The 55,655-nt window shown below is 71.5% G+C and carries 54 protein-coding genes and 4 pseudogenes (1 of these 58 cut by a window edge); 32 read left to right on the forward strand and 26 right to left on the reverse strand.

From position 1 onward, the window contains the following. Positions 1–214 precede the first annotated feature (214 nt). A complete protein-coding gene (locus ACZ597_RS17135) occupies positions 215–742 on the reverse strand; it encodes a hypothetical protein (RefSeq protein WP_471330276.1) in 528 nt (175 codons plus the stop codon). Between the two features lie 1,387 nt (positions 743–2,129). Here ACZ597_RS17135 and ACZ597_RS17140 point away from each other — a divergent pair. After that, positions 2,130–2,642 (forward strand): hypothetical protein, encoded by a 513-nt coding sequence (locus ACZ597_RS17140; RefSeq protein ID WP_471330278.1) that lies wholly within the window; start codon positions 2,130–2,132, stop codon positions 2,640–2,642. A gap of 6 nt (positions 2,643–2,648) precedes the next feature. Here the strand turns inward: ACZ597_RS17140 and ACZ597_RS17145 are convergent, their stop codons facing one another. The 3 genes and pseudogenes from ACZ597_RS17145 to ACZ597_RS17155 form a co-directional block, all read right to left on the reverse strand. Further along, a complete protein-coding gene (locus ACZ597_RS17145) occupies positions 2,649–4,976 on the reverse strand; it encodes a tyrosine-type recombinase/integrase (RefSeq protein WP_471330281.1) in 2,328 nt (775 codons plus the stop codon). Beyond that, positions 4,973–5,560 (reverse strand): annotated as a pseudogene (locus ACZ597_RS17150) (tyrosine-type recombinase/integrase). Before ACZ597_RS17150 ends, ACZ597_RS17145 begins: the two are co-directional and overlap by 4 nt. Positions 5,561–6,186: 626 nt before the next feature. Then, positions 6,187–6,510, reverse strand: a complete 324-nt coding sequence (locus tag ACZ597_RS17155; RefSeq protein ID WP_471330284.1) for a hypothetical protein — start codon at positions 6,508–6,510, stop codon at positions 6,187–6,189. A 678-nt stretch (positions 6,511–7,188) separates the two neighbouring features. Between ACZ597_RS17155 and ACZ597_RS17160 the strand changes: the two genes are divergently transcribed. Further along, entirely contained in the window at positions 7,189–8,229 is a 1,041-nt protein-coding gene (locus ACZ597_RS17160; RefSeq protein WP_471330287.1) for an ISL3 family transposase, read from the forward strand. Here ACZ597_RS17160 and ACZ597_RS17165 read toward each other — a convergent pair. Then, positions 8,174–8,404, reverse strand: coding sequence for a hypothetical protein (locus tag ACZ597_RS17165; protein ID WP_471330290.1), 231 nt, complete (start codon positions 8,402–8,404; stop codon positions 8,174–8,176). The genes ACZ597_RS17160 and ACZ597_RS17165 overlap by 56 nt on opposite strands. A gap of 83 nt (positions 8,405–8,487) precedes the next feature. Between ACZ597_RS17165 and ACZ597_RS17170 the strand changes: the two genes are divergently transcribed. From ACZ597_RS17170 to ACZ597_RS17180, 3 genes are all read left to right on the forward strand, one after another. Then, on the forward strand, positions 8,488–9,366 hold the full coding sequence (locus tag ACZ597_RS17170) for an IS630 family transposase (RefSeq protein WP_471330293.1): 879 nt from the start codon (positions 8,488–8,490) through the stop codon (positions 9,364–9,366). Between the two features lie 200 nt (positions 9,367–9,566). Continuing rightward, complete coding sequence (locus ACZ597_RS17175) at positions 9,567–10,064, forward strand: GNAT family N-acetyltransferase (protein ID WP_471330296.1); 498 nt, start codon at positions 9,567–9,569, stop codon at positions 10,062–10,064. A gap of 114 nt (positions 10,065–10,178) precedes the next feature. Then, positions 10,179–10,805 carry a transposase gene (locus tag ACZ597_RS17180; RefSeq protein WP_471330299.1) on the forward strand — a complete coding sequence of 209 codons (627 nt, stop codon included), beginning with the start codon at positions 10,179–10,181 and terminating at the stop codon, positions 10,803–10,805. Positions 10,806–10,858: 53 nt separating this feature from the next. Here the strand turns inward: ACZ597_RS17180 and ACZ597_RS17185 are convergent, their stop codons facing one another. Further along, positions 10,859–11,584, reverse strand: coding sequence for a DUF4241 domain-containing protein (locus ACZ597_RS17185; RefSeq protein ID WP_471330302.1), 726 nt, complete (start codon positions 11,582–11,584; stop codon positions 10,859–10,861). 372 nt (positions 11,585–11,956) lie between these two features. On the opposite strand from ACZ597_RS17185, the gene ACZ597_RS17190 reads away from it, so the two are divergent. Then, the gene (locus tag ACZ597_RS17190) at positions 11,957–12,412 is read left to right on the forward strand and encodes a hypothetical protein (RefSeq protein ID WP_471330305.1); all 456 of its coding nucleotides are present in this window, start codon (positions 11,957–11,959) and stop codon (positions 12,410–12,412) included. A gap of 642 nt (positions 12,413–13,054) precedes the next feature. Here ACZ597_RS17190 and ACZ597_RS17195 read toward each other — a convergent pair. Next, entirely contained in the window at positions 13,055–13,264 is a 210-nt protein-coding gene (locus tag ACZ597_RS17195; protein WP_471330307.1) for a hypothetical protein, read from the reverse strand. 130 nt (positions 13,265–13,394) lie between these two features. Further along, complete coding sequence (locus tag ACZ597_RS17200) at positions 13,395–13,712, reverse strand: hypothetical protein (RefSeq protein ID WP_471330310.1); 318 nt, start codon at positions 13,710–13,712, stop codon at positions 13,395–13,397. Between the two features lie 757 nt (positions 13,713–14,469). On the opposite strand from ACZ597_RS17200, the gene ACZ597_RS17205 reads away from it, so the two are divergent. Then, positions 14,470–15,048, forward strand: coding sequence for an endonuclease domain-containing protein (locus tag ACZ597_RS17205; protein WP_471330313.1), 579 nt, complete (start codon positions 14,470–14,472; stop codon positions 15,046–15,048). 249 nt (positions 15,049–15,297) lie between these two features. Beyond that, the gene (locus ACZ597_RS17210; RefSeq protein ID WP_471330315.1) at positions 15,298–15,609 is read left to right on the forward strand and encodes a hypothetical protein; all 312 of its coding nucleotides are present in this window, start codon (positions 15,298–15,300) and stop codon (positions 15,607–15,609) included. 1,012 nt (positions 15,610–16,621) lie between these two features. On the opposite strand, the gene ACZ597_RS17215 is transcribed toward ACZ597_RS17210, so the two are convergent. Next, positions 16,622–17,821: a S8 family peptidase gene (locus ACZ597_RS17215; RefSeq protein ID WP_471330318.1), complete on the reverse strand. Its 1,200-nt coding sequence runs from the start codon at positions 17,819–17,821 to the stop codon at positions 16,622–16,624. 908 nt (positions 17,822–18,729) lie between these two features. Here ACZ597_RS17215 and ACZ597_RS17220 point away from each other — a divergent pair. The 4 genes from ACZ597_RS17220 to ACZ597_RS17235 are packed head-to-tail and all read left to right on the forward strand — an operon-like array spanning position 18,730 to position 20,380. Next, entirely contained in the window at positions 18,730–18,918 is a 189-nt protein-coding gene (locus tag ACZ597_RS17220) for a DUF6381 family protein (protein WP_471330321.1), read from the forward strand. Positions 18,919–18,946: 28 nt separating this feature from the next. Further along, positions 18,947–19,561: a hypothetical protein gene (locus ACZ597_RS17225; protein ID WP_471330323.1), complete on the forward strand. Its 615-nt coding sequence runs from the start codon at positions 18,947–18,949 to the stop codon at positions 19,559–19,561. A gap of 53 nt (positions 19,562–19,614) precedes the next feature. After that, positions 19,615–20,208: a DinB family protein gene (locus ACZ597_RS17230; protein ID WP_471330325.1), complete on the forward strand. Its 594-nt coding sequence runs from the start codon at positions 19,615–19,617 to the stop codon at positions 20,206–20,208. A gap of 16 nt (positions 20,209–20,224) precedes the next feature. Then, complete coding sequence (locus ACZ597_RS17235; RefSeq protein ID WP_471330328.1) at positions 20,225–20,380, forward strand: hypothetical protein; 156 nt, start codon at positions 20,225–20,227, stop codon at positions 20,378–20,380. A 189-nt stretch (positions 20,381–20,569) separates the two neighbouring features. Here ACZ597_RS17235 and ACZ597_RS17240 read toward each other — a convergent pair whose 3' ends face one another. Further along, entirely contained in the window at positions 20,570–21,019 is a 450-nt protein-coding gene (locus tag ACZ597_RS17240; protein WP_471330331.1) for a spore-associated protein, read from the reverse strand. A gap of 151 nt (positions 21,020–21,170) precedes the next feature. Here ACZ597_RS17240 and ACZ597_RS17245 point away from each other — a divergent pair, with 151 nt between their 5' ends. After that, positions 21,171–21,524 (forward strand): hypothetical protein, encoded by a 354-nt coding sequence (locus ACZ597_RS17245; protein ID WP_471330334.1) that lies wholly within the window; start codon positions 21,171–21,173, stop codon positions 21,522–21,524. A 574-nt stretch (positions 21,525–22,098) separates the two neighbouring features. Here the strand turns inward: ACZ597_RS17245 and ACZ597_RS17250 are convergent. Next, positions 22,099–24,024 (reverse strand): hypothetical protein, encoded by a 1,926-nt coding sequence (locus ACZ597_RS17250; protein WP_471330337.1) that lies wholly within the window; start codon positions 24,022–24,024, stop codon positions 22,099–22,101. Positions 24,025–24,172: 148 nt separating this feature from the next. Further along, positions 24,173–25,084: an alpha/beta fold hydrolase gene (locus tag ACZ597_RS17255; protein ID WP_471330340.1), complete on the reverse strand. Its 912-nt coding sequence runs from the start codon at positions 25,082–25,084 to the stop codon at positions 24,173–24,175. A gap of 94 nt (positions 25,085–25,178) precedes the next feature. Here ACZ597_RS17255 and ACZ597_RS17260 point away from each other — a divergent pair, with 94 nt between their 5' ends. After that, positions 25,179–25,796 (forward strand): TetR/AcrR family transcriptional regulator, encoded by a 618-nt coding sequence (locus ACZ597_RS17260; protein WP_471330343.1) that lies wholly within the window; start codon positions 25,179–25,181, stop codon positions 25,794–25,796. Positions 25,797–25,830: 34 nt separating this feature from the next. Here ACZ597_RS17260 and ACZ597_RS17265 read toward each other — a convergent pair whose 3' ends face one another. After that, on the reverse strand, positions 25,831–27,057 hold the full coding sequence (locus ACZ597_RS17265; RefSeq protein ID WP_471330346.1) for a saccharopine dehydrogenase family protein: 1,227 nt from the start codon (positions 27,055–27,057) through the stop codon (positions 25,831–25,833). A gap of 111 nt (positions 27,058–27,168) precedes the next feature. Between ACZ597_RS17265 and ACZ597_RS17270 the strand changes: the two genes are divergently transcribed. Further along, positions 27,169–27,879, forward strand: coding sequence for a TetR/AcrR family transcriptional regulator (locus ACZ597_RS17270; protein ID WP_471330349.1), 711 nt, complete (start codon positions 27,169–27,171; stop codon positions 27,877–27,879). Positions 27,880–28,101: 222 nt separating this feature from the next. Continuing rightward, complete coding sequence (locus ACZ597_RS17275) at positions 28,102–29,664, forward strand: APC family permease (RefSeq protein WP_471330352.1); 1,563 nt, start codon at positions 28,102–28,104, stop codon at positions 29,662–29,664. A 69-nt stretch (positions 29,665–29,733) separates the two neighbouring features. Here the strand turns inward: ACZ597_RS17275 and ACZ597_RS17280 are convergent, their stop codons facing one another. From ACZ597_RS17280 to ACZ597_RS17290, 3 genes are all read right to left on the reverse strand, one after another. Then, entirely contained in the window at positions 29,734–30,459 is a 726-nt protein-coding gene (locus ACZ597_RS17280) for a restriction endonuclease (protein ID WP_471330355.1), read from the reverse strand. Between the two features lie 445 nt (positions 30,460–30,904). Beyond that, positions 30,905–31,504, reverse strand: a complete 600-nt coding sequence (locus ACZ597_RS17285; protein ID WP_471330358.1) for a dihydrofolate reductase family protein — start codon at positions 31,502–31,504, stop codon at positions 30,905–30,907. Positions 31,505–31,869: 365 nt separating this feature from the next. After that, positions 31,870–32,493 carry a flavodoxin family protein gene (locus tag ACZ597_RS17290; RefSeq protein WP_471330360.1) on the reverse strand — a complete coding sequence of 208 codons (624 nt, stop codon included), beginning with the start codon at positions 32,491–32,493 and terminating at the stop codon, positions 31,870–31,872. On the opposite strand from ACZ597_RS17290, the gene ACZ597_RS17295 reads away from it, so the two are divergent. After that, on the forward strand, positions 32,483–32,758 hold the full coding sequence (locus tag ACZ597_RS17295; RefSeq protein WP_471330363.1) for a hypothetical protein: 276 nt from the start codon (positions 32,483–32,485) through the stop codon (positions 32,756–32,758). The two genes, ACZ597_RS17290 and ACZ597_RS17295, sit on opposite strands and share 11 nt — an antisense overlap. A gap of 177 nt (positions 32,759–32,935) precedes the next feature. Here the strand turns inward: ACZ597_RS17295 and ACZ597_RS17300 are convergent, their stop codons facing one another. Next, complete coding sequence (locus ACZ597_RS17300) at positions 32,936–33,310, reverse strand: carboxymuconolactone decarboxylase family protein (protein ID WP_471330366.1); 375 nt, start codon at positions 33,308–33,310, stop codon at positions 32,936–32,938. 116 nt (positions 33,311–33,426) lie between these two features. Here ACZ597_RS17300 and ACZ597_RS17305 point away from each other — a divergent pair, with 116 nt between their 5' ends. Next, on the forward strand, positions 33,427–34,398 hold the full coding sequence (locus ACZ597_RS17305; RefSeq protein ID WP_471330369.1) for a LysR family transcriptional regulator: 972 nt from the start codon (positions 33,427–33,429) through the stop codon (positions 34,396–34,398). A gap of 96 nt (positions 34,399–34,494) precedes the next feature. Next, entirely contained in the window at positions 34,495–35,031 is a 537-nt protein-coding gene (locus ACZ597_RS17310) for a DUF4240 domain-containing protein (protein WP_471330372.1), read from the forward strand. Between the two features lie 92 nt (positions 35,032–35,123). Here ACZ597_RS17310 and ACZ597_RS17315 read toward each other — a convergent pair whose 3' ends face one another. After that, positions 35,124–35,648 carry an AAA family ATPase gene (locus tag ACZ597_RS17315; RefSeq protein WP_471330374.1) on the reverse strand — a complete coding sequence of 175 codons (525 nt, stop codon included), beginning with the start codon at positions 35,646–35,648 and terminating at the stop codon, positions 35,124–35,126. 189 nt (positions 35,649–35,837) lie between these two features. On the opposite strand from ACZ597_RS17315, the gene ACZ597_RS17320 reads away from it, so the two are divergent. Then, complete coding sequence (locus ACZ597_RS17320) at positions 35,838–36,812, forward strand: hypothetical protein (protein ID WP_471330377.1); 975 nt, start codon at positions 35,838–35,840, stop codon at positions 36,810–36,812. 58 nt (positions 36,813–36,870) lie between these two features. On the opposite strand, the pseudogene ACZ597_RS17325 reads toward ACZ597_RS17320, so the two are convergent. The 3 genes and pseudogenes from ACZ597_RS17325 to ACZ597_RS17335 form a co-directional block, all read right to left on the reverse strand. Beyond that, positions 36,871–37,032 (reverse strand): annotated as a pseudogene (locus ACZ597_RS17325) (NmrA family transcriptional regulator); the annotation flags it as partial. A 103-nt stretch (positions 37,033–37,135) separates the two neighbouring features. Then, a complete protein-coding gene (locus tag ACZ597_RS17330) occupies positions 37,136–37,456 on the reverse strand; it encodes an SDR family oxidoreductase (RefSeq protein WP_471330380.1) in 321 nt (106 codons plus the stop codon). A 40-nt stretch (positions 37,457–37,496) separates the two neighbouring features. Continuing rightward, positions 37,497–37,793, reverse strand: a pseudogene (locus tag ACZ597_RS17335) (SDR family oxidoreductase); the annotation flags it as partial. 142 nt (positions 37,794–37,935) lie between these two features. Here ACZ597_RS17335 and ACZ597_RS17340 point away from each other — a divergent pair. Next, positions 37,936–38,238, forward strand: coding sequence for a hypothetical protein (locus ACZ597_RS17340; protein ID WP_471330382.1), 303 nt, complete (start codon positions 37,936–37,938; stop codon positions 38,236–38,238). Between the two features lie 50 nt (positions 38,239–38,288). On the opposite strand, the pseudogene ACZ597_RS17345 reads toward ACZ597_RS17340, so the two are convergent. Next, positions 38,289–38,465, reverse strand: a pseudogene (locus tag ACZ597_RS17345) (gas vesicle protein); the annotation flags it as partial. Positions 38,466–38,575: 110 nt separating this feature from the next. On the opposite strand from ACZ597_RS17345, the gene ACZ597_RS17350 reads away from it, so the two are divergent. The 3 genes from ACZ597_RS17350 to ACZ597_RS17360 all read left to right on the forward strand — a co-directional run bounded on the left by ACZ597_RS17350 (position 38,576) and on the right by ACZ597_RS17360 (position 42,366). Then, a complete protein-coding gene (locus ACZ597_RS17350) occupies positions 38,576–38,893 on the forward strand; it encodes a WhiB family transcriptional regulator (RefSeq protein ID WP_471330385.1) in 318 nt (105 codons plus the stop codon). Positions 38,894–38,993: 100 nt separating this feature from the next. Continuing rightward, positions 38,994–40,565, forward strand: a complete 1,572-nt coding sequence (locus ACZ597_RS17355; RefSeq protein ID WP_471331304.1) for an FMN-binding glutamate synthase family protein — start codon at positions 38,994–38,996, stop codon at positions 40,563–40,565. Positions 40,566–40,608: 43 nt separating this feature from the next. After that, entirely contained in the window at positions 40,609–42,366 is a 1,758-nt protein-coding gene (locus ACZ597_RS17360; protein WP_471330388.1) for a thiamine pyrophosphate-dependent enzyme, read from the forward strand. Between the two features lie 56 nt (positions 42,367–42,422). Here the strand turns inward: ACZ597_RS17360 and ACZ597_RS17365 are convergent, their stop codons facing one another. Then, positions 42,423–44,261 (reverse strand): serine/threonine protein kinase, encoded by a 1,839-nt coding sequence (locus ACZ597_RS17365; RefSeq protein WP_471330391.1) that lies wholly within the window; start codon positions 44,259–44,261, stop codon positions 42,423–42,425. A 244-nt stretch (positions 44,262–44,505) separates the two neighbouring features. Here ACZ597_RS17365 and ACZ597_RS17370 point away from each other — a divergent pair, with 244 nt between their 5' ends. The 5 genes from ACZ597_RS17370 (at position 44,506) to ACZ597_RS17390 (ending at position 49,722) form a co-directional block, all read left to right on the forward strand. Next, the gene (locus ACZ597_RS17370; protein ID WP_471330393.1) at positions 44,506–45,537 is read left to right on the forward strand and encodes a YihY/virulence factor BrkB family protein; all 1,032 of its coding nucleotides are present in this window, start codon (positions 44,506–44,508) and stop codon (positions 45,535–45,537) included. A 190-nt stretch (positions 45,538–45,727) separates the two neighbouring features. Further along, the gene (locus ACZ597_RS17375) at positions 45,728–45,994 is read left to right on the forward strand and encodes a DUF4235 domain-containing protein (RefSeq protein ID WP_471330396.1); all 267 of its coding nucleotides are present in this window, start codon (positions 45,728–45,730) and stop codon (positions 45,992–45,994) included. 104 nt (positions 45,995–46,098) lie between these two features. Further along, on the forward strand, positions 46,099–47,856 hold the full coding sequence (locus ACZ597_RS17380) for a bifunctional phosphatase PAP2/diacylglycerol kinase family protein (protein WP_471330399.1): 1,758 nt from the start codon (positions 46,099–46,101) through the stop codon (positions 47,854–47,856). A gap of 5 nt (positions 47,857–47,861) precedes the next feature. Continuing rightward, positions 47,862–48,836 carry a YihY/virulence factor BrkB family protein gene (locus ACZ597_RS17385; RefSeq protein ID WP_471330402.1) on the forward strand — a complete coding sequence of 325 codons (975 nt, stop codon included), beginning with the start codon at positions 47,862–47,864 and terminating at the stop codon, positions 48,834–48,836. 94 nt (positions 48,837–48,930) lie between these two features. Further along, complete coding sequence (locus tag ACZ597_RS17390) at positions 48,931–49,722, forward strand: phosphatase PAP2 family protein (RefSeq protein ID WP_471331307.1); 792 nt, start codon at positions 48,931–48,933, stop codon at positions 49,720–49,722. 73 nt (positions 49,723–49,795) lie between these two features. Here the strand turns inward: ACZ597_RS17390 and ACZ597_RS17395 are convergent, their stop codons facing one another. After that, on the reverse strand, positions 49,796–51,163 hold the full coding sequence (locus ACZ597_RS17395) for an NAD(P)/FAD-dependent oxidoreductase (protein WP_471330405.1): 1,368 nt from the start codon (positions 51,161–51,163) through the stop codon (positions 49,796–49,798). Positions 51,164–51,355: 192 nt separating this feature from the next. Between ACZ597_RS17395 and ACZ597_RS17400 the strand changes: the two genes are divergently transcribed. After that, positions 51,356–51,811, forward strand: a complete 456-nt coding sequence (locus ACZ597_RS17400; protein WP_471330408.1) for an ATP-binding protein — start codon at positions 51,356–51,358, stop codon at positions 51,809–51,811. A gap of 318 nt (positions 51,812–52,129) precedes the next feature. On the opposite strand, the gene ACZ597_RS17405 is transcribed toward ACZ597_RS17400, so the two are convergent. Together ACZ597_RS17405 and ACZ597_RS17410 are read right to left on the reverse strand one after the other, a co-directional pair. Continuing rightward, positions 52,130–52,387 (reverse strand): Uma2 family endonuclease, encoded by a 258-nt coding sequence (locus ACZ597_RS17405; protein WP_471330411.1) that lies wholly within the window; start codon positions 52,385–52,387, stop codon positions 52,130–52,132. Positions 52,388–52,726: 339 nt separating this feature from the next. Then, a complete protein-coding gene (locus ACZ597_RS17410) occupies positions 52,727–53,407 on the reverse strand; it encodes an NAD(P)H oxidoreductase (RefSeq protein WP_471330414.1) in 681 nt (226 codons plus the stop codon). A 134-nt stretch (positions 53,408–53,541) separates the two neighbouring features. Here ACZ597_RS17410 and ACZ597_RS17415 point away from each other — a divergent pair, with 134 nt between their 5' ends. Together ACZ597_RS17415 and ACZ597_RS17420 are read left to right on the forward strand one after the other, a co-directional pair. Further along, positions 53,542–54,471 carry an AraC family transcriptional regulator gene (locus tag ACZ597_RS17415; protein WP_471330417.1) on the forward strand — a complete coding sequence of 310 codons (930 nt, stop codon included), beginning with the start codon at positions 53,542–53,544 and terminating at the stop codon, positions 54,469–54,471. A gap of 271 nt (positions 54,472–54,742) precedes the next feature. Beyond that, positions 54,743–55,655 carry the 5' portion of a phenylacetate--CoA ligase family protein gene (locus ACZ597_RS17420; RefSeq protein WP_471330420.1) on the forward strand. 350 nt of this gene lie beyond the right edge of the window, so only the first 913 of its 1,263 coding nucleotides appear in the window; the start codon lies at positions 54,743–54,745; its stop codon lies off the right edge, out of view.

Here is a 55,655-nt window from a genome sequence, read left to right on the forward strand (position 1 = left end):
CCTGTACCTGTACCTGTACCTGTACCTGTACCGGGCCCGGAGCTTCCGCCCTGCTCTGCTCAGCCCCCGCGCCTCACCGCCGACTTGAGCCCCCTCGCTCGCCGGCCTCGGCCCCGAGCAGCAGGCGGCCCTGGCCGAACGGTTCCCCTCCTTCGGGGCACCCTGCCGGAACTCCTCGCAGCGCCGGTTCCCCGCACCGGGCCCGCACGCACCGCTACTTGGAGCGGCGTCCTCCGTACGAGGCGACCAGGGCGTCGGCAACGGCGTCCGCGTCCGCGTCGGCCACGTCGGCCGGGTACTCCGGCAGGAGGTCGTCCCAGACGGGCAGCCACGACCCGAACAACTGGGCCTGGCCGTCGGGCCGGGCGAAGAACCACACGTGCAGGTGCGCGGCTCCGTCCCCGATCCGGTAGACGTGGGCCCGCGCGATGTGCGGAAGTGCCTGCACGTGGCGGACGACATGGGTGGTGAGCACGCCCAGCTCGGCGGCCAGTTCGTCCGGCAGATCGGCCATGTCGTAGTGGTCGCGCGGGAACAGCATCAGTACCAGGGGCACACCGACGCCGGATATCCGTGTCAGCCGCCAGCGGTCGTCGAGCCAGATGCCCTCGTCGCGGGAACGGCACTCGTCGCAGTCCGCCGGATCCTCACCGTGCCGTGGCGGCTCGGGCAGCACGGGCGGGCGAAGCACGGACACGCGCAGCCCTTCCGCCTCGAAGGGACTGACGTCCCATCCGGTCATCCTCGCCAGCGGAAGCCGAAGCTCCTCATCCGCAGCTGTACGGGCGTGCTCGAAAAACTCATCGGGTCGCAAAGCCATGATCGTAAGACTAGGGGAGGCCCGGCTGATCAGACCCTGACGGCTGCCGCCCGACCCGTAGGGTCCCGCCCCCTATCGGGCCGGGACCCTACGGAGGGCCCAGGGCGGTCACCCGAGCCGCGACCGCCCGACGCGCTCCACGCGCTGGACCCGGTCCTTGGCGACCATCCGGAACCGGAGTTGCCGACGTCCACCCGGACCCGGCAGGCCGCCGCCTCGGAGTCCGTCCAGGACGCCGAGGCGTTCACGGCCGAGGCCGCGGCGCAGCTGCGGGCCGCGGCCACCAGCAGTGAGCAGCTGGCGAAGGAACTGGCGGCCTCGGCTGAGAGAGCATGTTCCACATCAAAGGCCGGTAGCCGCAGTTCACCCCTTTCGAAGATGTACTTCGCCTTCCGCCCCCGGCCGATGGCCGGGGGCGGAAGGCGAAGTGGGTGGATGCTGCATGGTAGGACCGGTGGGTGGACGGTTCGGAGGCGGACGAACCGGAGCGCGGGCCGCGGCCTGGTCACAACCGCGTGGAACTGGTCGGCGGGCCCGCTGGATGGGCTGCTGCTCGATGTGACGGGCTGGCCCGCGCAAGAGGTCGTGGACGGGGCGCTGCTGATGTCGGATCACGGCGCGTTCGGGCCGGGCGGCCGGTCCGACTACGAGCCGGCCGGAGCGGGCCCGGCGACGTCGGCCGGTTCGTGTGGCGGGGCGACGTCCCGTAGCCGCAACCGGCCTTCAACGCCCGCCCCGGGCCCGGCTGAGCTTGTTCTTTGCCTTCCGGCCTCGAACGACGTCTCGAACTGGATCCCTCACCTGAGGAATCGACAGACGTGGGGGCGGCCTTCGTCTGATCATGGGCTCCGACCAAGGTGCACGTGACCACGACGAAGGCCGTGAGAGTGAGTCTGCTGCCTGAAGCTGTCCGGAGGGAAGCGTTCGCGGAAGCGTCACGCTTCCGGGGCGAGTTCTACGAGTGTCTGACCGCCCGGCGCGACGAGTTGTTCGTGAGACGGGGCGCATCCCGCCCGTCGACTACGAAGCCAACTACTACCGGCAAACCACGAAACCCCATCTCACAGCCACCAACTGAGATCTCCAAGGAACCCGGAGCGGTTCATCCAGCGATTCGCCCGGCACCTGGAACGCGACCTCGACGCCGTTACCGCCGATCTCACACAGCCGTGGAACTCCGGAGTCGTCGAAGGCCACGTCAACCGGATCATTCTGTGGAATCCGGACTGTCAAGTGGCTCCGACCTCGTGCTGCTTGATTATGTGCTGGCCGCTTGGGCTGAAGGACGGGAGACTCGGGTGCTGTGGACATGGGGATCTCTGGTTTCAAGCCGTCCTTCCTGGTCGGGATCGAGGCGGTTCGGCAGGCGCATGGGTCGCGCCTGGCGGCGCTCGCTGGTAGGCGGCTGACGGGGTTCGCCCTGGTGCGCTTCGCTGAGGATGGAGACTGGTTTGCCGACTGTCCGGTCGTGCTGGACTTCAACGGCATCCAGGTGGAGGTCTGCCACTGGAAGCTCGACGAACTCTCGATCGGCTGGGACACGATCGACACCGAGGCGACCATCACCGGGTGGGAGTGGTTCGAGCTGACGCCCCAGTGGTCTCATGGTGATGAGCGCCTCGAACCGTTCGTCGGCCAGGAGCTGTGCGAGGTCAGGCTTCTCGAGTGGCGGCCGACAGAACATGACCTGGCAGCTGGGACGGTGGCGGTGGAGTTCGTCTTCGGTGGGGGTTGCCTGCGGATCGCCAACGGACTCGACGAGAACCGCATCGAGATCGGTGCGGCCCAGCCGGACTACATCCGTCACAGGCTGGGCCGCTGATCGTGACTACTGGGTCGGCTTCTGGTTGATCTCGATGACGGGCAGAAGGGTGGCCTGCGCTGGGATACCGATCTGCCGTGGGGTCGGCCCGGCCGGCGTGGGGACGTCGGAAAGTCGGCTGAGCAACTGGTCGAGGGTGGCTTGCCCGTCGTCCACCGCGGCGCGTTCGTCGTACGTCAGCGGAATTGCCGCGAGCGTCCTCTGCAGGTTCTCCATGGCCTCCAGGAGTTGACCCTTGCTGGACGCTCTGGGGGTGTAGAAGTCGCAGCGTGCGCAGGCCATGCGGTGCTGGCATTGTTCGAAGAAGGTGTAGCTGCAGTAGCCGTGTCCGAGGTCGTAGTGCTGCCAGGGCTCACCGGCCGCGGCGGCTCCGGAAGCGACGGCATCGCGGTCGACCAGGACCTCGATGGTGCGCACGTTGCGCTCGAAGTAGCCGGCTTCGGAGTAGGCCTTGGACAGGGTGTTCGGCGTGATCTTCGCGTAGTACTGCGTGGACTGCGGCGAACGGTGTCCGAGCCAGGCCTGCAGCTCGAACAAGGTCATGGGTTCTTTGGCGTTGTAGAGCTGGCTGGCGATGGTGGACCGGGCGCGGTGGCTGGTGATGTTGCCGCGGACGTCCGTGGCCGGGACTCCGGCCTTGCGGCAGAGCATCGGGATGATGGTGTTGTTGATGTAGCTGGTGGAGACGCGGCGGGCCCGGACGGCGAACAGCGGGTCGACCAGCTCGCCGGTGCGGCGGTCGGTGAACTTCGGCTGGTCGGGGCGGGCAGCCTGCCAGGCGTCGACGGCCTGGCCGAGGATCGGGTCAACCGGCTTGGTGAAGGCGGTGCCGGTCTTGTGAGTGGGGACGTCGAGCAGGCAGACCGCGTCGCGGGCCAGGGCCTGCTGCGAGTCGCCGGCAATCGGTGTCCCGTCGTGCTGCCAGCGGATGCAGCCCACTTTCAGCCGGGCAATCTCGTTGCTGCGTTGTCCGGAGAAGAGCCAGGTCAGCATAACCGCGCGGACCAGCTCGAAGGGGTAGAAGTGCCCGGAGCGGGTCTGGGGCAGGTCGGCGGGCTCGAGGTTCAGGCCGGCCCACAGCAGTTTCGCCCACACCTCGTCGGCGATCACCCTGGGGTCGGGTCCGAGGAGGGCGGTGATGCTGCGGGGGATGGCCAACGCGCGCTGGGGATCGAAGCGGCGGGGCAGCCACTCCCATTCCTGGCAGTCCCGGAAGAACGTCCGCAGCGCGGTGATCTGCCCGGCTTTGCTGGGCGCTTCCAGCGGCTTGCCGAGACGGTCGCCCAGCCCGATCGTGCGCTGGACGTAGTCGCCGACCTTCATCCGGTCCAGCGCGGCGATACACGAAGCGCAGGTCTGCCGGGTCCAGTCGGCCGGGTCGGCGGCGTCGGGCTGTTCGGCGGCGATCCACCGGCCGACCTTGAGCAGGTTCGAGCGGACGCCGCCGCGAACGCGCGGGGTCAGCGTCGAGGTGGCGTGCCAGCGGTCGGCCCACTGTTCCCAGATCGGCGCGCCGCCGCTGGCCCGGGCCGAGTGGCGGCCGGTGCCGGGACGTGGAGGATCGCAGAACCCGAGCTCGGCGACCGCCCGCTGCATCGCGTGCAGGGTGTTCAGCCGGCTGCCCTCCAGCAGCCCGTCGTGGCGGACCCGGTCGAACAGTGCGGTGTCCAGGTCTTCGAGGTGTGGGCTGCGGTTGAGCAGGAACAGCTGGCAGGCCACCATCGGCAGCAGGGTGTCCTCGTCCCGGCCGAGCCGGTAGCCCCAGGCGCCCAGGACCTCGCGAAGTGGTGCAATCTCGCCGTTGACGCGGTCGCGTCCGAAGATCCGCCAGGCCAGGGTGAGGCGCTGGAAGCTGCCGAGTCGGTGGAACTCGTTGAAGGAACCGAGCAGGTAGGCGTGCGCCGCGAGATAGGGGCGGACCTCGTCGCCGGCCCAGGCGGGCGCGTGCTGGCGGAACTCGGCCTGGGTGCGGCCGAGCAGGTGGAACCATTCCTCCTCGGTCCAGCCCCAGAAGGTCCTGCCGGTCTCCGCGCACCGCGTCAGCAGTACCGCGACCACGTCGAGCATGGCCCGTCGGCGATGCGGGGTGGGCGGGGAGTCCAGTGCGACGTTGACCGCCTCCAGCGGAGCCAGCAGCCGCGCGATCACGCGCCAGCCGGGCGCGGACGGGTCGTGGTACTGCAGTCGCCGCAGGTTGCGCAGGCCCAGGTCGGCCACGGCCCTGGCTTCGGCGGGTCGCACTGCCACCGAGGTGTTGTCGCGGGGCCGGGTGATCGGCCAGGACCAGCGTCCGGCCCCGTCCTCGGCGGCGATGGCCGGCAGCGGTGCGGTCACCGCGACACCTCCGCCTTCGTACCGTCCGCGGACGTGAGCATCCGTATTCGCCAGGCATGGATGTGCTCCATGCCGCGGGCCAGCTTGTCGGCCAGGTCCCGGCCAGACAGGTGGATGTACTGGAGCGTGGAATCGGTGTTGCGGTGGCCGGCGAAGGTGGCGATGGCGTGCAACTCCCAGCCCATCCGGGCCAGATCGGTCAGACACAGGTGCCGGGTGGTGTGGGTCGAGAACCGTGGGACACCGGCCGCCAGGGCGAGCCGGCGGACCACCTTCGATCAGGTCCACAGGGTCAGCGGCTGTCCGTGGTTGCGCCGGGACTCCGACAGGAACAGCGGCCCCCTGGCCCGGCTGATCGTGGCCCGGTGGGCGAGGTAGGCCGACATCAGCACGCCGGTCGACGCCGAGTACGGCACCACCCGCTCCAGCCGGTTCTTCGTCGTCTCGGCCCGCACCCTCAGCGTTCGGTGGGCCGGATCAAGGTCGTCCCGCAGCGAGCACAGCTCCTCGCGCCGCAGCGCGGAATCGTAGGCCAGGGCCAGCATCACCCGGTTGTGGACCGGCTCCTCCCGCGCGACCTGCATTATCTCCAGCCACTGCTGTTCGCTGGGGATCCATGGCAGCTTCGTGAGCCGCGGCACCAGTCCGCGCTGCTGGCCGCCTTGCTGGCGCCCAGTGTTGCGGCCCCGGCCCACCGGGTTGGACTCGCGAGACCTCCTCCATGAGGAAGTCGTAGAACAGGCGGACCGGCACCAGACGCTGTTGGATCGTGGCGTTCGCCAGCCCTGACCCAGAGTCGATCGCCACCACGTTCGCACCTCGACGGTGCGGCCGTGAGGTCAACTCCCTCACGTGGAGGGCGATGTCGGGGCGATTTACGGTGATCGGGTCAACACCCTCCCGCCCGCACATCAGCAGGTACTCCGCCAGCCCACGCGCGTAGGCGTCGATCGTCTTCGGTGCCCGCCCCAGACCGGTCCAGATCTCCAGCCACACCGCCGCCTGCTCGTGCCGGCCCAGCACCGGCCACTTCTCCCTCAGCACCGTCGTGCCGCTCAAGCCATCTCCCAAGTCCGTGGTTGCACCGGGGAGACATGATCACCCCGGCAGATTCCACGTAACTTTTGAGATGCTGAAACGCCAGATGTTCGGCCGAGCAGGCTTCGAACTCGTCCGCAAGCGCGTTCTGCTCTACTCCTGAACTTGCCGTTCAGCCTTCAGCGTCCGGCGAAGGTGAGTCGTTTTCGACGGCGAGGGTGACCTGGGCGGTCCATGACCAAGGTTCCCGGGGCGGCTCCCAGCTCACCTCCGCCTCGGTGTCGTGGAAGTCGCGCGCGAGTTCCGTCACCATCACCGCCGCCGCAGCCCGCGCGTCTTGCGGGTCGGTGTTTATCGGCACGTCCAGCCGGCCGCAGAGATTTCCGCTCTCAGTGAGGACACTGGTGCGCCATCCCTCCAGCGTCGCAAGCAGGAAGATCCCCTTCGGAATGCCCCAGGCGGGCCGCGTCTTCTTCTCCTTCTTGCGTCTCACCATGCCGCCTATCCAACATCGTCGAGTTCATGGTGATGGTTCTGGGTGGAGGATCAACCGTCGCAGCACGGGTTTGTGGCGGCCTTGCGTGGCAAGCCGAACCTTCAGGGCAGCTCGTCGATGAGTCCGACGCCCTCCGGGAACTCCTCCAGGAACTCACGGCGAGCGGGGTTGGTCTCGGCAGCGTGCTGACCACGTGGGCGACGCCCTCCATGACCTTGACCGCATCGTCCTGATCCATCTGCTCGTCTTCGCTGCCATCGATGAACCACAGGGCATCGACCAAGGCCTCGGCCAAGGCTCGAGTCAAGGACGGGTACGAAGACGTCACGACGGTCTCCCAGCAGATCAACGGCAGAGTCCGGCCATCCCACCACACACCGCTGACATCACGATCCGTGAGCCTCCACGGAAAATGGACCAGAGGCTGAGAAGGGAGAGCGAATGTTGATGGGGCCTGGCATCGGTTCTTGATCGAGATGTCCGGAAATGTTGATGAGAAGTGGGTTCTGGCACAGATCTTGGGGAGCTGTCGCAGAGCGTCACCTGGTTGTTCGATTGCGAAGGGGTGGGTTCGCGTGAGACCGCGTACGCCTTGCCGTACAGCGAGCAGAATTGACGCTCCCTCAGGTGTCGGCCAGCCGCTGCTGCGGGCGGCCCTGGACGGTGATGGTGCTGGTCATGCAGACCGATGCACCGTTCTGGGACTCGCTGGTGTTCGCCGGGATCGACGATGTGGACGTCGAGGCGGTGAGGGCCGCGTTCGGCACGGTCGAGGTGGTGGCGAGAGGCCGCTCGACCGGCTCTGCCTGTCCGGACTGTGGCCGCTTCTCCGACCGGGTCCACGACCGCTACCAGCGCAGGCTGAAGGATCTACCGCTCGCTGAGCAGGGCTTTACGATCCGGCTGACGGTCCGGCGCTTCATCTGCGGGTCGGCGGACTGTCCGCGTCGGACGTTCGCCGAGCCGTTCTCCCGGCTGGCCGCCCCGCACGCACGGTTCACCACGCGGCTCAACCACGCCCTGGAGCGAGTGGGGCTCGTGCTGGCCGGGCGGGCCGGGGCTCGGCTGGCTGCCCAACTGGGCTTCGGTGCGGGACGGATGACCTTGCTACGCAGGGTCATGGCATTGCCTGATCCACAGTTCAGCACGCCGCGTGTGCTGGGCGTGGATGACTTCGCGATCCGCCGCGGTCAGACCTACTCCACCGTCTTGACCAGCGTCGAAGACCATCGCGTGGTCGATGTGCTCCCGACCCGTGAAGCCGGGCCACTGGCCGCCTGGCTGATCCGCCACCCCGGCGTGGAGATCATCTGCCGGGACCGGGCGGGTGCCTACGCCGAGGGTGCCCGGCGCGGTGCCCCCGACGCTCTGCAGGTCGCCGACCGGTTCCACCTGTGGCAGAGCCTCGGACGAGCCGTGGAAACCTGCGTCGCCACCCATCGCGACTGCCTACGCAACCCATCGCCCAGCAGCCTGTTGCCGGAGGCGCCTCTGGGTTCCAGTCGGCCGCAGGACGACTTGGGGCCCGCCGGCAGGCGGGCCGAACGGAAGAAGGCAGCACACGCCCTGGTCCACGAGCTCCTCGCTCAAGGTCACTCACGCCGGGCGATTGCCCGGCACCTAGTGGTGCCCCGCGTTAGTTCGTGGAGGGTGCAGGGGATGGTCAGGCGGGGGTGTCGACGTAGAGGGCGAAGCCCCAGGTGTGGAGTGCGCCGGTGAAGCGGATGCGGCACAGGGGTAGTTCTTCCCCGTCCTTCAGCTCGGCTGCCACGTAGGCAAATCCGGCGCGGAAGCGGACGTCGATCCGGGCCAGTTGCGGCCAGCGTGCCTGGGCGTAGGTGTTCAGACGCTGGTGCAGGTGGTGCTGCATCGATTCCGGGGGGTTCTTCGGCACGGGCCCATCCTGCCGGGTGTGACACCCGTCCGCCATGATCGTCTGCCGTGCAGGGTGCAGGACGAGCGGGGACGGCGGTCGCGGTGGTGCTCGATCGGGAGGCCCGCGAGCGGCTGATACGGACGGTCTGTTCGTCGAAGTCCCAGGTGCGGGCGGTGCTGCGGGCCCGGATCGTGCTCGCAGCGGCGGACGGGCGGGCCAACGGCGCGATAGCCCGGGAGCTGACGGTCAGCGTGAACACGGTGCGCAAGTGGCGGGGCCGGTTCGCCGCCCGCGGCCCGGACGGGCTGCGGGACGTCGGGCGGTCGGGACGGCCGAGGATCTACGGGCCCGACGTGCGAGTGGCCATCGTGGCCACGGCCACCAGCGCACCGCCGCATCCCGAGGCGACCTGGTCGCACCGGACCATCGCCGCGCAGGTTGCGGGGACCTGCTTCGCGCCGGTCTCAGCTTCGCAGGTCGGGCGGATCCTGGCGGATTTGGACCTGAAGCCGCACAAGGTCCGCGGCTGGCTCACCCGCCGCGACACCCCCGACTTCTGGGAACGCGCGGCGGACGTGTGCGCCCTCTACCTCAACCCGCCCGAGGGTGCGGTGGTCCTGTCGATCGACGAGAAGACCGCGATCGCCGCCCGCTCGCGCCGGTATCCCGGGCGCCCCACCGCCCCCGGCGCGTTCGCTCGCCAGGAGTTCGAGTACCGCCGCCACGGCACCGCTTCCCTGGTTGCCGCCTTGGACGTGACCAGCGGCGAAGTACTCACCGAGGTGATCACCCGCAACGACGCGGTTACCTTCACCGCGTTCCTGGACCAGCTGAACCGGGCCATCGCCCCCGACAAGGAGATTCACGTCGTGCTCGACAACGGCTCCTCCCACACCGCCAGACACACGAAAGCATGGCTGGCCGCGCACCCGCGCTGGCACGTCCACTGGACCCCACCGCACGCCTCCTGGCTCAACTAGGCCGAGCTGTTCTTCTCCGCCCTGACCCGCCGGGTCCTGCGGCACGGCGACTTCGCCAGCCGCGACGACCTGATCGATAAGCTGGAGGCATACACGATCGGGCACAACGAGACAGCCAAGCCATACCGCTGGACCTACGAAGGCACCCCACTCAGGACCGCTTGATCAACGACTTCTCGGCGCAGGACTAGCATGTCGCCGTGCCGAATGATGATCTGACAATCCGCCCCGCCTGCGTGTCGGACGGTCCCGCGTTGAACGCGCTCGATCGGGCCGGCTGGTCCTGGCTGAGCGACGTCATGCCGCAGCGGGCCGAGGACGCATCGATGTTCGACGAGCGGCACGGGGTAGAGCCCTTCCTGATAGCCGAGCTCGCCGGCCGGGTGATCGGCTACATCCGTCAGGTCCCGCCGACCCCGCTCGCCAGTAACCAGCACGTTCGGCAGATCCAGGGTCTGCAGGTGTCCCCCGACGTCCGCGGTCGCGGGGTCGGGCAGGCCCTGGTCGAGGCCGCCTGCATGGCCGCCCGTACCCAGGGCGCCCGCCGGATGTCGCTGCGCGTACTCGGGCATAACATCCCGGCGCGGCGGCTGTACGAACGGTGCGGGTTCCAGGTCGAGGGCGTGCTGCCGGAGGAATTCCTGCTGGACGGCGCGTACGTGGATGACGTCCTGATGGGCCTTCGGCTGGACGACTGACCTCTCCAGCCCTGGCACCAGCCCAGCTCTACTCAGATCGCGCTGGGCGCAACCACATATGGACGCCCCTCCACGAACTTCTGCGGAGCAGCACTAGGCTGGGGCCTCAACACCGTGCTCCGGTACGCGAACGCCGCATGCTGGCAGGACACCATCCGCGACAACCGGCCCCGGCCCAGCAGGCTGGACCCCTACAAGCCCTACCTGGAACGACGTTTCGCCGAGGGATGCACCAGCGTCACCCACCTCCACAGCGAACTCGTTGCCGACAACGCACCCGGCACCTACCAGATGGTCCGCGCCCACATCGCCACCCTCCGCGGGGCTCCGGCCGGCGCGCCGCCCCGGCCTCCGACGGTGCGCCAGGTGACCGGCTGGCTCACCCGCCACCCCATCGCGCTGAGCGAGGACAACCGCGCGGGCCTGAAGGATGTCCTGACACGCTGCCCCGAACTGGACACAGCCGCCGGGCATGTCCGCGACTTCGGCGAGATACTCAGCGATCGTCAAGGTGCCAGGCTCCCCGCCTGGATCGAAGCAGTCGACGCCAGCCAACTACCTGGCCTCACGCGATTCGCACTCCATCTGCTCCGGGACCTCGATGCCGTGACGGCGGGGCTCACCCTGTATTGGAGCTCCGGCAGCATCGAGGGGGCCGTGAACCGCATCAAGAAGATCAAGCGGCGGCTCTACGGTCGAGCCGGATTCGAACTGCTCCGCAAAATGATTCTGCTGCAGTAGCGCCTCTCTGTGGCTTCTCCGTGTCGCTGGTCGGTGCTCACGCGGCAGCTACATCAGGCTTTGGCGCCGGGCATGCCGCTGGTGACGACGATCGTGGCCACGTCGCCGGTCTTGGTGCGGCCCAGCCAGACGACGCCGCCCGATTCGGCCATGAACATCACCAGATCGGCTTGTTGCGACTCGTCGCGTACCCGCTCGCACCATCCCGGCAGCCGTTCGGTTTCGCGCGGCACCGGGCTGCCGTCCTTAAATGCGCGAAACGGTGCGGACAAGGTCGTCCACGCACCTGCGTCGGCGAAGCAGCCGACATTCGCGTCGGAGTAAAACTGGGGTTCCTTGCCTGGCTGAAGCCTGTCGATGTCGTCGCCGACCCCCAGGCCTATCTCCCACACGATCACAGGGTCGTCGCTGATACACAGGCGCGTCGCGGCACACTCAACGCCATCGAAGTACTCGCCGAAGAACTCGTACGAGCCCGCCGTCCACGCGATTTCCACCCGGTAGACGCCCGGGGGAATCCTCACCGCCAGCTCCCGCGGGGGCCTCGTCGGCAACCCTCGCTCGTATCTCGAGACGTCGTCGTCGTCGAACGGAGCATCAACGACAAGACGGCCGCTAGGTATGCGCATGGTGGTCACCTCCTCGATCCCTGTCACAACGATGGGCGTTGTCGAATCGTCGTGCACCGTCCCCAGGTGAGCGCCGGGCGTGAAAGCCGTCTCCAGGTACCAGGCGGCCTCAGGGCCAGCTGCCAGCCGCGCGTCCCCGACCCACTTCATGTCTCACCCCTTCTCGCCGCCCGGCCGGGCGGTCAACCAAAACGTACGTGGGCCCGCTGACATCGGCACTTCGCGCATCGTTCCCGAGGTGAGGATGCCCGACCGATCAACCTGCTGCGCAGCTAGACCAATGGGACAGCGCGGTGGTAAGCCTGGGGAGCTGAGCAGCTCTGAGGCCATGTGAGGACGGGGTGGGGAGATTCAGATCTCTCCATCACGAGCCACATTTTCCGAGCTCGCGAGCCCCCTGCAATCGAACGAAACCGTCACGATCCGTGATCGCTCCCCAAGATCTGTGCCAGAACCGAGAAGTGGCAGCACCCTAGAGGGCTCGGCCCTGGCGTGGCCGGCACCGATGGCCATAATTCGGCTGTGGACCTGAGACCGGAGTTGATGCCCCCGCCCGTAAGTCGGCAGCGGCTGGATGAGTTGTGCGCCGAGGTGGAGCGGATCGCTGACCTGCTGGATGCTCGCCCCGAGGCGGCGGGCGAGGCGATCGCGGCCTTCAACGCGACGACCGGTCACGACTACGAGGCTCTGGCCTTCGCGGAGTACGACGGCAGCAGGAGTCTGGAGGGGTTCGCGAGGGAGGCGGCCAGGCCCGCTCGCCCCTTGATTGCGGACATCACCCGGGACGAGCTTGTCGAGATCGTTCGCAGACTCCTGAAGGCCGACCCGGAGAGCGACTACTATCTGCGGCTCCTGGTGGCGAACGTGTCGAATCCCCGGGTGAGCGACCTGGTATTCCATCCCGCGAACGCCCTCAAGGATGCGTCTGCGGAGCAGATCGTCGACGAGGTTATGAAGTACCGCCCGATCGCGCTCTGACCTTGCCGTTTAACCTCGCCGCGAGATGAGTCGGGCGAGCGACTCTGTGGGCCAGCAGAGCCATGCGAGAAGAGGGCTGGTGACTACGAACCAGTGGACACTGATTCGGCCCTGCTGCTTGTCCAGGATCGGTGGGACGCCCTCCCTGTGGACGTAGCGGAGGTATCGGCGTCGGACCGGAGCTCCGGCAATCAGCAGCACTGGTGAGGCGACAAGGATGGCCAAGGGGGCCAGGGCTCTCGTGACGGTGAGCTTCGCCTTCTCCTCGTATCGCATGTGCTCAGTGTGCTGGTGCTCGATGTCGATTGTCAGCCTCTCGTCCGGGACTTGGTAGCGACGTAGTGGTGTGCGGGTCGAGTGCAGGACTCGCCAGTAGCGAGGACTCGTCCGACGCCGTAGCAGGTGGCGGGCTGCCTGTTCCTGGGTCCGAGTGGTCGGCCGGGCCTGGGCCGAGTGGGTTTCGGTGCACGGGCTGATGCCCCTGCTGGTGCTGTCAAGGGCGGTGAGCTCGTCGCCCCAGGCCCAGAAGGTCTCGCGCTGCTCGCGCGGGGCGTCCTGCGCGGGCCAGGATCGTGTGGGCGCGGGGGGGGCGCCCCAGTCCTGGGCGGCGGCGATGGATTCGGTGACGGAGCGGACGATGTCCTAAACCTCGGGAAGGCTCCGCCCCTCCATCGACAGCGGGTTCCAGGAGACGACCGGCTGGTCCGGATCGGCCTTGGCGAGGTTGATCTCCCAGTGCCGGTCGACGGTCTGTGGGTGCGCAAGGTTGGGCCTGGCCCGGGCCCAGCCCTCGCCGTGAGGGTCGAGGAACCAGCACCCGTAGCCGGAGTGGGCCATCCCGATGCACTGCACGAGGGCCTTCGGTCTTGCCGTGGTCAGCCGTGCCTCGCTGGAGGCCGAAGAGCAGGTCCTCGACCCGGGCGGCGGCGATCCGTTCGCGGCCGTCGGGGTAGACGACGACCCCGAGAGGGACCAAGTCGCGCTACCCGGTGTAGACGGGAAGGTCGGCCGGGGCCGGCGGGACCAGGCCGCCGGAGCGGACCATGCTGGACGCGGCGCACTGCACTGTCGGCGGGAGCCAGCCGGTCACCTCGGGCACGGTCAGCCATTGCCGGCGATGCGGTGCGAACTCGCCGGGGGCGAAGCGGCGCCCGAACCGGCCGATCGACCAGCGGCGGGGCGGGCTTTGAGGTAGTTCCCCCGAGGTCATCGACAGCGCCGCGATCAGCTGGTGCATCCGGGCCAGGGCCAGCTGCGGGTGGGCGGTCTCGGTGCGCAGCAGGATCTGCACGGCGAGCACTGCGCCTGCGCTGGGTTCGAGCTTGCCGACGCCGTCGCGCAGGTCGGTCTGCCGCGGGATCCGCTCGGAGCGGTTGGAGGCGCCGGCTCCGCCGGACCAGGCCCCGCTCGGAGACAGGGATCAGGTCGAAGACGGCCTCGTCCTTCTCCCCGTCCTAGGTGCGGACCGAGGCCAGGGCCTGAGCCAGCTGCGGGAGCGGGTCTGGGCTCAGGCCGAGGGAAGCACGGGCCTTGTCGTCAGGCAGGCCCAGGACGAGCTCGGCGCGCTGCACGTAGCGGGGTGCCCTGGGCCGGGGGGTGGGTGCCCGGCGCCGGCTTGGTGCGGGAGATGGCGGCGGTCACGGCGTACTTCGCCTTCGCCGGGGTCAAAGGTGGCGGCAGGGATCACCTCGACCTGGGCCCGGTGGGCGAGCGCCTCCCGGACGAGGGCCGCTCGGCGGATCGTCCACCAGAGCCACACCGCCGCCCCGAGAACGCCGAGGGCGGTCTGGTAGGCGGCGCTCGCGTGCACAGCGGCCTGGAGCTGAGCGAGGAGTTCATGAGTCGGCAGGGTCGGGAGGCTCATGTCGGCCAGCCGGTGGTCGGTCGGGGCGGGGCTGTGTGCTGCACGGTGCCTCCAGCTTGGGGGACAAGCCCCTTCACCTGGACCAAGTACGAACGGAGGGCCAGATCAACAGCCAGCTAAGATTCTTTGCGATCTATTTGCTTTCTTGGGCGAAGGAGGCCTGCCTGCCGGTCTCTGCGTCTAGGATCACGCCATGTCGACGGCGGACAGGCTGATTCGGGCAATGGAACAGGTTGAGCGTGACGGCGCAGACGAGGTCTGCCGCAGGTGCGAGCAGTGGACTCCCGGTCTGGGCCGTAGCGGGGAGTGTCGGCCGTGCTCTCGGATGCGGGCGGCGTTCGCGAAGTACGGGCTCTCCATCTCCCAGTACAACGCCATCTGGCGTGCACAGGGCTTCCGGTGTGCCTTGTGCGAAAGCAACGAGGCCACGTGTGACGGTGGCATTCCGCACGTGGAGCCGCGTCCGTGGCAGATCGACCACGACCACAATTGCTGTGGGTTGACGCGCTCCGGCAAGCGCTGTTGCGTTCGAGGGATCCTGTGCCTGTCTTGCAATTTCATCGAACTGCCGGCCTACGAGCGCAGGCGGGACCGCGGCAGGGGCATTCCGAACGGTCGGATCGATGCCTACCTCGCCGACCCGCCGGCCCAGAGGTCAGAGGCTCGGGTCATCCGCGGCCGCGACGATGCCTACCTGCCGACCTCCTGGGCGTCCATTCACGACGCCCAGATGGTCAAGAACGGGCACATCGGGTGGTGGCCTGGCGGCTGAGGGCCCAGGTGGAGCCGCTCAGGGGCGGGATGGCCTGCGTACGGACTTCCGCGGTGTCGCGAACTGTCCCGAAGGCGGTGCCGCTGTCCTGGATGGAAGCCACCAGCAAGGTCCGGGATCTCCGCCGCGCGGCTGGAGGTTGACTGTGCTCCGGCCACCGGGACGGGCGGAGCCCAGGGGGCGGATCGCCAGGCCAGCCTGCCGTCGCCCTGGCGCGCGAAGATGGTGTAGCCGTTGGACGCGGCCTGCATGAACGCCACGTTCTTCGACCGCGGTACGACCGTCACCGGCAGCATGTTGACGGACTCCGGTACCCACGAGATGATCTCGTCCCACCCCTTTGAGGCGTCGGATGAGGCGGGCACGCTCACCTTTTTCAGCGCTGGGGCGGCGGGGGAGCTTCCGGTCCAACGCAGCGGCTTGTTCTCCGCGCTGTCGGTACCGCCGGAGCAGCCTGTGGCCAGTAAGGCCAGCAGAACTGCCCCGGTCATTACGTGTGCCGTGCGCATCTGTTCGTCCTGCTCGGGGCTGCGGTGGATCTTCGCCAGGTCAGGTCAGTAGCAAGGTGCTACGGGATGTCATCCGAGCGTTTTCAGCCGACGATGCGCCGCACCGCAAGGATGGGGCAGCGTTCGGCTTGTTTGACGACGCTGACGGGCTGTCCGGTGCGGGGTGCGTGCACGACGTACCCGTAGCCGATCGCCATGGCCACGTGCTCGGGTGCTGCCCGCCGATCCTCGGGTGAAGAGCAGGTCTCCGGGGGCGTGCCCGTCGTAGATCTGGGTGTAGGTGGAGCATTGGGTGAGGGAGGAGCAGTCGCACCGTTCGGAGGCGTTGAGGCCGTGGGGGTTGGTGCAGGTGCCGCCCCACCGGTACATCGTGCCGAGCGGCGACGGTTTCATTCTCGCGGCTGCCGGGAGCGGACGCCCGTGAGGCCGCTGACCTCCCCGGCCTTGGGCTCATCCCCGCGAGTGCGATGAACAGGCGGCCACAACGCCCCGGTCCGGGAAATCGATTAGGGCATCCCCATGAATACCGGAAGTAGCCCTACACCCGCACGCACTTCTGGGATGGGTCGTCCCTCGCATGCGGGATGCCGGGTGGAATCGGGTTCGAGGGCGGGGAGGTCCTCTTGGCGGGCATGGGGAGCAGCCGGCCGGTGCCTCCTGGGCGGGGTGGCAGAGCGGGCCGGCGGGCCGACATCGGCCAGCTGCTCCTGTGACCGGCCCTTACACGAAGCACCCGCCTCGCCTTTGCAGGAGGTGTACCCGATCCCGAGTTCGAGGGGCGCGCCTCGGCAGCCGGGCCAGGGCCCCGGCCGGGGCGCTGCGTGCGGGGCCGGCTGCGCGGATGATGCGTGCCCGCGAGGCGTTCGGGCATCTGTTCCGCCTCCCAGGTGCGGCCCAGTCGCTCCAGCACCGCAGCGACCGGTTCCGGGGACGCGCCGCCCGGGCGCACGCTGCGGCGGGCCGTCGGTTCACGTCGGGGCGGTCGCTGGGGATGCGGACGGGCCCCTCGCGCGGCCCCGTGAGGGACGCGCGAGGGGCCCGATGGCCCCCATGTGGTCAGGCGGTCACGGGGTCACCTTCAGCAGCTTGTTGGCCGTGCCGGTGGAGGGGTTCTTGATCGCCCCCTCGGTCGCCTTTCCGGTCAGCCCGGCGGCCGTCTCGGCGGGCGTCGCCGAGGGGTGGCCGCCCAGGTAGACGGCCGCGGCGCCCGTGACGTGCGGGGTGGCCATCGACGTACCGGAGATGGTCCTGGTGCCGGTGTCGCTGTCGTTCCAGGCCGAGGTGATCTCGGAGCCCGGGGCGTACAGGTCCACCACCGAGCCGAAGTTCGAGAAGTCCGACTGCTGGTCGCCGTCCGTGCTGGAGGCCACCGTCACGGCCTCGGGGACCCGGGCGGGAGAGCCCTGTCCGGCGTCGCGGGACTCGTTGCCGGCGGCCACCGCGAAGGTGATGCCCGAGGCGATGGCCCGCTTGACCGCCGCGTCCAGCGCCTCGTCCGCGCCTCCGCCGAGGCTCATGTTCGCCACGGACGGGCCGGAGTGGTGCTCCGTCACCCAGTCGATGCCCGCCACGACCTGCTCCGTGGTGCCGGAGCCGATGTCGTCGAGTACGCGAACGGCGACGATCTTGGCTTTCTTGGCGACCCCGTGCGCCGTGCCGGCGACGGTGCCCGCCACGTGGGTGCCGTGCCCGTTGCCGTCGTCGGCGGTGTCGTCCTTGTCCACGGCGTCGAAGCCGTGGGTGGCGCGGCCGCCGAAGTCCTTGTGCGTGATCCTGACGCCGGTGTCGATGACGTACGCGGTCACTCCCTCGCCGCCGTTGTCCGGGTAGGTGTACTTCTTGTCCCCGGCCGTCGCGGTCTGGTCGATGCGGTCGAGACCCCAGGACGGGGGGTTCTGCTGGGTCTCGTTGATGGTGAAGCGCTTGTTCTGCACGACCGTGCCGACGGCGGGGTCGGCGGCGAGCTGCTTGGCCTCCTTCTCGGTGAGTCCGGAGGCGGAGAAACCGTTGACGGAGGAGCCGTACGAGCGCTCCAGCCGGCCTCCGTACTTCTTCGCCAGGTCCTCCTTGTTCGCGGATGTGTCGAGTATGACGACGAAGCTGCCGTCCACCGCGCCCGGTGCGCCGAGTCCGTACACGGTGCCCTCGGCGGGGGTGGCCGCCCCGGCGAGTGGAACCGCGAACACGGTGGTGACCACTGCGGCCGCTGCTCCCGTCGCGATCGATGCGGAGCGAAGTCGGCGCGGGCGCTTGTGAGTTGCCATGAAAGGAGTTCTCCTCCGGTTGACGTGTGGGGCGTCAGGCCTTCCGAGCAACCCTGTTCCGGTTGACAGGAGCAAATCAACAACGACCCCCCGTCCGGGGCCATTTCCGCAAGGTTTCTTGCGGAGGCCCCCGCACCGCCTTCACGTCGCCCACAGCGGATCCCGAACCCCTGCACGATTCCGTCACGTTCGGGGACCGGGCGGTACCTTCCGGATTCCGGACGTCGGGCGGCAGTGGCGCATGGCCGGTTGCGCGGGGCCGGAGGCGGGTGGGCAGCGGGGCCTGCCTGGGGGGCGCGACGGCTTCCTCGGCGAGCTCCAGGCCGTGGCGGCCGCCGGTCGCGGTGCCGAGGACCCGCAGGGCGCGTCCCACCGTGCGCGGGGTGTTCCGGATGCGGGCCAGCCGCAGCCACAGTGCCGTCGCAGTCACAGAGGTGGCATCAGTCATCTGACCGCACCGTTGCCGGTAGCCACACCGCTCCCGGACCAGAGTGGGATGCGCCGCGCTTTCCGAGAGGAGTGGTGTCCGGCCTCGGCCCGTCTTCCTGCCCCGGGCCGGCGGCGACCCCGAATTCGTCCTCGCCGGCGTTCCGCTGGTGGGCGCCTCCGGCGAGCTCCCGGGCGTCCCGGCGGTGGTGGGCCACCCGACCCGGGACCGGAACGCCGAGGAGGTACGGGAGCTCTCGGGCGCGCGGATCCGGATGCGGGTGCGGGCCCGGTCCCAGCTGCTGGCCCAGCGCGCGGGCCGTACGCGAGAGACGCCTGATCGTGGTCGACGACCGGTCCGCGATCAGCTCCGACCACGACTCCCCATGGCCTGAGTCGCCGGCCGCGGAGCGCCGAACGCCGCGCGGGCCCGGGGGGGTGCTTGAGTGGAGTCGGCCAGCCCCGAAACCGGAGGAGAACCGATGAACACCGAAGGCCGTCCTGAGGACGAGGCCCGGAACATGCGCGCGAAGGCCGAGGAACTCGAACTCGAGGCGCAGCGGTCCACCGACCCCGACGAACGCCGGCGACTGAACGAGAAGGCCCTGCACATCCGGGAGAAGCTCGAAGACCTCCACGGACCCGAGAGCGCCACCATGGACCCGATGTAACCCCGCGCGGCACGGGCACACGCCCTGTATGAGATGCGAGCGGATGGCCTTCGACGGCTGGATCGCCGGGGTGGGCACGGGCTCCGGCGTGCGCATCGTCGTCGGGTGCTGGCTCCGCTCGCCGTTCGGAGCGTTCGACGACGTGATGCTGGAACGGGCCGACGGGCACCGTGTCCTGTACGCCCCCACCCCGCGCACGGCGGAGTGCATCGCCGGCGTCTACCACTTCGACGAGGTCCGGACCGGACCGGTGGCCGTCCACGCCGAGGGCACCGCGTGGCAGGTCTCGGCGGGGCCGCTGGCCCTGCGCTTCGACGTCGGCCGACGCGGCCCGCTCGGCCTGGCCCTCCGGGCCGTCCCGCCCCCGCTCGCCCGCCGGCCGGTCTGGGCCGCCCTCACCACCCTGCCCGCCCGCGCACTGGCCGGCGTACGCACCCGCGGCAGCTCACGCCCCGGCTGCCGGCAGTGGTACGCGGCCCGCGACCTGCTCCCGATCACCGCGGCCGTCGCCTCCCTGGGAGGGACCGACCTCGGTCCGCTCGCCCCGGTCGTACCGCCCGTCCGGTTCGGTTTCGCGTCGGCCCCCGCCGCGCCGTCCCTGGTGCGGGTCGTCTCGACCATCCGGCGCGGGAAGGGTTCGTGAGCGGGCCGGAAATCACGCGACCGCCCGCGGCGGGCGGTGCGAGACTCGGCCGCATGGAGATCAACGACCCCAAGGCCGACCTGCACCGCTACCTCCAGGCCGCCCGCGACGCCGTCGTCTGGAAACTGGACGGGCTGTCCGAGTACGACGTCCGCCGCCCCCTCACGCCGACGGGCACCAACCTGCTCGGCCTCGTCAAGCACCTCGCCGGCGTCGAGTTCGGCTACTTCGGCCCGGTCTTCGGACGCCCGCACGGCGAACACCTCCCCTGGCACGAGGACGACGCCGAGCCCAACGCGGACATGTGGGCCGCCCTGGACGAGTCACGCGGGGACGTCCTCGGCCTGTACCGCCGCGCGTGGGCACACGCCGACGCGACGATCGGGGCACTCCCGCTCGATGCGACGGGCCACGTCCCGTGGTGGGGTGAGGGCGGCGACGTGACCCTCCAGCGGGTCATGCTGCACATGACGGCCGAAACGAACCGGCACGCCGGCCACTGCGACATCGTCCGCGAGCTGATCGACGGCAGGGCCGGCATGCGGGAGACCAACAGCAACATGGCCGGCGGTGACGCGGCCTGGTACCAGGAGTACTGGAACAGGCTGGAGGCAACCGCCAAGAGTGCGGCTTCGAATCCGGCCTGATCAAGCAGCCGGAGGCATGGAGGACCTCCGCTACGTCACCGGTGACGACGACAGCGGCGAGGACCGCAACGGCCGTTTCGCGGTCAAGCTCTTCGCGGGCCGCCGTTACGTCCTCCGCGTCCGGATGTACTCCACGTGGGGTTCCGGGAGCGCGTCGGTCATGTACTGGTGACCGTCACCGTCGGCGGGGCCTGCTCCCCACGGGGCACGGTCCCGCCGAACGACCCCCGCCCCGGCAGGACTCGGCGAGTCTGCCGGGGCGAGGCGGACCACGGCGGTTTCCGTGCGGTCCTCGGGTCGTACGTCCTGCCCCCGGCGACCGCATAACGGCACGGGGCGTCGCGGTCGGCAGGGGCTCGGGTCAGCGGACCTCGGTGACCCGGTGCTCCTTGAGCGCGCCACAGTTGGAGTTGTACACCTGCACGTGCACGTTGCTGATGCCCCCGCCCCAGTCGACGCAGTGGCCCTTGCCGTACACGTAGGCCGGGCCCGCGTACGACGTGTACCGGCCGAAGTCCTCGCCCCGCTCCCAGGTTTCGGGGACTTCGATCCACAGGGCCATGTCCACGGCCGCGCCCGGGTTGTTGCGGATGGTCGCGACGCAGTTCTTGCCGTTGGCGGCGTTGTACGTCAGGTAGACGGTGCCCAGCGAGCCGATGGCGGCCGAGTTCACGGTCTTGTAGGCGCTTCCGCAGACCTTCTGCGGCGTCGTGTTGGGCGCGGCGGCGGCGGGCACCGCCAGCGCGGTCGTGGCCCCCAGGGCCAGGGCGGCGAAAGCGGTGGTGGCAAGGACGGAACGGGTGAACCTCATGTGTTTCCCCCTGGTCGTCGTTGGAGTTGGTCGCTCCTGCATGGTGGGACATGCAGGACGGAGAAACGGTTGCGCATCATCGGCAAAAGATGTGACCGCGCCGCTTCACCACCCCGTTCGCCGGCCGCCGGCCGACGGACGGCCGGGGAACGTGCAACGGATCCCGCCCTCGATGTGGTTCCCGCTCGCCCTGCTCTCGGCCGGGCCGTGGTCGGGGCACCAGGGCGTGGCGGTGACGCCGCCGCAGGCACGGCGTACGCACCCGCGCATACCGGCTCGTGCTCCTGCAGCGGCCGGACGAGCCGGATCTCGGGCGGGGGGCCGCTCGGAGGCGGCGGTCACCGGTTCGCATCCCGAGTACGCAGACCGGATCGTCGCGGCGGCACGCGAGTCGTTCCTCCACGGCGACGACTGGGCCTACGCCGTCGGTCTGGCCGCCATGGCCCTGGGCGCGCTGCTGGTCTTCTTGATGTTCCCGCACCGGGACGCCGAGCCGACTGCGTGACGGCCCCACCGAGGTCCCGTTGCAGGTCGGCGGTGCCCGAGGCCATGCCGGCCCGCCGCACGGGCACCGATCCGGTCAGCGAGTGGGATGCGGGTGTCCCGGCGAGGCCGGCGCCGATGCCGATGAACACGTAGGCGAGGCCGATCTGCCAGTAGCCGCTGTGCTCGCCCCAGAACAGCAGCATCCAGGCGAAGGCCAGGAAGAGGAACGCGTAACCGGTCAACAGGGTCGCGCGGGCACCGCGCGTCTCGACCAGCTTCGCGGACCGCGGTGCCACGAGCACCATCAGGACGACCAGGGGGAGGATGGAGGCTCCGGCAGCGACGCCCGCGCCGGGGCCTCACGCTGGACGCCGGTGCGAGGCGCGCCGCTCTTCGGCATGGAACCTCCGGGGCGATGTCGGGCTTTCCGAGAGTCTTGCCTGCTCGGCCGTACCGCACGTCCCTGACACGCCCACCGTTGCTGCCACCGTCCCTGAGGCCCTCCGCCGCGCCCCGCGGTGCCCTGTTCATCCGGTCGGCGAGGTGATCCGAAGCAAACGCCTGGCAAGCCGGCGCTGCGCGGGAGGCGGTGTTCAGCGCCGAGCTGCCACGGCTGCCGCGGCCGCGTCCAGGATGCGGTGCAGGACGGGCACCGGGATCGCGGGGTTGGTGACCGCCGTGCCCGCCGTTTCGCGGTCGTGCAGCAGCCCGGCAAGGACGCGGGCCGGCAGCCGCGGGTGGCGCATCGCGGCCGCGCGGACGCCGGCCGCCGGGTCGTTCAGCAGCCGCACCGCGTCGGCCGGTGGAAGCCGGACGTCCTCGGCCGCGCGGCGGCGCACCTCTGCTTCGGGGTCACGGGCGAGACGTGCGACGTCGGCGGATGCGGACTCGGGGTCGTCCAGGGCCAGGCGGCGCATCCGGCCGGCGGGGTCGCCGGCGTAACGCAGCAGGCCCGTACGGGGGAAGTTGGGGTGACTGCGGGGGCGGTCGGGGTGGCTGAAGCTGCCGTCCCACCAGCGCCAGACCTCCAGCAGCATCTCCGCCGGCGCGTCGTCGCACGATTCGGCGAGGAACAGCCGGACCGTGCGGTCCTCGTCCCGCGCCAGACGCTCCACGACGTCCGGGGGGAGGTGCCGGGCACGGGCCACGCTCCGGCGGATGAGCGGATGGGACGACACGGCGAGTCGGCGCATCGCGTCGGCGTCTTCGTGCAGGCGCTCGACCCAGGGCACGGTGTACGACATCGACGTCGGGTCGAATGCCCAGCGCACCGCGGCACGCTGCTCCTCGCTGAGGTCGGGCCGCAGGGCCACCGCCGAGCGGACGCCGGCGTGCGGGTCCTCCGTCAGAACGGCGATGCCCTGGGCGCTGAGCCGCGGGTTGGCGGCCAGTGCCAGGCGTGTCTCCGCGTCCCCGTCGCGGACTTGTTCCGCCTCCAGCTCGGGCGAGAGACGGCACTCTTCGAGCGCGCGCCGGATCCCGGTCGCGGGCAGTGCGGCGAAGACCTCGCGAGGCATGGGGCTGCCGGCGTGGTGGGCGAGCAGCGCCGCCGTACGCACCCCGTCGTCGGCGTCGGCCAGCAGCCGCTCCTGCTGCGGCGCGGCGAGGTCTTCCCACCGTGCGCAGGCAGCCGTCCGTACCCGGGGGTCGGCGTCGGCCGCGAGGCTCGGGAGGCAAGGGGCGGGGAGCTCGGGGAGTTCGGCGGCCGAGGCGCGGGAGGGGCCGGCAAGGAGCTCGTCGTACAGGTCCTCGGGGAGTTCGGCGCCCCACACACGGGCACGCTCCGCCCACAGCACGCGCCGGCTCGGCGACGGCTCGGCTCGGACCAGACGCACCCACTGGTCGGACGTGAGCTTCGGCCTGAAGGTGTCGGCGGTGGCCGCCCTCACCCGTGGATCGGGGTGCGAGAGGGCGGCGTCGAGGACGGCGGGCCGGTCGCATCCGTGCAGGAAGCCGTCCGTCACATCCAGTAGCCGGATCAGCAGGAGGTCCGGTGCGGCCGGATTGGATCCGATCCACTCAGCCCAGTGCAGTGGCCACGCGTCTCGGCCGGGCACCGCCGCCCACACCTCGGCACGCTCGGCCTCCGTCTCGTGCGCGGCGGCTGCGGCAGCCTCCTCCAGCCGCTCCGGCAGCCGGTCGAGGGCGGTCACACGAAGCCCGTCCGCGCCGGGCACCTTCGCGAGGAGCACCTGCCCGTCGAGGGAGAGCGCCACGAACCCGGGGTCGCCGGTCAGCCTCGGCACACCGCCGCCGGCGAGGCGGACCCGGGTCCACCAGGCATCGTTGCCGCCGATCCGATGCCCGAGGACGGCCACCAGGAACTCCCCGTCGGGATCCGTGAGGCGGCGCCACCACGCGGCATCCAGGGCTTCCCGGGCCGCGCCCGAGGGCGCCGCGATCCCCCGCGCGATCCGCCAGCCGGCCTCCGACGGGAGCAGGCTGCCGGGGCAGACGTCCTCGACGACGGTGAGTCCGGCGCCGGAGAGCAGTTCGTGGAATTTCCCTCGGTTTTGCACGCCGTCATGATCCCTGCCGACTCGCGGTGGGACAAGGCGCTCGGCCCCCGACGCATCCGGCTCTCCCTGGCACCGGGGGGCGGTGACGTCTCCTGCCGGTGTCGGAGGGCGGAGCCCGGCCCGGTTCTCCGCCCCCTCCCCCCGCGCCTCAGCCCCTGGTGTGGGCGAGGATCTCCGCGGCCAGGCGCTCTTCCATGGCCAGGGGCAGGGTGTGGCCCATCCCTTCGAGCATGACCAGGCGCGCGCCGGGGACGGCGGCGGCCGTGGCCTCGGCGTGCGGCGGCGGGAACATCGGGTCGCACGTGCCGTGCAGCACGAGCGTGGGGGCGGCGACCGAGGCCAGGTCGGCCGTGGTGAAGGAGTCCCCCGCGGCTCCGGCCAGCGTGTGGTTCAGCGCGGCACCGATGTCCTCGGCCCGCCGGTGGACCCGTTCCTCCATGGCGCGGTACTCGTCCTCGTCGAACGGAAGGTCCGGTCCGTGCAGCACGCGCCACATCGGCAGCCGCGCGGCGAGGTACCCCTCCAGGCCCGCGCCCGGCCCGGGGAAGGACGCCATCAGGACGGCCAGCAACTCGGCCGCCGGGGGCGGGAGCTGACCGGGCAGGGGGGCGAGGCCGGCCAGGGCCCGCTGGACCGCGCCGGCGGTGTCCGTACCCAGGGGCTGGGAGGAAAGGCTGGTCAGGGTCCGCACCCGGTGCGGATCGGTGAGGGCGAGGCGCTGGGCGATGATCCCGCCGAGGGAGGCCCCGACCAGGTGGGCGTGTTCCACGGCGAAGGCGTCGAGGACGGCGCGGGCGTCGGAGGCGAGGTCGGCGACGGTGTACGGGTGGGCCGCGAAGTCCACCCTGGAGGACCGGCCGGTGTCGCGGTGGTCGTAGCGGATGACGTGACGGCCGCCCTCGACCAGGCGCAGCACGAGGCCGTCGTTCCACTGGACGCCCTGGGCCTGCGCGCCCATCACCAGCAGCACCGTCGGGTCCTCGGGCGCCCCGAAGTCCTCAGCCCAGAGCTTGACGCCGCCGGCATCGATCATCTTCTCGTTATTTTCCTGCATGGTCATGCAGGTTAATGGCTCCAGCCGCCCGTCACCAGCGGTTTACGGCACCGGGCGCGCGGCTGGACGTCCCCGCCTGCCGGCGGGCACCCTGAACCCCATGGCAGGAGTCAGGGGACAGGTACAGAAGCGGGGTGTCGAACGCCGCCGCGCGATGGTCGACGCCGCGATCGTGCTCTTCGCCCAGCAGGGCGTGCGCGGCACCGGCGTGGCCGCGGTCGCCGCGCGGGCCGGAGTCACCCCCTCGGCCCTGATCCATCACTTCGGCAGCAAGGACGCACTGGTGCGGGCCGTACTCCAGGAGGCCGACCGGCGGGCCCTCGAACGCCTGTCCATCACCGCGGATGCCGAGCCCACACTGCGGCAGGCGATCGACTGGTTCGTACGGGACGCCGAGCACACCGCTGCCACGGAACGCGAACTGGCTGCCCTCCACACGGCCCTGACCGCCGAGAACCTCGACCCCGGCTCCGCCCTGCACGTCTGGTTCCGCGACCGCGGGCGGGCACTGCGGGCCCACCTCGTCTCGCTCTTCACCCGCGCCGAGGCAGACGGCACCACGCGCCCGGGCCTCGACGCGCAGACCCTGGCCGCCGAGGTCGCCGCCTTCCTGGAGGGAGCCCACCTGCTGTGGCTGCTCGACCCCGACCGGATCGACCTGGTCGCCCTCCACCGCAGCTACTTCGACGGCCTGACCGCCCGGCTGACACGACCCTGATCCCGCCCCCGGCACCGGCGGCGGCAGGTACCGGTCAGGCCTGTTCGCGGATGCCCCACGGGGAGCCGTACGCGGTCAGCAGGTCCAGGAACGGGCGCGGCGGAAGGGCCTCCGGGCCGAGTACGCCCGACTCCGCCCATACCCCGCCGGCGATGAGTTCGAGCGCCACGACCGGGTTGACCGCCGTCTGCCACACCACGGCCTGCGAGCCGTACTCGCGCATCGACCACTGGTTGTCCACCACGTGGTAGAGGTACACCTCGCGCGGCCGGCCGTCCTTGATGCCCCTCACCCAGGTCCCCGCGCAGGTCTTGCCCGACATCCGCTCGCCCAGCGCGGCCGGGTCGGGCAGACACGCCGCCACCACGTCGCGCGGCGAGACCCGTACCGGGGTGCCGTCCGCGCCTCGCACCGTGACCGGTTCCGTCGAGTCCAGGCCCAAGGCGTGCAGGGTCTTCAGCTTGCCGATGAAGTCCTCGCCCAGGCCGTACTTGAACGTGACCCGCCGGGCGTCCACCCAGCGCGGGACCAGCAGCACCTCCTCGTGCTCGACGTTCACGCACTCGACCGGGCCGATGCCCTCCGGGAAGTCGAAGACCTCCGGCTCGCTGAACGGCTCGGTGGTGAACCATCCGCGGTCCCGCTCGTAGACGACCGGCGGGTTCAGGCACTCCTCGATCGTCGTCCAGATGTTGAAGGACGGGGCGAATTCGTGGCCCTCGACCGTCAGGTTCGCCCCGTCGCGAATACCGATCTCCTCGATCGCGTCGAAGAGTTCGTCGGCCGCGTACCGGGCGAAGACGTCCGACAGGCCGGGCTCCACGCCCATCCCGACCAGGGCCAGGCGACCCGACTTCTCCCAGGCCCCGGCCCGTTCGAACTGCTCGTCGCCGAGCTTGACCCCGCACTCCTCGTGGGGCCTGCGGGGGTGCGGCCGGGACAAGGACATGGCCATGTCCACGTAGTGGCTGTCCGCCGCGAGGGCCGCCTCGAACAGCGGCATCACGAACCGCGGGTCCGTGGCGTTCAGCAGTACGTCGCACCGCTCCTCGGTGAGGAGCGCGGCCACCGCCGCCTGGTCCGAGGCGTCGACGCGGCGGGCGTGGAACCGGCCGCCGGCTTCGCCGAGCGCGGTCACGGCCGCCTCTGCGCGGGACAGGTCGTAGTCGGCGACCACGAAGCGTTCGAAGAAGTCCCGGCGGGCCGCGATCCGGGTGATCGCGGTACCGACGCCGCCGGCGCCCACAAGCAGAACACGCATGACGAAACCCTCTCTCCGTGAGGTCCGCGGAGATCCGCGCCTCGTGGGAGGGATGAAAACCGTGGTCGCAAGATAAGGTCAATGGCGTTGGCATAAGAAACGAGGTGTCCGATGGCCAAGCCCGTGGTTCCCGAGGAAGCCCGGCGGCGGCGACGCCCCACCCGGCAGGGCGTGGTCCTGTCCGAGCGGCTGATCGTCGAGACCGCCCTGCGCATGCTGCGCGAACACGGCAGCGCCGGCCTGTCCGCGCGCCGGCTCGGCGCCGCTCTCGGAGCGGATCCCAGCACCCTCTACCGGTACTTCAACGGCATGGACGCCCTCACCCTCGCCATCGGCGAGGAGCTCATCGGCCGGGCCCTGGACGGCTGGACCGCCACCGGTCAGTGGCGTCACGACCTGCGCGAACTCGGGATGCGCATCCACGGCGCCTACCTCGCGCACCCGCAGGCGGCCGTACTGACCGCCGTGCGCGTGACCGGTCGCCCCCGTGAGATCGACGCCGACGAGGCCGTCCTCGGCATCCTGCGCACGGCGGGCTTCCCCGACCCGGAGGCGGTCCGGATCTACCACGCCTTCATCGACCAGAGCCTGGCCTTCGCGGCTCTGGACGCCGGCGCCCTCGCCCTGTCCGAGCCTTCCCGGACCTCCGACGAGGGGCAGTGGGAATCCACCTACGCCCGGTTGCCGGCCGACGAGTACCCGCACATCAGCGCCACGAGGCGACTGCTCGCCGCCCGCATGAACCACAGCGCCTACCCGGTCGCCCTGGACATGCTGCTCGCGAGCGCGGAGTCACGGCTCCAGGCCTTGGGGGCCGGCTGACCCGGGGGCCCGGCAGGCCCCGGGGCCTGTGCCGGCTGCCCCGGGGCCTGTGCCGGCTGCCCCGGGGCCTGCGCGGGCTACTCCGGGGCCTGCGCGGGTTCCTTATGCCAACACCATTGACCCCTTCCCTCCCGCGCGGGTTTCCTCTTCGCAGTTCACCCCCTGTTCACACCGCGCCTGCCACGGCGCGGCCCGCACACCGCACCAGTACAGCGAGGGACGATGGCCGCAGACACCCCGCCGGAAACCACCCCCCGAGCCGCCACGGCCACCGTCGCGCCCGCGATACCGGACGGGAACGGCACACCGACGGCACAGGCGCCGGTCGGCGCCCTCAAACCCGACGCGATCGGCTTCCTCGACGCCCTCGCCATCGGCCTCAACGCCACCTCCCCCGCGTACTCGCTGGCCGCCGTCATCGGCCCCCTCGTCGCCCTGGTCGGCGTACACGCCCCCGGAGTGATGCTCGCGTCCTTCGTCCCCATGCTGCTGATCGCCTCCGCCTTCCACTTCCTCAACCGGGCCGACCCCGACTGCGGCACGACCTTCTCCTGGGTCACCCGCGCCCTCGGCCCCACCACCGGATGGCTGGGCGGCTGGGCCATCGCGATGACCGGGGTCCTCGTCGTCGGGTCGCTCGCCGACGTCGCCGTCGGCTTCGGCCTGCTCGCCGTCGGGGCCGACGGCCTCGCCGGCAACACCCTGGTCCGCGAGGCCCTCACCGTCCTGCTGATCCTCCTCATGTCCTGGCTCTGCGTACGCGGCACCGAGGTGTCGGCCCGCTTCCAGAACGCGCTCGTCCTGGTCCAGGTCCTCTGCCTCGTCGTGTTCGCGGCCGTGGCCGTGTGGCGCGTGTACGCCGGCACGGGATCCCTGGACGCCGTCCGCCCGGCTGCCGACTGGCTCAACCCCTTCGGGGCCGGCGGTTCGGCGCTCACCGGCGGCCTGCTGCTGGGCGTCTTCGCGTACTGGGGCTGGGAATCCGCCGTCAACCTGACCGAGGAGACCAAGGACCCCGCCGACACCCCCGGCCGGGCGGGCATCTGGTCGACGGTGGTCCTGCTGGCGACCTACCTGGCCGTGGCCTTCGCGGTCGTCGCCTACGCCGGCACCGCGTACCTCGCCGGACAGGCCGACGCGGAGGAGGACGTCTTCGCCACGCTCGCGCGCGAGGTGCTCGGCGGCTGGGACTGGATCCTGCTCCTCGCCGTCGCCACCTCCGCCCTCGCCTCGACCCAGACGACCATCATCCCGGCCTCCCGCACCGCCCTGTCCATGGCCCGCCGCAAAGCACTGCCCGCCGGGTTCGCCCACATCGACGCCCGCCGCGGCACACCGAGCACCAGCACCTGGTGGGTCACCGGCACGGCGATCGTCTGGTACGTGGTCATCCACCGGATCAGCGAGAACGCCCTCGCGGACTCCCTCACGGCCCTGTCGTTGCTCATCGCCTTCTACTACGCCCTCACCGGCATCGCCTGCGCCGTCTGGTACCGGCGCCAACTGCTGCGGGGGCCGGTCCCCTTCCTGCTGCTCGGCGCCGGACCGCTGCTCGGCTCGGCCATGCTGATCTGGCTGCTGGCGGAGTCCGTCGCCGACATGGCCGATCCGGCCAATGCCTCCAGCTCGACCGCCTGGTTCGGGCTGGGCGCCCCGCTGGTCATCGCGCTGTTCCTGGCGGGCGCCGGAGTGGTGCTGATGCTGCTGCGCCGCGCCGGGTCCGGAGCCTTCTGGCGCGAACGCCCCGGGGTGGCTCCCGCGGGTGGCGGTGTTCCGAGAACGTGAGCATGACCGGCCGGGGCCCACACGAGCCGTCAACTGGCGGTGCCCGCGTGGTCGCGACGCCGGTGGGGGTCAGGACGCGGCCTCGGGGGCGGGGGCGCCGGACTCCCACGGTGGGTCTGCTTGTTGCGCGGTCCAGGCGGCCAGGGCCTCGCCGTCGACGCGGACTATCCCGCAGGTTTCGGCGTACTCGGCCGCGGGTGCGGTGAAGGAGCTGGTCGTGACGATGACGGCCACGTCGGCCCCGTGGACGGCGAAGCAGGTCCCGCCGAAGCGCTGGAGCTCCTGCGAGCCGACCCGGTGGTCCTCGGCGTAGTGCTTGCACTGGATCACCACGCGCCGGCCGTCCGCCGCCGTCGCCAGGACGTCGGCGCCCAGATCGCCCGCGCCGCCCACCACTTCCACCGTGGTGCAGCCGTCCCGGGCGCACAGGGCGGCCACCGTGTGCTCGAAGCCGTCGGCGTCGGCCGCGGCATGGTCGAGGGCCTCATCCCCGATCTCGGGGAGGTCCGCAGGCTCCGGTTCGGTCGTGGACGCCGGGATGCCGGGTCGGCGCCGGACGGGTACGAGGCTCCGCCTCGCCAGGAGCACGCCCAGCGCCAGTACGGCCAGGGCACCGACCGGGACCGCGGGGAACCTGCTCCCGTCCGCCGGCACGGCCTTGAGGAAGGCGGCCACGCCCGCGACGGCGATACCGATCAGCCCGAGCGCGAGCACCACGTCACTCCCCGGACCCGACCGCCGCGTGGACCCGGCGCCACGTACGGACCCGGGTGCGTCCTCATCCGGTGTGGTCATACCGCTCCCCTCCTGCCGGCACGCCATTGGTCGTCAAAGCCCGCTGGACGCTCGTATGGCCACCACTACCCGGACCCAAACCGGCCCGGGCCCGCCGGGCCACCGGGTTCACGATCAGGCAGGATTGCAAGCGTTCCTCCTCCAACGCTCTGCACTTGGCTTGTCCCTGAGTATTCCTGGGTGCGGCGAAGACCGCACCCAGCCATGGCTTCGTCCAGAGGGTGCGGCCGGGGGCCTGGCGCGTCTGCGAGCGGCCCCGGAGCTTCGAGTTCGCCCCGGTCTGTGAGCCCTTCTCACGGGCGCGCCGTGCCGGCCGCGTGCTTGGTTTGTCAGCTTGGGCTTCGCTCACGCCTGCGTGCCGAGCGGCAGCGTGCCCGCCACCCCGGCTGGGGTGACGGGCTGGACAGCCGGCAGCCGAGCAGGTCGCCGTCGCCCGCGGGGCGCGTCACACGGCGGAGGGCCGGTCGTAGGTGAGGAAGAGGGCACCGCTCGGCAGGACGGTGTGGGCGGTCAGCTCCCACTGCCGGACGTCGAAGCCGGCTTTACGGCCGAACAGCGGGATGCCGTTGCCTATGGTGATCGGGGACAGCTTGACGATCATCCGGTCGATCTCGGGGTACAGCAGGCCTGCCAGTTCGCCGCCGCCGCAGAGCCAGATGTCCTTGCCGTCCTCCTGCTTGAGCTCGCGGACCTTCTCGACCGGGTCGGTGCCGACCAGCTCGACGGCGGCGCCGGGAACGGAGGTGAGGCTGCGCGAGAACACCACGTGCTTGAGGTGCGGGTAGGCGTCGTCGATTCCGGCCTTGACCCCGATCTCGTATGTGTGGCGGCCTTCGAGCACGGTGTCGAAGTGGGTGCCCTCGGCGGTCATGGACAGGGCGGTACGGGCCGGACCGGGAAGCGTCTCCGGGTACTCGGTGACCAACTGCTCCAGGTAGTCCGGACCGATCGTCCAGAAGCCGTCCGGGCCGGTCGGGTCACCGCCGTCGGGGGCCGCGATGTGGCCGTCCAGGGTAGCGGCGATGAAGTACACGAGCTTGCGCACGAGTGATCTCCCAGATAGCTAACGTATGGTCAGCTCATCTTATGATCATGAACGAACAGGATCCGTCATGCTCAACGGCGGCTTCACCCTCTCCCGTCAACGAACGCCCCGGCGGCCGACATGAACACCCTCGGCGACCGCATCCGGATCGGCACCGGCGCCCTCGGCGCACGCACCCAGACCGGCACGAACTGGTAGCCGCCCTGCCGCTTGCAGTCCATCTCCACCGAACCGACCGGGGGGACCCAACCGGGCCGAGGCCTCGGCCACGAAGGCCCCGGGCGCCGGGCGCCGTACGGCCTCACTTCACGAGGCCGGGGCCCGTCCGAGCTCGGGATCGCTGCCGCGTCGCCGCCGGAACGGGGTCAGGACGGCGGGTAGGGCGCGTACTTGAGGCGGCGGGCCAGGTGGGCGGTGTTCGCCGCGAGGGTGGCGGTGGTGGCGGCCGTTTTCGCCGGGGTCTTGGCGAGGTCCTGGTAGTCGGTCCCCTGCATGGCCTCGCCCACCCAGTAGGTGACCGCGTTGGCCGGCAGGGTGAAGCCGCAGTCGTTGAGTCCCTGGAACAGCTCGGCGCTCACGTGGTGGGCACCGTCCTCGTTGCCGGCCACGCAGATTCCGGCGACCTTCCCGTAGGTGAGCATCCTGCCTTCCTCGTCGCTCTCGCCGATCTCCGCGTTGAGGCGCTCCATGACGCGCTGGGCGACGCTGGACGGGTGCCCGAGCCAGATCGGGGTGGCGAGGATCAGGATGTCGGTGCCCAGGATCGTCTCGCGGATCTCCGGCCAGAAGTCCCCCTCCCCCATGTCGACCGCCACACCCGTCCGGACGTCGTGGTCGGCGATACGGATGACCTTGCCGCTCACTCCGTGGCCGGCCAGGGCTTCCATGACCTGCTCGGCCAGCAGCTGGGAACTGGACGGCTTCGGGGACGGGGACAGCGTGCACACAAGAGCGACAGCGCGCAGCGGAGCGGTCTCGTTGGCTTCCATACAGCCCGCCTGCCCCCACGACCGGACCTTCTACCGGGGCGTCTCACGATGCGGCACGACCGCTCGCGCCGGGAGACGAAGTCCCACGAGGGGACCTTCGAGCGGGGCGGGCTGCCCCAACGGGGACGGCGGCGGCAGCGGCGGCTCCATCCTGCCTGTCAACGTCAGCGGGGTCGTCACGGCGTTCAACAACATCAACACCAACCTGCTCAGCCCCGGCGCGACGAACGCCACCCGGCAGAACCTCGGGATCGACGCACCCTGACCGTTGGCCCCGAGGCCGGCCGGGCCTCGGCGGTGGCCGCGTGGCGGGGTGCCTCGAACTCGTGGTCCTCCCGGCTGTCCACGCCGCCGCCCGTCGGTCGAACCTGCGGATGGCCCGCGTCGGGGCCACCGTTCCATGACCGTTCCCGGGGGGGGCGGGGCCGGGCCGACGGGGCCGTCAGCAGGAGCAGGTCGCCGCGCTCGCGGGGGTGGCGGACGGGCCGTGGTGGCCGTGCTGTTCGTAGAGGCGGTCGGCGAGGAGGGCGTGGGCGAGGGTGCCGCCGGCCCGGACGGAGGCGGTGACGAACGCGGTCTCGGCGAGTTCCTCGGCGGTGACGCCGTGCCTGCGGGCGGCCGCGGTGTGGACGTCGAGGCAGTACGCGCACTGGGTGACGAGCGCCACGGCCACGGAGATCAGCTCGCGGTAACGGCGCGGGACGGCGCCGTCCTCGCGGTCGACCGCGTTCTGGAAGGCGAGCCAGGCCGCGAACTCGGGCGCGGCGGCGGCGCCGACGGAGCGGGCGCGGTGGAGGTCGTCGGGGTGGGCGTACATGGGCGCTCCTCGCGGAAGTCAATGGGGGTGGGACGTCTCCACCTCATCTCGGATCGCGCCCCACGTCCAAGACCGTTTCCGCGGGTGCGGTGCCGTTGTCGGTATCGTGGCCGGTCATGGACTTGAGGGCGTTGCGTTGTTTCGTCGCGGTGGCGGAGGAAGGCCACTTCGGCCGGGCCGCGGCGCGGCTCCACCTCGCCCAGCCGCCGCTCAGCCGTCGGATCCGCGACCTGGAGGCGGACCTCGGGTGCCGTTTGTTCGACCGGATCCCGACCGGGGCGCGCCTGACCGCGGCCGGCAGGGTTCTACTCCCGGAGGCGCGCGACCTGCTGGCGCGGGCCGAGCGCGCCCGCGAGCGGGTGCGGGCAGCGGAGTCCGTACGAGAGGTCGTCCTGGGCACCGTCGCCGGCGCGGGTCTGGACGCCGGGCCCGCCGCCCTTGCCGTGCTGCGCGGCACCCGCCCCGGGCTCCGGGTCCGCCTGTACGAGGCACCCGTGACCGATCCGACGGGCGGGCTGCGCGAGCGCCGGGCCGACCTGGCGCTGACCCGGCTCCCCTTCGACACCTCGGGACTGACCGTACGCCGGCTCGGAACGGAATCCCTGGTGGCGGCCCTGCCCTCGGACGACCCGCTCGCCGCACGGCCGCGGGTGCACGTACGGGAGCTCGTCGGGCGGCCGCGCTTCCGGCTGCCGGCCGGGACGGACGCGCGGTGGCGCGCGTACTGGCTCGCCACCGACGAGGACGCCTGCGGCCCGGTGGTGACGTCCGTCGAGGAATGCCTGCACGCCGTGGTGTGGGACGGGGTGGCCGGGGTTCTGCCGGCCGGGGCCGCGCGTCGGCACGCGCGGCCGGGCATCGCGTTCGTCCCGCTCGACGGCCACCCGCCGAGCCGCATCGTACTGGCCCGCCGCGCGGACGACACGGACCAGATCGTGGACGCGGTGGCGGCCGCCCTCTCGGACGCCCATGCCGCACAGGCGGTCGCCTCGGTCGATGTGCATCCGGACCCGATGGGTCCCGAAGGCTTCCGCCCGGCCGGGGCCGCGGCCCCGGAGCCGGTTCGTCCGGCTCCGCTGCGCACCTGACGACCACGCACGCTGACCAGCACGACTCGGGTGCTCTGATCGGCCACGCTGCCCCGTCCGGCCCGATGTCAGTACCAGGTGGCAGGCTCCGCGTCCATGGACAAGCAGCAGTTCTGGCAGCTCATCGAGGCCGCGCGCAACCAGGCGGCCAACCCGGACGACGGCGGGGCAGTCGCTCGCGAGGCGACCGCGCTGCTGGCCACCAGGCCGGCCGAGGAGATCGTCACGGCTGAGCAGGTTCTGTGGGACCTGATGGTCGAGTCCTACACCAACCCACTGTGGGCCGCTGCCTACCTTGCCAACGGCGGGTGCTCTGACGACGGCTTCGACTACTTCCGCGGCTGGCTGATCGCTCAGGGCCGTGAAGTCTTCGAGCGCGTAGTCGCTGATCCCGATGCCCTGGCAGACCTGCCCATAGTTCAAGCCTCCGCAGCCGACGGCGTCGACTTGGAGGGCGAGGACATGCTCGGCATCGCCTGGAACGCACACATCTCGGCGACCGGTGATCAGCTCCCTGCGAACCCGCCCACCTTCCGCTACCGAGATCTGGACCCCGCCTGGAACTTCGATTTCGACGACCACGACGAACTGACTCGCCGACTTCCCCGCTTGGCAGCTCTCTACCCGGAGTAAGCGGAGTGCGTACACGCCCTCGGGTACCTGCCGGCTGGGGTGCGGTTCCGCGGACCCGGCAGGCTCCGGCAGCAGGGGCTGTAGGTGTTCTCTCAGCTCTTGACGGCGTCCGCGATCCGCTGGGCGGTCTGGGCGGGTGTGAGGTGCGTGGTGTCGACGACTTCGGCCTCGGCGTGCAGCCACGTGCGGGCCGCCTCGGCGTAGGGCTCCAGGTATTGCAGACGGAACGGGGAGTCGGGGCCGAGAACGGTGTCACCTGCGATGCGCCTGCGGAGGGTGTGCCGGTCGGCGTGGAGGACGAAGTGCCGGATGGGAATGGCGTGCTGGGCGAGGCCGGAGCTGATCTCGCGCCAGTACTGCTCGACCAGAACGGTCATGGGCATCACAAGGGTGCCACCGGTGTAGTCGAGGACACGTCGGGCGGTCTCGACCACGAGCGGCCGCCACGGCGCCCAGTGCTGGAAGTTGTCCGTCGCGGGCAACCCCGGCGTGATGTCCATCAGTGTCTCGCCGACCTTCTCGGCGTCGAACACCCGTGAATCCGGGATCAACTGCTGTACGAGCGCACTGGTCGTCGTCTTGCCTGCGCCGTGGGTGCCGTTGAGCCATACGATCATGCACCTGACGCTAGCGTCGTACGGGCCGCGGAGGGCGGCTTCTGGTGACAACACGGACGCTGAAGCAGGCTGTGACGGTTCGGATGCCACGCCTGTGCCGGCCGAGGGGCTTCGACAGGCTCCTTGGGGCAGCTCGCCCCCGACCCCCTGCGCTCACCTGCCGCATGGGCTGGGCGTTAGCCTCGGCGCATGATTCCTGTGCGGCCTCCGAAGACGATCACGCGCCACCGCGACGGGGTGATCCATGCGTACGTCCCGAACTCGAACGCGCCGGGGACGCTGGAGCCCGTCGCGGTGTTCCGGCCGCGGCCCGGCGACGAGGTCGTCGAGTCGGCGGTCTGGCCCGACCTGGAGCGCGTCGTGTACACGACGCTGAACGACGTCGTGTGCCTCACACACGCCGGTGACCTGCTCTGGGCATCGGCTCTGGAGCCGCACTCGGACCAGCCTCATGGCCACAGGCCTGGCTGTGCGCTGTCCCTGGACGGCCGGAACGTGTGGGTCTACCGGCCGGACGCGATGGGGCGCGGGGGTGCAGACCAGTGGGTCGTGCACGACGCCGGCAGTGGCACGGTGACCGGCCGCCGGGAGCTGGATACGGTCGGACACGGCGCCGGCCACCACGTGCACCCGGTGGACGGCAGCATCTACCTCGACATCGGTGAGGGCCAGGACGGCTCCGTCATCCTCAGGGCCACGAACGGGCCTGGCGGCGAGCCGGAATTCGTGACCTATCCGTGGTGGGACCGCTGTCTGATCGACCTGTCGCCGGACGGGGAGCAGTTCATGACCGTCGACCACGGGCAGATGGACGTGGCCTTCCACCGCCACCCCAGCGGGGACGTGCTCTTCACCCTGCCTGCCGAAGCCTTCGGGTACGACCCGGAGGAGACGTTCGTGGAATGGAGCGGCGGCTACCTGACTCCGGATCTGGCCGTCGTCGCCCTGGGCGGTGAGGGCCAGGACGAGGAGGAGTGGTTCCGCTACCACCTGGTCGACGTGCGCACGGGCACGCTCGATGGCGAGATCCCCATCGAGGCGGCCAACCCGTACGAGGTGGTCCCTCTGGGCGACGGCTCCTGGCTCACCGGCGGTCCCGAGGGCAACCCCGTCCTCTGGTCACTCGCTTCCCTGGCTCCCGCACCGCCGCAAGCCGAAGGCTGAGGCAAGCAGTACCGTCGCGGCCGGGTGGACACCCCCGCCGTGCGTGGCGGGCGGGGGGTCAGCGGAACGCGGCGACGTTGTCCGAGGCCCAGTCGGCGAACGGGCGTGCGGGACGGTTCAGGACCTGCAGGACGGCGGGACTGATGCGCAGTTCCGCGTCGGTCGGGGCACCGAGGATGTCCAGGGTGTCGTCCGCGAGCTCTGCCGGCATGTTCCGGGATCGGGTGGCTGCACCGCCTCCGCTGACCGCCGAGGGCCGCGGCCGCATGACGCCGGCGAAGAACTGCCCCGACCCCCATGACGGGCCGGGCACGGCGCCTGTGTCAGACGAGCGCCGCGCCGCCGTCCACCGCGAGCGTGGTGCCGGTGACGTAGGCGTCGGCCAAGACGAAGAGATAGGCCGCCGCGGCTTCCCCGGCAGTGCCGACACGCCGCGTGAGCAGCTCGGACCCGGCTCCCTGGAGGAAGGCCTCCGGGTCCGGGACACTGCCGTCCCACAGCTCGGTGCGGATCACGCCCGGCTGGATCACGTTGACGCGCAGAGGGGCGAGTTCGACGGCGAGCGCCCGGGACAGGGCCTCGATGCCGCCGGTGATGCTCGCCGTGAGCGCGGTGCCGGACAGGGGGGCGGATGGCGAGGACACCGGAGCTGAAAGTGATCGAGCCGCCGTCGCGCAGTCGCGGTGCAGCGTACTTGGCGGAGAGGAACGCGCCCCAGAACCGACGCTCGAAGACGGCCCTGGCCTCCTCCGGGGTGGTGTCGGCCAGCGGCTTGATCAGCAGAGGTTCGCCCGCGGTGTAGACGAGGTGGTCGAACTCTCCGACCTGCTCGAAGAACGCGGCGATGGCGTTGCCGTCGGCGACGTCCAGGCGGCGGCCTTCGGCCGGCCCGCCCAGCCGCTTCGTCGCGGCGTCCACGCGGTCCTGATTGCTGGAGGCGACCACGACGTCCGCGCCGACCGCCGCGGCCCGTTGGGCCACCGCGAAGCCGATGCCGGAGGTTCAAGCCTTCAAACGACACTTCGGATCGCCGCCGGGTAACTACCGCAAGCAGGTCCAGATGGCAGCGGCGGTTGTCGGCCCGTCCTCGGGGTAGGGGCGTCCACGAAATGGAGGCGGTGCGATGTCTGACGAAACCGAGGCCGTTGTCGAGGCGGAACTAGAACCGCACGAGCCGTCCGCGGGCGAGGCCGAGGCCCGCAACCAGGTGCGGGCCGAGGCCGCCGGCATGACCCATCATCAGGCGGCAGCCGTGCTGGCACGCGTCCTCGACACCGTCGGGGACCTGGCCGAAGCCGACGCGCCGACTCGGGCGGCCCTGGCGGAATGGCACCGGATCACCGATCTCCTCGCCGGCCACGGCGGACCGTACGCCCCCGAAGCCGACCCCTACGCCCAAGGCCAGCTGGCCGCGCGTGACCGCTGACGGAACCCGCGGCGCCGAGTGGCTTCGAGAGCGGAGCGGGGGCGGCGGGTTCAGAGGCGTCCGCCGGTGAGCCTGGAGAGCGGGCCGCACCGGCGCAGCTCCTCGTTCTCACGGCCCAGTTCGCGGTGGCGCGCCGTGGAGGACAGGGCCGGGTCCTGTTCCCGCCAGTCGATGCCCATTTCCTTGGAGCGTTCGACGGAGGCGACGACCAGGCGGAGTCGACCGGTACGGTGGTTGGCTCGGGCCGGCGGACACCGTCCGGTTCCCCCGGCACCATGTTTCGTTCGAACGAACCGGAACAGACGCACTTCGGAGACCGAACCCGAAGGAGCGACCGATGCCGAACATTTCTCTCCTGCCCGGCCCCGCGCACAGGCACTGGGCCTGGCAGGCCGACGCCCTGTGCCGGGAGGTGGGCTCGGAGCAGTTCTACGGGCCCTGGCACGAGCGGCGCAGTGACCGTGAGCAGCGCGACGCGCAGGCGAAGCGGCTCTGCGCGTCCTGCCCGGTGCGGGAGGTGTGCCTGCGGCACGCCCTGCGCACCGGGGAGCCCTACGGGGTATGGGGCGGCCTGACCGCGAGGGAACGGCGGAACCTGCGCACCGGCGGCCAGGTGGGCGCCGCAGCGCGCCCCACCGGCCCCGGACCGCGGTGAAACGCCGTAGGGCTGCCGGCCCGTACGCGTTCGCCGGGGGCTCCCGAATGCGGGGAGGCCGCCGGGGCAGGAGCGCGATGTGATGACGAGGCTCAAAGCGATGACGTTCGCGCTGTCCGGCGCGCCGGCAGGCGCCGCCGCCGTCGCGGCGGTGGTGCTGTCCGCGTGGTGGTGGGCCCTGGCCGTGCCGATGGCCCTGCTGGTCGTCGTGGCGGTGCGGGACGTGTGCCAGCGCCGGCACTCCGTCCTGCGCAACTACCCGCTCCTCGGCCACTTCCGGTTCGCCCTGGAGCGGCTGCGGCCCGAAGTCCAGCAGTACTTCGTCGAGCGGAACTACGACGGCCGCCCGTTCGACCGCGACACCCGCAGCATCGTCTACGAGCGCGCCAAGGGCACCGACGCCGAGGAGCCGTTCGGTACGGAACGCGACCTGTACCTGCCGGGCAGCGAGTACCTCGTCCCCTCCATGGCGCCGCGGCCGGTTCCCGAGGAGCCGCCGCGGGTCAGGATCGGCGGCCCCGACTGCACCCGGCCGTACGGCATGGCCCTGCTGAACGTCTCGGCCATGAGCTTCGGCTCCCTGTCGGCCCCGGCCGTCACCGCACTCAACACCGGTGCCCGGCTGGGCGGTTTCGCGCACGACACGGGTGAGGGCGGCATCTCCGAGTACCACCTGCGCCCGGGCGGAGACCTGGTCTGGGAGATAGGCACCGGCTACTTTGGCTGCCGTACCGGTGACGGCCGCTTCGACGAGCGGCAGTTCGCCGAGAAGGCCGCCCTCGGCCAGGTGAAGTGTGTTTCGCTCAAGCTGAGCCAGGGCGCCAAGCCGGGCATCGGCGGAGTGCTTCCGGGCGCCAAGGTCAACTCCGAGATCGCTTCGGTGCGCGGGGTGCCCGAGGGGGTCACCGTCGTCTCGCCGCCCTACCACACCGTGTTCTCCACTCCGCGCGGGCTGGTCCGCTTCCTCGCGCGGATGCGGGAACTGGCCGACGGCAAACCGGTCGGCTTCAAACTGTGCGTGGGCTCGCGCCGTGAGTTCCTCGCGGTGTGCAAGGCCATGCTGCGCGAGGACGTCACCCCGGACTTCATCGTCGTCGACGGTGGCGAGGGCGGCACGGGCGCCGCGCCCCTGGAGTTCGCCGACCACGTCGGGCTGCCGCTCACGGACGGGCTGATCACCGTGCACAACGCGCTGGTCGGCACGGGTCTGCGGGACCGGATCAGGATCGGCGTCAGCGGCAAGGTCGCCACCGGAGGCGATCTGGTCAAGCGGCTGGCGCAGGGCGCGGACTACGCGAACGCCGCGCGGCCGATGATGTTCGCCCTGGGCTGCATCCAGGCGCAGCGGTGCCACACCAACACCTGCCCCGTGGGCGTCGCCACGCAGGACCGCCGCCGCGCGGGGGCCCTCGACGTGGCGGACAAGTCGCGGCGCGTCCAGCGCTATCAGGAGGCCACCGTGAGGAGCGCCCTGCAGATCATGGCGGCGATGGGCGTGGACCACCCCCGCGAGCTGCACCCCGGGCTGCTGATGCACCGTGTCGATCCGCGCACGGTCCGCTCTGCCGCGCAGCTCTACGAGTGGCTCGCCCCACGGCAGCTCCTCGACGGCGCCCCCCGTTCCTGGGCCGAGGACTGGAACGGCGCCGACCCCGAGCGGTTCACCCGCTGACCGTCCATCCTGACGGCCCCCCAACGACCGAGAGGACAGCCCCGTGCCCCGTACCGTTGCCCGCACGATCGTCGACGCGCTCGAAGAACTCGACGTCCACCATGTGTTCGGCGTCGTCGGCGACGCCCTCAACCCGCTGACGGACGCCATCCGGACCACCGGGGGCGTGGACTGGGTGGGCTGCCGCCACGAGGAGGCAGCGGCCTTCGCTGCCGGCGCGCAGGCCCAGCTCTCGGGCCGGCTCGGCGTCTGCATGGGAACCGTGGGTCCCGGCTCCGTCCACCTCCTCAACGGGCTCTACGACGCCGCCAAGAGCCACGCCCCCGTCCTGGCGGTCTGCGGCCAGGTCCCGCTCGCGGAAATGGGCACCGACTACTTCCAGGAGGTCGACAACGACCAGCTGTTCCGTGACGTCGCCCGCTACCGGGCTACCGTGACCTCGCCCCGGCAGCTGCCCCGGATGCTGGAATCCGCGGTCCGTGCCGCGATCGACGGGGAAGGGGTGGCGGTCCTGACCGTCCCCGGCGACATCGGCGACCAGGAGGTCGAGGACGACCGCCCCCTGCGGTTCGCCCTGGACCGTCCGGTGACCCGGCCCGACGATCCCGCCCTCGCCGAAGCCGCCGCGCTCGTCAACGCCGGGTCCAGGACCACCCTGCTGGTCGGCCGGGGCGCCCGGGGGGCCCGCGAGGAGGTCCTGCGCCTGGCCGAGCTGCTCGGGGCGCCCATGGTTCTCACCCTGAAGGCCAAGGAGGGCTTCGAGCACGACAACCCGTACCAGGTGGGCCAGACCGGCCTGATCGGCAACCCCGCCGCCTCCCACGCCCTGGAACGGTGCGAGACCCTGGTCATGCTCGGCACCGACTTCCCCTACGGCGACTGGTACCCCTCCGGCTGCAAGGTCGTCCAGATCGACACCCGGGGCGAGCACCTCGGCCGGCGGGTCCCGGTGGACGCCGGGCTGGTGGGAGACGTCGGCGCCACCCTGCGTGCCCTGCTCCCACAGTTGCAGGCCTCGTCCGACCCCGCCCACCTCGACGGGTCCCGGTCCCGCTTCGAGTCCTGGACCGCGGAGCAGCACAAGCTCGCCGACCCCCGGCACGACCGCCGGCCGGGGGGCAGGCTGCGGGCGCTGGCCGACAACCGCGGCCACGACGTCCGGCCCGAGGCGCTGGCGGCGGCAGTGGACCGGCACGCCGCTGACGACGCGGTGTTCACCTCCGACACCGGCATGGCCACCGTCTGGCTCTCGCGGTTCGTCACCCTGCGCGGGACGCGGCGGCTGCTCGGTTCCTACAACCTCGGCTCGATGGCGAACGCCATGCCGCAGGCTCTCGGCGCCCAGCTGTGGGCGCCCGACCGCCAGGTGGTCGCGTTCTGCGGCGACGGCGGTCTGAGCATGCTGCTCGGCGACCTGATGACGATCAGGACGTACCGGCTGCCGGTGAAGCTCGTCGTCTTCGACAACCGGCGCCTGGGCATGGTCAAGCTCGAGCAGGAGCAGGCGGGCCTCCCGGAGTTCGGCACGGAGCTCGACAACCCCGACTTCGCGGCGGTGGCCACCGCCCTCGGGCTGACCGGCATCCGCGTCACGGACCCGTCGGCGCTGGACGACGCGGTGCGCCAGGCGTTCGAGACGCCCGGCCCGGTCCTCCTCGACGTGCTGACGAACCCCCGGGAGATCGCCGTGCCGGGCAGGCCGACCGTGGGCCAGGGCTGGGGCTTCGCCGTCGCCAAGGCCAAGGAGACCCTCAACGCGGCCGTCGGCGACCTCGCACGAGGGCCTCGGCCGCAGCGCTGACGCGCTCCGGGAGCGCCTGCGGTGCGGCGGGCAGGCCCTCGGCGTAACCGCGGAACCTAGAGCTTCGCGAACGTGCAGTCCGCCTTTCCCGCATTGTCGTTGCTGGGCAGCTTGCCGGTGGGGAAGTCAATCTTCACGAACATCCTGTAGCGGCCCGGCACGATGGGCGTGCGGAAGGTGAACGAGCCCGTGTCAGGCTCGGGATCGCCCTCCCGGAAGTCCTCGTTCTGCCACTGGTTGTCCCGGTACGGGGCGGTACAGATGAACGCCTTGTTCTCCCGCGTGCCGTTGACGATCATCGCGGTGCATGAGCGGACCTGCGTGTATGCCGAATCGAAGAAGGAGGACATGCACTCGATGCCGTCGATGAACTCGGACGGTCGCGGGTCCGGGGCGAACAGCTTGGACTCCTTCTCGCGGTTCGTCTCCTTCGCCAGGACGGCCCCTTCGGGACCGGTGCTCGGGTAGCCGCCGCTCGGAGCCGGCGAGACCGCCGGGCTGGACGCGGGGGACTGCACGGTCACGGCCGGAACCGGTGTGGAGGGCACGCCGGGCGTCGGTGTGTACGGCGAGACGTACCCCGGGTCGTTGCTGCTCGAGCTGCTCCGGTCCCAGCCTGCCGCACGGGCTTCGGAGGCGGTCGGCTCCGGGCGCGCGGTGCCTGTGCCGCCGTCGGCCTGCCCGTACACCGCCCAGGCGAACACGCCCGCCGTCGCGAGCGACGCCAGGGCGAACGCCTTCAGGGAACGCTTCGGCCCGGGCCCAGACGTGCCGCCCGCGTGGCCCGGCGCCCGGTACGGGTTCGGGTGGGGCGCGGGGCGCCGGGAGCGGGCCCACGCCGCCGGGACGTGCCGTGCGGGCGGGTCCGGCTCGATGCTCGGGTGGGGCGCCCCGGGCGGAAAGGGCCGTATCGGCGGGGCGGGGTGGTAGTCGGGCACGGGCGGAATGACCGGGGCGGGCGAAGCCGGAACGTCGTGCGCGAGGTTGCGGGCCGGGGCGGGGATGTCCCACCGGGACAGCGGCGGGAACGGCTCGTGGTCCGACGCGCCGAAGTCGGCGACGCGCGTGAACTCCACGGTCGGGAACACGGCGGTTCCCTGAGGCCCGTACATGCCCGCTACGGTTTCGGCGAGGTCGGCGGCGAGCGGGCGGGCGGCCGGGTCCATCCGGAGCGCTGCGTCGACCTGTTCGGCCAGTCTCCGGGGGATGTTCTCCAGCGTGTACTCGTCGCCCCGCTCCATACGGAACTCGATGCCGGTCGGCGGCCCGTAGGGGTGCTTCCCGGAGGCGGCGAAGGCGACGAGGACGCCCCAGGCGTACACGTCCGACGCGGTGGTCGTCACGCCCGCGCGGAGCTGCTCGGGTGCCATCCAGCCCCGCGTGCCGGTGTTGACGCGAGTGGCGGTGACGGCGGTCGCGTCCAGCAGGTGGGCGATGCCGAAGTCCACGACACGCGGGCCGTCGGCGGCCAGGATGACGTTCGGCGGCTTGAGGTCGCGGTGCGCGATGCCCGCGGCGTGGATGCAGGCCAGGGCGTGGGCGGTCGCGGCGGCGAACGTGAGCAGGTTCCCGGGTGCGAGCTCGCCGTGGTCGCGTACGTGCTCGTGGAGGGTGCTCCCCGCGACGTAGGGGGTGGCCAGCCAGGGACGTCGGGCTTCGAGGTCCGCGTCGACCAGGGGGACCAGGTAGGGGCCGGTGACCTTGCGGAGGGCGGCGGCCTCCCGTGCGAACCGCTTGCGGTGGTCGAGGTCGTTGGCGTGGTCCTCGTGGAGGACCTTGACCGCGAGGGGCTGACCGCTGTCCGGGTGGTGAGCGTAGTAGACGGTTCCCATGCCACCCGCGCCGATGCGCTGCAACGGACGGTAGGGGCCTATGCGGTCGGGGAGTGAGGGCACGTGAGGACTTTCTCGGAAAGAGGTCGGTGGGGTGGCGAACGGTGGGCTGGATGGGATTGTGGCCGATGATCCACTCCTGCCAGTAGGGGCGCTCGAAGGGTGGACGCCCAGGCCGGTGTCCGGTCGATCAGGTCAGGCGGTCCCCGTCCCGGCGGGCGCCTCCGGCCAGAGGTCGGCAGCGGAACCGGTTCGTCGGGGGGACGCGGCCGCGCATGGGTGGAGTGGGAGCGGAAAGGCGACGGCCATGAGGCCCGTGGGAAGAGAGCGGTACGGTGTCGGCCGTGATGAGCGCCGGCCGGCCGAGGCTGATCACGGTGACGTCGAGGAGCGGGCGCCGGACCGGCCGTCCGAACTGCCCGGGCGGTCCTGGAGAGCGGTGCTGCGCGGGACCCTGAAGGAGTTCGGGGACGACGAGCTGGCGGATCGGGCGGCGGCGCTGACGTACTACGGGGTGCTGGCCCTCTTCCCCGCGCTGCTGGTCCTGGTGTCGCTGCTGGGTCTTGCGGGTGAGTCGACCACCGGCCAGGTGGTCGACAGCCTCCGGAGGCTGGCGCCGGGCGCCGCGCGCGGTGTGATCAGCGACGCGGTCCGGCGGTTGCAGGGCAACGCCGGCGTCGGCTCGCTGCTGGCGGTCGCGGGCCTGGCCGTGGCGATCTGGTCGGCCTCCGGGTACGTAGCCGCGTTCATCCGCGCCTCGAACGCCGTCTACGACGTGCCCGAGGGCAGGCCGGTGTGGAAGGTACTGCCGTTGCGGCTCGGTCTGACCGTGACGCTGATGGTCCTGGCCGTCGCCGGCGCGCTGATCGCGGTGTTCACCGGCGGCCTGGCACGCCAGGCCGGGGCGGCCCTGGGCCTGGGGGACACTGCGATGACGGTGTGGTCGGTCGCGAAGTGGCCGGTCCTGGTCGTGCTGGTCACGGTCATGATCGCGCTGCTGTACTGGGCCGCCCCGAACGCGAAGGGGCGCGGCTTCAAGTGGGTGACCCCGGGCAGTTTCCTGGCGCTCGTGATGTGGATGGCCGCCTCGGCAGGCTTCGCCTTCTACGTCGCGAACTTCGGTTCGTACAACAAGACGTACGGCACGCTCGCGGGCGTGATCGTGTTCCTCGTGTGGCTGTGGATCAGCAATCTGGCCGTCCTGCTGGGGCTGGAGTTCGACGCCGAGATGGTCCGGCAGCGCGCCATCGCCGGCGGGCTCCCCGCGGACGAGGAGCCGTACGTGGAGCCGCGGGACACCCGGGCGTGGAGCGATGAGGACCGCCGCCGCCTGGAGTGAGCGGGGCCGAGGACGCCGCGCGTGCGGCGGGTGACCGGCGGGTTGCCGGGTAGACGCGTCAGGACACTCCATGGCGAGCGGAAGAAGGTGAACGGTCGATGAGCGCCGTTGGATGCCGTCCCGGCCGGGGCGGCGACGAGTCGGCGGGCGGGCTGCTGCTCCCGCTCCCGCGCCGCGCCGGGAGGCACAGGTGAAAGCCTCCAAGATCGCCTACAAGCCCGTCGGGTTCGTGCTCGGAGCCCTGAGCGGCATGGTGGCCGGGGCGGCCTTCAAACAGGCGTGGAAGGTGATCGGCCACGAGGACGATGCCCCGGACGCCACCGATGAGAGCCGCACGTGGAGGGAAGTCCTGACCGCCGCGGCCCTGCAGGGCGCGGTCTTCGCCGTGGTCAAGGCCGCCGTCGACCGCGGCGGGGCGGCCGCCACCCGGCGCCTGACCGGCACCTGGCCGGGCTGACCCCGTCCCCGCGGGGCCGGCCTCCCGGTGGAATCGGGAACCCCGGATCGGCGTTGTCCCCCTGCGGCGCGCATGAGCGGGCCGTGGCGGGTTACACGGCGTCAATGAGACCTGAACGCGGCGCGGCCGCCGCACGCGGCGGCCCTTCCGTCCTGCTGTTTCTGCCGGTGCAGGCGGCCCTGATGGCCGGCATCGGCCTGATGGTGACCGGCCCGCTCGGCGTGCGCTGGCCCGTGGCGGCCGAAGACGGCGTCAACCGGAGCCTGGCCGCGCACCGCGAGGGCACGGCCACCCTCTTCACCGAGTGGCTGTCCCTGCTGGCCGGCACCCGGAGCGTCATCGCGCTCACCCTCCTCGCCGTCCTCGCCGTGCTGGTGTTCTCGCGCGGGCGGTGGCTTCGGGAGGCGGTGTTCCTGGCCGGGGCGGTCGCGGCGCAGTCCGCGGTCTTCCTGCTGGTCACCGTGGTCGTGGAGCGCGCGCGTCCGCAGGTGCCCCACCTGGACCCCGCGCCGCCGACCTCCAGCTTCCCCTCCGGGCACGTCGGAGCGTCCGTGGCCCTCTTCGGGGGCCTCGCGGTCCTCGCGGTGCTCCGCCCGCGCGGCCCGCGGCGGTGGGCGGCCCGCGCCGTGGCCGCCGGCCTGCTGCTGATCCCTCTGGCCGTGTCGTTCTCCCGCCTCTACCGGGGGATGCACCACCCCTCCGACGTGGTGGCGGGCCTGCTCAACGGCGCCTGCACCCTCCTCGTCATGGCGCACGCGCTGCTGCTGCCCGGGGATCCGGGGCCCGGCTCGGACCCGCCCGACCGGCTCCCGCCCGCCCGCACCGCCCGCGAATCCGACGGGGCGCCCCGGCGGGCCGTGGTGGTCCGTCACCCGCACGGCTGCGGGGCGGAACTGGCCGGGCGGGTGCGGGAGGTCCTGCTCCGCCACGGTTGCGCCGACCAGGTGTGGACGGAGACTTCCGCGCAGGACGCCTCCGGCGGCCTCGCGGGACGGATCGCCGGGGATGACACCGACCTTGTCGTGGTCTGCGGCGGCGACGGCACGGTACGGGCCTGCGCCGACGTGCTGGCCGGCACGGGCGTCCCACTCGCGGTGGTCCCCTGCGGCACCGGCAACCTGCTGGCGCGCAACCTGCGGCTGCCCACCGATCCGGCCGAGGCTCTGGAGGCGGCCCTGAACGGTGCGACCGCGCGGATCGACACGGCCCGGGTCGGGGGTGACGGGCTGGAGTCCACCCGGTTCACGGTCATGGCGGGAGCCGGCTTCGACGCCGCCATGGTCGGCGACGCCTCCGACCGGGTGAAGGAGCGCCTCGGCTGGGCCGCGTACGCCCTGGCCGCCGTTCGGCACCTCGGCGACCCCCGGATGCGCCTGTCGATCCGGCTGGACGGGGGCCCGGCTCTGCCGCGCCGCGCCCGGATGGTCGTCATCGGCAACGTCGGCACTCTGCGGGGCGGACTGCCGCTGCTGCCCGGGGCGCGGCCCGACAGCGGCCGGCTGGAGGTGGTGCTGCTCGATCCGCGCGGTGCCCGCGGCTGGCTCGCCGCGGTGGCACACCTCGGGACGCGCATGCTCCCCGGCCGGGCCTCCGGCGACCCCGGCGGCGCGTACGGCCCGGTGGCCGGCGGCGCGCTGGAGTACTTCAGCGCCGAACGCGTCCGCATCCGCTTCGCCCGGCCCCAGCAGCGGCAGCTCGACGGCGACGTCTTCGGCCCCGGCATGCGGCTGGACGCCGAGGTGGAACCGGGCGCGCTGCGGATCTGGCTGCCGCCGCGGGAGCGGGCGCGTACGGCGGTGGACACGGAACGGGCCGGAGCGACCGGATCCGGCTGCCAGACGCACGGCTCCGACAGGGGGTGACGGCCATGGGAACCGCGACACGGGTGCCGCAGCGCGGGGAGGTGGCGGCGGCCGAAGCGGAGGTGGAGGGCGAGGAGCTGTCCGCCGAGGAAGCGGTGGCCGCGCTGCGGCGCTACGGCGGCTGGAGCCTCGTACGGGACTCCTTCATCCGGTTCCGGTACGCGGACGGCTTCAGCCACTCCAGGGCGCTGGCCCTGCAGACGGTGCTGTCGATCGTCCCGCTGGCCATCGCCTTCGTCGGGCTGTCCGGCGCCCTGCACACCGAGGACATCGGCCGGGTCGCGGAACTGACGATCCGCCGGCTGGCGAGCGGGCCGAGCCGGCAGGTGGTGGACGACGCGCTGGCGCAGAGCCGGCTCCGGCCCGGGGACGGGAGCCGGGTCGCGCTCTGGTTCGGGCTGCTGTTCTCCGTCGTGAACGTCACCACCGCCCTCTGCCAGGTGGAGCGGGGTGCCAACCGCATCTACGGGACCGAACGCGACCGGCCGTTCCTGCGGAAGTACAGCCGCGGACTGGTCATGGCGGTGCTGGCCGGTCTGCCCCTCGGCCTGAGCTTCGCGGTCACCGTCCTCGGCGCCCACGTGAACCGTGCCGTGGCGGAGGTCTACCACCTCGACGCCAGCACCATCCGCGCCTGGGACCTGCTGCGGTGGCCGGCGGGGGTGCTGCTGGCGCTGCTCGCCACCAGCGCCGTCTTCCGCCTCTCGCCCCGCCGGACCCAGCCCGGCTACACCTGGCTCGCCTTCGGGGCCTCGGTGTACCTGGTGCTGTGGCTGCTGGCCACGTGGGGGCTGAGCCTGTACGTGGGCGTCAGCGGCTCCTTCACCACCGTGTACGGACCCCTCAGCGCGTTCGTGGCACTGCTTTTGTGGGCGTACCTGACCTCGATGGCCCTGTTCCTGGGCCTGGCCTTCGCCGCCCAGCTGGAGGCCGTACGGGCGGGGGTGCGGCAGCCGGTCATGGAGGATCCCGGCGTCTGAGCGCGCGGCGCGTCGGGGGCGTGCCGGGCAGGGCAGCCGCTGCCCCGGCGGAGGAACCACGAAAGGAAGCACCACGGTCATGGCACGAATCCCGATGCGCGTCCGGCGTCTGCTCGTCCGGCTCGTCTCCGGCCTCCCGGGTCCCGACGCCCGGTTCGGCGCGCGGCTGCTGACGACGGTGGCGGCCACCGCCCTGGTGTCCGTGCCGTTCGCCCTCGCCCTGTTGCTGGTCGAGTCCCGGTGGCCGCCGCTGGCCCGGCTGGACCGGGGCACGGCCGAGCGGCTGCACGCTGCCGCTCTGGAGCATCCCGCGTGGGTGCGGGTGCTCGGCGCCCTGACGGACGTGGTGTGGGATCCGGTGACGCTGCGGCTGCTGGTGGCGGTGCTGGTGGTGTGGCTCCTCGTACGGGGGGCGCGGCGGCTGGCGCTGTGGGCGGCGGTCACCGCGACGGCGGGGGGCCTGCTCGGCCTCCTGGTGAAGGACGTGGTCGCGCGGGCGCGGCCGCACCTGTCCGACCCCGTCGCCCACGCGCCGGGGTTCTCCTTCCCCTCCGGGCACGCCATGACGGCCACCACCTCGTGTGCCGTGCTGCTGCTGACGCTGCTGCCGCTGGTGCCCCGGGGGCTGCGTCCCCTGGCGTGGGTGCTCGCGGCGGTGTCGGTGGTGGGCGTGGGTTACACCAGGGTGGCGCTCGGAGTGCACTGGGTGAGCGACGTGATCGGGGGCTGGCTGCTCGGTCTGGCGGTGGTGACGGCGACGACCCTGGCCTTCGAAGCCTGGCGGGCGGATGTCGGGCGGCGCCGTACGTCGCCCGCCGAGGGGCTGGAGCCTGAGATCCGCTCCGAGCACCCGGAGCCGCCGGTGGCCGCCCCGGAGCGTTCCTGAGCGCCCGTCGACGGGGTGTGGCGTGCGGATGCCCACGCCACGCCCGGAACACGCCGTCGGATCACGGGTCCGGTCACGACGAGGCTGCGCGCGGTGCCGCTGTGTGGGCCCTCACCTGGTCGGCGGACAGGTAGGCGTCCGTGTACTCGAACTGCCGCAGGGTCGGCGGTTGGGCGGGCTGGACCCCCGTCCTGACGAAGTCGTCGCCGGCCATGGCGTTGAGCAGCCAGTTGGTCAGGACGCGGGTCTTGGCGACGTTGGTGCGCAACGCCGACCAGTGGTAGCCGCGGGCCACGGCCTGGGCGGGGAGGCCCCGCAGCGGGATGCCGAGGGGTTTGGACACCGCGTCGGTGCCCCCCAGGTCGACGACGAGCCCCAGGTCCTTGTGCACGTAGGGCCGCAGCGGCTGCCGGCGCAGCGTCGCGATCAGGTTGTCCGCGAGCGTGCGCCCCTGGCGCAGGGCGTGCTGCGCCGTGGGCGGGCAGATCGCGCCCTCCTCCCGTGCGGCGAGGTCGGGTACGGCCGCGGCGTCTCCCAGCGCGAACACCCCCTCGGCACCCGGCACGGTCATTTCGGGGGTGACCAGCAGCCTTCCCCGGACGGTTTCCGCGTCGAGCGTGGCGATCAGCGGGCTCGCGGCGACTCCGGCCGTCCAGATCAGGGTCCTGCTGGGCAGCACCCGGCCGTCGGTCAGCACGATCTCGGTGGGGCCGGCCTTGGCGACGCTGACACCGAGGGAGACCTGGATGCCCCGTCGGCGCAGGGTGTCCAGGGCCGCCCGCCCCAGGGAGTCGCCGAGTTCGGGCATCAGCTTCGGGGCGAGGTCGAGGAGGTGCCAGGTGATCTGGCCGGGGTCCAGACGGGGGTAGCGCTTCACGGCGTGGTGGGTGAGCCGCTGGAGGCAGGCGGCCGTCTCGGTGCCGGCGTAGCCGCCGCCGACCACGACGAAGCACAGGCGTGCGGCCCGCTCCGCCTCGTCCTCGCTCGCGTCGGCCAGGTCGAGCTGGGAGATGACGTGGTCGCGCAGGTACGTGGCTTCGGCGAGGGTCTTCATGCCGCGGGCGTGCTCGGTGAGCCCGGGGATGTCGAAGGTGCGGGTGATGCTGCCGGGGGCCAGCACGAGGTGGTCGTACGCGTGGTCCGTCAGCTCGCCGGTGATCTTCCGTACGACGCAGGTCTTCGCCCGGAGGTCGACGCCGACGACGCCGCCGGGGATGATCCGGGTCCGGTAGCGGCTGCTGCGGCGCAGCGAGACGGCGACGGACTGGGGGGTCAGCACGCCGGATGCCACCTGGGGCAGCAGCGGCAGGTACAGCTGGTAGGAGTTCGGGGTGACCAGGGCGATGTCCGCCTCGGCGGGCGTGAGCCTGCGCTCGAGCCGTCGGACGCACTCGACTCCGGCGAATCCGGCTCCCACCACGAGAATCCTCGGTCGTGCCACGGTGTCCGTCCCTTCTCGGGCCTGCCAGGTCACTCCGCCCCTGCCCCGTGGACGTCGGTCTTGCACCTGGAATGTCCGAGAGGGAGCGGCCGGTCGCCGGTTCGGGGGTTTCGGCCGGAGTCCGGCGGAAACACGCGAGGACGTGGGACAGGCGGAAGAGGTACCGGTCCCGTCGAGTGAGGGGTGAAGGCCGTGGCGGTTCGAGCGGTGGGCTGGGCCCGGTCGTTTGCCGTCCACCGGGGGGTACGTGAGGCCCGCCGGTGGTGTCTGTCCCATCTGGACACCCTGCCGTGGGCCGCGGGCGCCCCCGACACGGTCCACTCCGTCCTGCTCACGGTCTCCGAGCTGGTCACCAATGCCCACGTGCACGCCCACAGCAGTGCCCACCTCGTCCTGACCTGGGACGGCCGCTGTGTGCACGTCAGCGTGACGGACGCCGACCCGCGGATACCGGCCCCCAGGGAGGCTTCCACCCGGGCGACCTCCGGCCGGGGCCTGGCCATCATCGACGCGCTCGCCGACCGGTGGGACGCCCACGCCTTCCACGGCGGCAAGACGATCACGGCATGCTTCCATCCTCCGGAGCAGCCCTCCCCGCACGGGCGGACCGGCGGCGACGCCGGGAAGCCGCCGGCCGGGCGCCCCTGAGCAACGGGCGGCCGCCTCCGAGCCGCCCCCGCCGGGCGGCGCGGCTACGCTGGAAGAGCGGCCGGCCAGGTGAGCGGCCTTCCGGCCGCCGGGCCCGGCCGTGAGCGTCTCCTCCCCCTCAGCAGACGCCCGCGCCGGGCCTCCGCGTGCGAGGGCGGCGCCGTGGTGCCGCGTGTCCGTGCTCGACATCGATGCCGCAGGGGTCGTCACCCATGCCGTCTCCCTCTCGCACGTCTCGGCCCAACCGCAGGCCGGGACCGGGCAGCAGGGGCTGCGCGACGCCCTGGCCCGACGGCGACCACACCCGAGCGCCTCGGCTCAGCGGACGTGGTTCTTGAGGATGTCGGTGTCGTCCAGGGTGATGTCCACCGGCTCCGGGATCCGTACCGTGTCACCGAAGAAGAACGTCCGGGTGCGGTACCTGCCGCCGACCGGGTCGGCGTGCAGGACCAGCGAGCCGTTGTCGCGGTCGATCAGGAGGTAGACCGGGATCTCCCGCTCCGCGTACGCCCGCGGCTTGTCCTGGCGGTCCCGCCGGTCGGTCTTCGCGTCGTACGAGGTGACCTCGACGACCATGACCACGCCCTCCGCGCCCGCCCACTCCCCCGGCCCGCGAAGTACCCCTTCGGGGCCAGGACACCGTCCGGGCGGGCGCTGCCGTTCCCGTACGACTCCACGCGCAGGCCCTGCTCCGGGTACAGGCGCAGGTCGGGGCGCTGGCGCATGCAGTGCTCCAGCAGCCACATGACGATCTCGCCGTGGTCGCCGTCGGGCACCGGCTCGACCCCCAGCTCTCCGTCGGCGAGTGTGGCCTCCTGGTCAACATGCCCTTCACTACCAGACTTCCGACCCCGGACACGCCGGGGTCGAGGACTCCACCCGCTCCCGCAAGGGGCCCGAACGGTCTCCCGGCGGTCAGGCCGTCACGAGTTCCTCCGCGACGAACCGTTCCACGAACTCCCGTGCGCGCCGGTCGAGATCGGCGTACTGCGCCTCCCGCTCGGCGCCCGCGACCGCTTCGCCGATCAGGAGGTTGCCCTCGGCGTCCACGCGCTGCGGGCGCTCCTCCGCGTCGGTGAGCAGGCCCACGGTGGAATGGGAGAAGCCGCAGTAGTAGGCGATGCCTTCGCTCAGATTGGTTTCGAGGACCGTTCGCATGCCCTCCACGAGGGGGTCGTTCGCAGTGGCGCCTGCGAGGCCCAGCCACAGCATGCGCTTGCCGGCGAGGCGCGGCTTGCTGCGGCCGTAGGCGAAACCGTAGTTCCATACGCGGTCGATCCAGCCCTTGAGGATCGCGGGCACGCTCTGCCAGTACACCGGGAAGACGGCGACGATGACGTCGGCGTCGAGGATGCGCCCCATATGGGCGTGCACCTCGTCCGAGTACGGCTTCTCCCTGTTGCCCCAGTCCGGCTGGTCCGACGCGTTCATCCGGGGGTCGAACCCCTCGGCGTGCAGGTCGAGCACGTCGATGCGGTACCCGGCGGCTTCGAGCCGCGCGGCGGCACGGCGGGCCGTGTGCGCGGTGAGGGAATCGGCGCGGTGGTGTGCCACCACGACGAGGGCCGTCCTGGTGTCGCTGTCGTGCTGCGTCACGGTGTCTCCTGGCTTGTCTGGGATCGGTTCGGTTCAGTTCGATTCGGTTCGACAAGTCCAGTACAGCTGCGGCGACGTGGATGATCCATGGGAGAAACGCTCCGGAACATAGGAGATCGTCTACGCTGCCCTCCGTGGACCCTTTGAGTTCCTTGCTGAGCGGCATCCGGGCCGAGGGCTCGGTCGTCAGCCGCGCCGTACTGACCGCGCCCTGGACCATCCGCTTCGCCGACGACGCACCGCTCACCATGATCAGCGTGCTGCGCGGCGGGGGCACGCTGCTGCTGCCCGACGGCACCGAGCGGGCGGTCGGCAGGGGCGATACGGCCATCGTGAGCGGCCCCGCGCCGTTCCATCTGGCCGACCGTCCCGGCACCGTCCACGGCTCCCACGCCGCGTACGAGATCTCCTGCTTCACCCCGCAGTCCGAGTGCACCGCCCAGGAGCTCGGCGGTATCCACTGGGGCGCCGACTCGGAGGAGGCGACCGCGCTGATCGTGGGCGCGTACCGTGCCTCGGGGCACCGCCACGAGCGGCTCCTGCGCGCCCTGCCGCCCGTCCTGGTGGTCAAGGAGGACGCCGAGGTCTGTGCCGGGCTGGAGACGGCCGCCGCCGACGCCGCCCGGCTCTCGGCCGGTTCACAGGCGCTGATGGACCGGCTCCTCGACTGGGCCCTGGTCTGCACGTTGCGCAGTTGGTTCGACCAGGCCGGCACGGACGCGCCCAGCTGGTACCGGGGGCTCGCCGACCCGGTCCTCGCTCCCGCCCTGCAGGCCTTCCACGACCGGCCCGCCGAGGCCTGGACGGTGGCGTCGCTGGCCGCCCGGGCCGGCGTGTCCCGGGCGCTGTTCGCCAAGCGCTTCACCAAGCTGATGGGCCGCCCGCCCCTCGCCTACCTCACCGAATGCCGCATGGACGAGGCCGCGGCGCTCCTGACGGACACCGACCTCAGCATCGCCCGGATCGGAAGGTCGGTCGGCTACGCCGACGCCTTCGGCTTCAGTGCCGCGTTCAAACGCCACAAGGGCTTGAGCCCCAGCACGTTTCGCACCGCGGCGGCCTGAGTGCCGGCTTGATGCGTCACGCACCGCCCCACCTCGGCATTTAATTGAAATTCTGACGGAAATCGCCGCGCTGGCCGGAAATCCTTGCCCAATTTGGTGTCAGGCGCACTGATGTTTCATCATCATGACTGCGCGTCAAGTTTGGGCGCGCACCGGGGAGACGAGGCGCCGGGGGGCCCTCGTTCACACCGCCGGGACGGCAGGAGAGCTCTCGCTCCCGCCGTGCCCCGCCGTGGCTCCCGTTCCGTCTCCGTCACCTAGGCAAAGGCCCATGTCCGCCCAGCAGCTCTCGGACCTCATACGTTTCGCCCGTCACAACTCGCCCTTCTACCAGGAGCTTTACGCGTCCCTGCCGCCCCACGCCGACCGCCTCACCGACCTGCCGGTGGTCGACCAGCAGGCGTTCTGGGCGGCCAACACCCTTCACGACAGCCGCGTGCTGACCGGCCCGCTCAGCGAGGCCACGGTCTACAAGACCGGCGGCACCACCGGGTCCCCCAAGTTCTCCGTCTACACACGTGACGAGTGGCGGACCTTCGTCACCGCCTTCGGCCAGGGGCTCGTGGACACGGGTCTGCGCCCGGGACACCGGGTCGCCGACCTCTTCTACGCCGGGGAGCTGTACGCCAGTTTCCTCTTCGTCCTCGACTCGCTCACCCACGCGCCCGTGGACAACGTCCGCCTGCCCATCGGCGGCGGCGCGCCGCTGGAGTCGACGATCCCCACGCTGCGCGATCTCGCCGCCCAGGTGCTGGCCGGAACACCGACCACCCTGTGCCGGCTCGCCGAGCAGGCCGTGTCGTCCGGTGTCCGGCTCGACTCGGTGGAGTTGCTCCTCTTCGGCGGCGAGGCCCTCTTCGACGACCAGCGCCGCCTGCTGGCCACCGCCTTCCCCCGCGCCGAGGCCCGTTCCGTCGGGTACGCCAGCGTCGACGCGGGCCTGCTCGGCCGCCCGGTACCCGGCTCCGACGCCCGGGTGCACCGCGCCTTCACGCCGTACTCGGTCGTCGAGATCCTCGACGACTCCACCGACGAGCCCATCACCGAGCCGGGCCGGCCCGGCCGGGTCGTCGTCACCAGCCTCTTCCGCCGCCTCATGCCGATCATCCGCTACCCCGCGGGCGACCGGGCCGAGTGGACCGGCACCGGGGCCGGGCACTTCCGGATACTCGGCCGTGCCGAGG

The organism is Streptomyces sp. NPDC040718 (assembly GCF_055593565.1).

Coding starts and splice junctions, on each gene's coding strand:
- ACZ597_RS17135 (WP_471330276.1), bottom strand. CDS start 742: ATGACCGGATGGGACGTCAGTCCCTTCGAGGCGGAAGGGCTGCGCGTG.
- ACZ597_RS17140 (WP_471330278.1), top strand. CDS start 2,130: ATGGGGATCTCTGGTTTCAAGCCGTCCTTCCTGGTCGGGATCGAGGCG.
- ACZ597_RS17155 (WP_471330284.1), bottom strand. CDS start 6,510: ATGGTGAGACGCAAGAAGGAGAAGAAGACGCGGCCCGCCTGGGGCATT.
- ACZ597_RS17160 (WP_471330287.1), top strand. CDS start 7,189: ATGCAGACCGATGCACCGTTCTGGGACTCGCTGGTGTTCGCCGGGATC.
- ACZ597_RS17185 (WP_471330302.1), bottom strand. CDS start 11,584: ATGAAGTGGGTCGGGGACGCGCGGCTGGCAGCTGGCCCTGAGGCCGCC.
- ACZ597_RS17205 (WP_471330313.1), top strand. CDS start 14,470: ATGTCGACGGCGGACAGGCTGATTCGGGCAATGGAACAGGTTGAGCGT.
- ACZ597_RS17210 (WP_471330315.1), top strand. CDS start 15,298: ATGAACGCCACGTTCTTCGACCGCGGTACGACCGTCACCGGCAGCATG.
- ACZ597_RS17215 (WP_471330318.1), bottom strand. CDS start 17,821: ATGGCAACTCACAAGCGCCCGCGCCGACTTCGCTCCGCATCGATCGCG.
- ACZ597_RS17220 (WP_471330321.1), top strand. CDS start 18,730: ATGAACACCGAAGGCCGTCCTGAGGACGAGGCCCGGAACATGCGCGCG.
- ACZ597_RS17225 (WP_471330323.1), top strand. CDS start 18,947: ATGAGATGCGAGCGGATGGCCTTCGACGGCTGGATCGCCGGGGTGGGC.
- ACZ597_RS17230 (WP_471330325.1), top strand. CDS start 19,615: ATGGAGATCAACGACCCCAAGGCCGACCTGCACCGCTACCTCCAGGCC.
- ACZ597_RS17235 (WP_471330328.1), top strand. CDS start 20,225: ATGGAGGACCTCCGCTACGTCACCGGTGACGACGACAGCGGCGAGGAC.
- ACZ597_RS17240 (WP_471330331.1), bottom strand. CDS start 21,019: ATGAGGTTCACCCGTTCCGTCCTTGCCACCACCGCTTTCGCCGCCCTG.
- ACZ597_RS17255 (WP_471330340.1), bottom strand. CDS start 25,084: ATGACCATGCAGGAAAATAACGAGAAGATGATCGATGCCGGCGGCGTC.
- ACZ597_RS17260 (WP_471330343.1), top strand. CDS start 25,179: ATGGCAGGAGTCAGGGGACAGGTACAGAAGCGGGGTGTCGAACGCCGC.
- ACZ597_RS17265 (WP_471330346.1), bottom strand. CDS start 27,057: ATGCGTGTTCTGCTTGTGGGCGCCGGCGGCGTCGGTACCGCGATCACC.
- ACZ597_RS17270 (WP_471330349.1), top strand. CDS start 27,169: ATGGCCAAGCCCGTGGTTCCCGAGGAAGCCCGGCGGCGGCGACGCCCC.
- ACZ597_RS17275 (WP_471330352.1), top strand. CDS start 28,102: ATGGCCGCAGACACCCCGCCGGAAACCACCCCCCGAGCCGCCACGGCC.
- ACZ597_RS17280 (WP_471330355.1), bottom strand. CDS start 30,459: ATGACCACACCGGATGAGGACGCACCCGGGTCCGTACGTGGCGCCGGG.
- ACZ597_RS17290 (WP_471330360.1), bottom strand. CDS start 32,493: ATGGAAGCCAACGAGACCGCTCCGCTGCGCGCTGTCGCTCTTGTGTGC.
- ACZ597_RS17300 (WP_471330366.1), bottom strand. CDS start 33,310: ATGTACGCCCACCCCGACGACCTCCACCGCGCCCGCTCCGTCGGCGCC.
- ACZ597_RS17305 (WP_471330369.1), top strand. CDS start 33,427: ATGGACTTGAGGGCGTTGCGTTGTTTCGTCGCGGTGGCGGAGGAAGGC.
- ACZ597_RS17310 (WP_471330372.1), top strand. CDS start 34,495: ATGGACAAGCAGCAGTTCTGGCAGCTCATCGAGGCCGCGCGCAACCAG.
- ACZ597_RS17315 (WP_471330374.1), bottom strand. CDS start 35,648: ATGATCGTATGGCTCAACGGCACCCACGGCGCAGGCAAGACGACGACC.
- ACZ597_RS17320 (WP_471330377.1), top strand. CDS start 35,838: ATGATTCCTGTGCGGCCTCCGAAGACGATCACGCGCCACCGCGACGGG.
- ACZ597_RS17340 (WP_471330382.1), top strand. CDS start 37,936: ATGTCTGACGAAACCGAGGCCGTTGTCGAGGCGGAACTAGAACCGCAC.
- ACZ597_RS17350 (WP_471330385.1), top strand. CDS start 38,576: ATGCCGAACATTTCTCTCCTGCCCGGCCCCGCGCACAGGCACTGGGCC.
- ACZ597_RS17355 (WP_471331304.1), top strand. CDS start 38,994: ATGACGTTCGCGCTGTCCGGCGCGCCGGCAGGCGCCGCCGCCGTCGCG.
- ACZ597_RS17370 (WP_471330393.1), top strand. CDS start 44,506: ATGAGGCCCGTGGGAAGAGAGCGGTACGGTGTCGGCCGTGATGAGCGC.
- ACZ597_RS17380 (WP_471330399.1), top strand. CDS start 46,099: ATGAGACCTGAACGCGGCGCGGCCGCCGCACGCGGCGGCCCTTCCGTC.
- ACZ597_RS17385 (WP_471330402.1), top strand. CDS start 47,862: ATGGGAACCGCGACACGGGTGCCGCAGCGCGGGGAGGTGGCGGCGGCC.
- ACZ597_RS17390 (WP_471331307.1), top strand. CDS start 48,931: ATGCGCGTCCGGCGTCTGCTCGTCCGGCTCGTCTCCGGCCTCCCGGGT.
- ACZ597_RS17405 (WP_471330411.1), bottom strand. CDS start 52,387: ATGGTCGTCGAGGTCACCTCGTACGACGCGAAGACCGACCGGCGGGAC.